Annotated in this window: 53 protein-coding genes and 1 pseudogene (2 of these 54 cut by a window edge); 24 read left to right on the top strand and 30 right to left on the bottom strand. The window is 67.3% G+C overall.

Annotated features, from left to right (window positions below; all coding sequences use genetic code 11):
* Together CG716_RS14255 and CG716_RS14250 are read left to right on the top strand one after the other, a co-directional pair.
* On the top strand, positions 1–1,151 hold the 3' portion of the coding sequence (locus tag CG716_RS14255) for an acyl-CoA dehydrogenase family protein (RefSeq protein WP_094480581.1). It extends 145 nt beyond the left edge of the window; only the last 1,151 of its 1,296 coding nucleotides appear in the window; the start codon falls outside the window, past its left edge; it ends in the stop codon at positions 1,149–1,151.
* The gene (locus tag CG716_RS14250; RefSeq protein ID WP_094480579.1) at positions 1,151–1,810 is read left to right on the top strand and encodes a helix-turn-helix domain-containing protein; all 660 of its coding nucleotides are present in this window, start codon (positions 1,151–1,153) and stop codon (positions 1,808–1,810) included. The genes CG716_RS14255 and CG716_RS14250 overlap by 1 nt, the downstream gene beginning before the upstream one ends.
* Here the strand turns inward: CG716_RS14250 and CG716_RS14245 are convergent.
* From CG716_RS14245 to CG716_RS14235, 3 genes are read right to left on the bottom strand one after another with little or no spacing between them, the layout of a single operon-like run.
* Positions 1,780–2,580, bottom strand: a complete 801-nt coding sequence (locus CG716_RS14245) for an acyl-CoA thioesterase (protein ID WP_094480577.1) — start codon at positions 2,578–2,580, stop codon at positions 1,780–1,782. The two genes, CG716_RS14250 and CG716_RS14245, sit on opposite strands and share 31 nt — an antisense overlap.
* The gene (locus CG716_RS14240; RefSeq protein WP_094480575.1) at positions 2,577–3,785 is read right to left on the bottom strand and encodes a CoA transferase; all 1,209 of its coding nucleotides are present in this window, start codon (positions 3,783–3,785) and stop codon (positions 2,577–2,579) included. Before CG716_RS14240 ends, CG716_RS14245 begins: the two co-directional genes overlap by 4 nt.
* Positions 3,786–3,810: 25 nt before the next feature.
* Complete coding sequence (locus tag CG716_RS14235) at positions 3,811–4,110, bottom strand: hypothetical protein (RefSeq protein ID WP_094480668.1); 300 nt, start codon at positions 4,108–4,110, stop codon at positions 3,811–3,813.
* A gap of 44 nt (positions 4,111–4,154) precedes the next feature.
* Here CG716_RS14235 and CG716_RS14230 point away from each other — a divergent pair, with 44 nt between their 5' ends.
* Genes CG716_RS14230 through CG716_RS14215 form a run of 4 tightly spaced genes read left to right on the top strand, consistent with a single transcriptional unit; the run spans position 4,155 to position 6,754 of the window.
* The gene (locus tag CG716_RS14230; RefSeq protein WP_094480573.1) at positions 4,155–4,655 is read left to right on the top strand and encodes a metallophosphoesterase family protein; all 501 of its coding nucleotides are present in this window, start codon (positions 4,155–4,157) and stop codon (positions 4,653–4,655) included.
* Positions 4,656–4,681: 26 nt separating this feature from the next.
* Positions 4,682–5,134 (top strand): MarR family winged helix-turn-helix transcriptional regulator, encoded by a 453-nt coding sequence (locus tag CG716_RS14225; RefSeq protein WP_094480571.1) that lies wholly within the window; start codon positions 4,682–4,684, stop codon positions 5,132–5,134.
* Positions 5,131–5,940, top strand: a complete 810-nt coding sequence (locus CG716_RS14220; RefSeq protein ID WP_094480570.1) for an ATP-binding cassette domain-containing protein — start codon at positions 5,131–5,133, stop codon at positions 5,938–5,940. Before CG716_RS14225 ends, CG716_RS14220 begins: the two co-directional genes overlap by 4 nt.
* A complete protein-coding gene (locus CG716_RS14215) occupies positions 5,930–6,754 on the top strand; it encodes an ABC transporter permease (RefSeq protein ID WP_165774149.1) in 825 nt (274 codons plus the stop codon). The genes CG716_RS14220 and CG716_RS14215 overlap by 11 nt, the downstream gene beginning before the upstream one ends.
* Here the strand turns inward: CG716_RS14215 and CG716_RS14210 are convergent.
* Positions 6,743–7,189, bottom strand: a complete 447-nt coding sequence (locus CG716_RS14210; RefSeq protein WP_094480568.1) for a nitroreductase family deazaflavin-dependent oxidoreductase — start codon at positions 7,187–7,189, stop codon at positions 6,743–6,745. The genes CG716_RS14215 and CG716_RS14210 overlap by 12 nt on opposite strands.
* 74 nt (positions 7,190–7,263) lie before the next feature.
* On the opposite strand from CG716_RS14210, the gene sigI reads away from it, so the two are divergent.
* Complete coding sequence (gene sigI / locus CG716_RS14205) at positions 7,264–8,118, top strand: RNA polymerase sigma factor SigI (protein WP_094480566.1); 855 nt, start codon at positions 7,264–7,266, stop codon at positions 8,116–8,118.
* Positions 8,119–8,131: 13 nt separating this feature from the next.
* Here the strand turns inward: sigI and recD are convergent, their stop codons facing one another.
* The 7 genes from recD to CG716_RS14170 form a co-directional block, all read right to left on the bottom strand.
* Positions 8,132–9,865: an exodeoxyribonuclease V subunit alpha gene (gene recD / locus CG716_RS14200; RefSeq protein WP_094480564.1), complete on the bottom strand. Its 1,734-nt coding sequence runs from the start codon at positions 9,863–9,865 to the stop codon at positions 8,132–8,134.
* Positions 9,862–13,161, bottom strand: a complete 3,300-nt coding sequence (gene recB / locus CG716_RS14195) for an exodeoxyribonuclease V subunit beta (protein WP_094480664.1) — start codon at positions 13,159–13,161, stop codon at positions 9,862–9,864. The genes recD and recB overlap by 4 nt, the downstream gene beginning before the upstream one ends.
* Positions 13,161–16,424 carry an exodeoxyribonuclease V subunit gamma gene (recC, locus tag CG716_RS14190; RefSeq protein ID WP_094480562.1) on the bottom strand — a complete coding sequence of 1,088 codons (3,264 nt, stop codon included), beginning with the start codon at positions 16,422–16,424 and terminating at the stop codon, positions 13,161–13,163. The genes recB and recC overlap by 1 nt, the downstream gene beginning before the upstream one ends.
* Positions 16,425–16,478: 54 nt before the next feature.
* Positions 16,479–17,789, bottom strand: coding sequence for a maltokinase N-terminal cap-like domain-containing protein (locus tag CG716_RS14185; RefSeq protein ID WP_207760685.1), 1,311 nt, complete (start codon positions 17,787–17,789; stop codon positions 16,479–16,481).
* A gap of 8 nt (positions 17,790–17,797) precedes the next feature.
* Positions 17,798–19,552, bottom strand: coding sequence for a maltose alpha-D-glucosyltransferase (gene treS / locus CG716_RS14180; protein ID WP_094480558.1), 1,755 nt, complete (start codon positions 19,550–19,552; stop codon positions 17,798–17,800).
* A gap of 128 nt (positions 19,553–19,680) precedes the next feature.
* Positions 19,681–20,658 (bottom strand): NADPH:quinone oxidoreductase family protein, encoded by a 978-nt coding sequence (locus CG716_RS14175; RefSeq protein WP_094480556.1) that lies wholly within the window; start codon positions 20,656–20,658, stop codon positions 19,681–19,683.
* Positions 20,659–20,676: 18 nt separating this feature from the next.
* Positions 20,677–21,153, bottom strand: a complete 477-nt coding sequence (locus CG716_RS14170; protein ID WP_094480554.1) for a GreA/GreB family elongation factor — start codon at positions 21,151–21,153, stop codon at positions 20,677–20,679.
* A 66-nt stretch (positions 21,154–21,219) separates the two neighbouring features.
* Here CG716_RS14170 and CG716_RS14165 point away from each other — a divergent pair.
* Positions 21,220–21,477, top strand: a pseudogene (locus CG716_RS14165) (Crp/Fnr family transcriptional regulator); the annotation flags it as partial.
* A 53-nt stretch (positions 21,478–21,530) separates the two neighbouring features.
* The gene (locus tag CG716_RS14160; RefSeq protein ID WP_094480550.1) at positions 21,531–22,331 is read left to right on the top strand and encodes a HugZ family pyridoxamine 5'-phosphate oxidase; all 801 of its coding nucleotides are present in this window, start codon (positions 21,531–21,533) and stop codon (positions 22,329–22,331) included.
* On the opposite strand, the gene CG716_RS14155 is transcribed toward CG716_RS14160, so the two are convergent.
* Both CG716_RS14155 and CG716_RS14150 read right to left on the bottom strand, forming a co-directional pair.
* The gene (locus tag CG716_RS14155; RefSeq protein WP_094480548.1) at positions 22,332–22,577 is read right to left on the bottom strand and encodes a hypothetical protein; all 246 of its coding nucleotides are present in this window, start codon (positions 22,575–22,577) and stop codon (positions 22,332–22,334) included.
* A 175-nt stretch (positions 22,578–22,752) separates the two neighbouring features.
* Positions 22,753–23,763: a VWA domain-containing protein gene (locus tag CG716_RS14150; RefSeq protein WP_094480546.1), complete on the bottom strand. Its 1,011-nt coding sequence runs from the start codon at positions 23,761–23,763 to the stop codon at positions 22,753–22,755.
* Between the two features lie 196 nt (positions 23,764–23,959).
* Between CG716_RS14150 and CG716_RS14145 the strand changes: the two genes are divergently transcribed.
* Positions 23,960–24,955, top strand: coding sequence for a VWA domain-containing protein (locus CG716_RS14145; RefSeq protein WP_234817847.1), 996 nt, complete (start codon positions 23,960–23,962; stop codon positions 24,953–24,955).
* A 415-nt stretch (positions 24,956–25,370) separates the two neighbouring features.
* Here the strand turns inward: CG716_RS14145 and CG716_RS14140 are convergent, their stop codons facing one another.
* Entirely contained in the window at positions 25,371–26,738 is a 1,368-nt protein-coding gene (locus CG716_RS14140) for a cytochrome P450 (RefSeq protein WP_094480542.1), read from the bottom strand.
* Positions 26,739–26,883: 145 nt separating this feature from the next.
* On the opposite strand from CG716_RS14140, the gene CG716_RS14135 reads away from it, so the two are divergent.
* Complete coding sequence (locus CG716_RS14135; RefSeq protein ID WP_094480540.1) at positions 26,884–27,108, top strand: hypothetical protein; 225 nt, start codon at positions 26,884–26,886, stop codon at positions 27,106–27,108.
* Positions 27,109–27,115: 7 nt separating this feature from the next.
* On the opposite strand, the gene CG716_RS14130 is transcribed toward CG716_RS14135, so the two are convergent.
* Positions 27,116–27,733, bottom strand: coding sequence for a TetR/AcrR family transcriptional regulator (locus tag CG716_RS14130; RefSeq protein ID WP_094480662.1), 618 nt, complete (start codon positions 27,731–27,733; stop codon positions 27,116–27,118).
* 79 nt (positions 27,734–27,812) lie between these two features.
* Between CG716_RS14130 and CG716_RS14125 the strand changes: the two genes are divergently transcribed.
* Both CG716_RS14125 and CG716_RS14120 read left to right on the top strand, forming a co-directional pair.
* Positions 27,813–28,616 (top strand): SGNH/GDSL hydrolase family protein, encoded by an 804-nt coding sequence (locus tag CG716_RS14125; RefSeq protein ID WP_234817846.1) that lies wholly within the window; start codon positions 27,813–27,815, stop codon positions 28,614–28,616.
* Between the two features lie 172 nt (positions 28,617–28,788).
* Entirely contained in the window at positions 28,789–30,030 is a 1,242-nt protein-coding gene (locus CG716_RS14120) for an MCE family protein (protein WP_094480658.1), read from the top strand.
* Here the strand turns inward: CG716_RS14120 and CG716_RS14115 are convergent.
* A complete protein-coding gene (locus tag CG716_RS14115; RefSeq protein WP_234817845.1) occupies positions 30,020–30,928 on the bottom strand; it encodes an LLM class F420-dependent oxidoreductase in 909 nt (302 codons plus the stop codon). The two genes, CG716_RS14120 and CG716_RS14115, sit on opposite strands and share 11 nt — an antisense overlap.
* Positions 30,921–31,634 carry a TetR/AcrR family transcriptional regulator gene (locus tag CG716_RS14110; protein WP_234817844.1) on the bottom strand — a complete coding sequence of 238 codons (714 nt, stop codon included), beginning with the start codon at positions 31,632–31,634 and terminating at the stop codon, positions 30,921–30,923. The genes CG716_RS14115 and CG716_RS14110 overlap by 8 nt, the downstream gene beginning before the upstream one ends.
* A 102-nt stretch (positions 31,635–31,736) precedes the next feature.
* On the opposite strand from CG716_RS14110, the gene CG716_RS14105 reads away from it, so the two are divergent.
* From CG716_RS14105 to CG716_RS14095, 3 genes are all read left to right on the top strand, one after another.
* Positions 31,737–33,314: an MFS transporter gene (locus CG716_RS14105; protein WP_094480536.1), complete on the top strand. Its 1,578-nt coding sequence runs from the start codon at positions 31,737–31,739 to the stop codon at positions 33,312–33,314.
* Positions 33,315–33,326: 12 nt separating this feature from the next.
* Positions 33,327–34,466: a GDSL-type esterase/lipase family protein gene (locus CG716_RS14100; protein ID WP_420093195.1), complete on the top strand. Its 1,140-nt coding sequence runs from the start codon at positions 33,327–33,329 to the stop codon at positions 34,464–34,466.
* Positions 34,467–34,563: 97 nt separating this feature from the next.
* Entirely contained in the window at positions 34,564–36,231 is a 1,668-nt protein-coding gene (locus CG716_RS14095; protein ID WP_094480532.1) for an acyl-CoA synthetase, read from the top strand.
* Positions 36,232–36,294: 63 nt separating this feature from the next.
* On the opposite strand, the gene CG716_RS14090 is transcribed toward CG716_RS14095, so the two are convergent.
* From CG716_RS14090 to CG716_RS14075, 4 genes are all read right to left on the bottom strand, one after another.
* Entirely contained in the window at positions 36,295–37,125 is an 831-nt protein-coding gene (locus CG716_RS14090) for a mycofactocin-coupled SDR family oxidoreductase (RefSeq protein WP_094480530.1), read from the bottom strand.
* A complete protein-coding gene (locus CG716_RS14085; protein WP_420093194.1) occupies positions 37,122–38,690 on the bottom strand; it encodes a flavin-containing monooxygenase in 1,569 nt (522 codons plus the stop codon). The genes CG716_RS14090 and CG716_RS14085 overlap by 4 nt, the downstream gene beginning before the upstream one ends.
* Positions 38,691–38,783: 93 nt before the next feature.
* On the bottom strand, positions 38,784–39,584 hold the full coding sequence (locus tag CG716_RS14080; RefSeq protein ID WP_094480528.1) for an SDR family NAD(P)-dependent oxidoreductase: 801 nt from the start codon (positions 39,582–39,584) through the stop codon (positions 38,784–38,786).
* 4 nt (positions 39,585–39,588) lie between these two features.
* Complete coding sequence (locus tag CG716_RS14075; protein ID WP_094480526.1) at positions 39,589–40,434, bottom strand: TIGR03619 family F420-dependent LLM class oxidoreductase; 846 nt, start codon at positions 40,432–40,434, stop codon at positions 39,589–39,591.
* A gap of 96 nt (positions 40,435–40,530) precedes the next feature.
* On the opposite strand from CG716_RS14075, the gene CG716_RS14070 reads away from it, so the two are divergent.
* Together CG716_RS14070 and CG716_RS14065 are read left to right on the top strand one after the other, a co-directional pair.
* The gene (locus CG716_RS14070) at positions 40,531–42,003 is read left to right on the top strand and encodes an adenylate/guanylate cyclase domain-containing protein (protein WP_094480524.1); all 1,473 of its coding nucleotides are present in this window, start codon (positions 40,531–40,533) and stop codon (positions 42,001–42,003) included.
* A gap of 65 nt (positions 42,004–42,068) precedes the next feature.
* Positions 42,069–42,452, top strand: coding sequence for a PaaI family thioesterase (locus tag CG716_RS14065; RefSeq protein ID WP_094480522.1), 384 nt, complete (start codon positions 42,069–42,071; stop codon positions 42,450–42,452).
* 5 nt (positions 42,453–42,457) lie between these two features.
* On the opposite strand, the gene CG716_RS14060 is transcribed toward CG716_RS14065, so the two are convergent.
* On the bottom strand, positions 42,458–43,111 hold the full coding sequence (locus CG716_RS14060; RefSeq protein ID WP_234817843.1) for a nitroreductase: 654 nt from the start codon (positions 43,109–43,111) through the stop codon (positions 42,458–42,460).
* 68 nt (positions 43,112–43,179) lie between these two features.
* Between CG716_RS14060 and CG716_RS14055 the strand changes: the two genes are divergently transcribed.
* The 3 genes from CG716_RS14055 (at position 43,180) to CG716_RS14045 (ending at position 47,094) form a co-directional block, all read left to right on the top strand.
* Complete coding sequence (locus tag CG716_RS14055; protein ID WP_094480518.1) at positions 43,180–43,746, top strand: TetR/AcrR family transcriptional regulator; 567 nt, start codon at positions 43,180–43,182, stop codon at positions 43,744–43,746.
* 14 nt (positions 43,747–43,760) lie between these two features.
* The gene (locus tag CG716_RS14050; protein WP_094480516.1) at positions 43,761–46,010 is read left to right on the top strand and encodes a molybdopterin-dependent oxidoreductase; all 2,250 of its coding nucleotides are present in this window, start codon (positions 43,761–43,763) and stop codon (positions 46,008–46,010) included.
* 115 nt (positions 46,011–46,125) lie between these two features.
* Positions 46,126–47,094, top strand: coding sequence for an enoyl-CoA hydratase/isomerase family protein (locus CG716_RS14045; protein ID WP_094480514.1), 969 nt, complete (start codon positions 46,126–46,128; stop codon positions 47,092–47,094).
* Here CG716_RS14045 and CG716_RS14040 read toward each other — a convergent pair.
* From CG716_RS14040 to CG716_RS14020, 5 genes are all read right to left on the bottom strand, one after another.
* Entirely contained in the window at positions 47,042–47,749 is a 708-nt protein-coding gene (locus CG716_RS14040; protein ID WP_165774148.1) for a TetR/AcrR family transcriptional regulator, read from the bottom strand. The genes CG716_RS14045 and CG716_RS14040 overlap by 53 nt on opposite strands.
* A 76-nt stretch (positions 47,750–47,825) precedes the next feature.
* Positions 47,826–49,049, bottom strand: a complete 1,224-nt coding sequence (locus tag CG716_RS14035) for a cytochrome P450 (RefSeq protein WP_094480512.1) — start codon at positions 49,047–49,049, stop codon at positions 47,826–47,828.
* Positions 49,049–49,753, bottom strand: coding sequence for an NIPSNAP family protein (locus CG716_RS14030; protein ID WP_094480510.1), 705 nt, complete (start codon positions 49,751–49,753; stop codon positions 49,049–49,051). The genes CG716_RS14035 and CG716_RS14030 overlap by 1 nt, the downstream gene beginning before the upstream one ends.
* 3 nt (positions 49,754–49,756) lie before the next feature.
* Positions 49,757–49,951, bottom strand: coding sequence for a ferredoxin (locus tag CG716_RS14025; protein WP_094480650.1), 195 nt, complete (start codon positions 49,949–49,951; stop codon positions 49,757–49,759).
* A 14-nt stretch (positions 49,952–49,965) separates the two neighbouring features.
* Positions 49,966–51,207: a cytochrome P450 gene (locus CG716_RS14020; RefSeq protein WP_094480508.1), complete on the bottom strand. Its 1,242-nt coding sequence runs from the start codon at positions 51,205–51,207 to the stop codon at positions 49,966–49,968.
* A 104-nt stretch (positions 51,208–51,311) separates the two neighbouring features.
* Between CG716_RS14020 and CG716_RS14015 the strand changes: the two genes are divergently transcribed.
* Together CG716_RS14015 and CG716_RS14010 are read left to right on the top strand one after the other, a co-directional pair.
* Positions 51,312–51,857, top strand: a complete 546-nt coding sequence (locus CG716_RS14015) for a TetR/AcrR family transcriptional regulator (RefSeq protein ID WP_207760677.1) — start codon at positions 51,312–51,314, stop codon at positions 51,855–51,857.
* Positions 51,858–51,892: 35 nt separating this feature from the next.
* Positions 51,893–52,789 (top strand): LLM class flavin-dependent oxidoreductase, encoded by an 897-nt coding sequence (locus tag CG716_RS14010; protein WP_234817853.1) that lies wholly within the window; start codon positions 51,893–51,895, stop codon positions 52,787–52,789.
* A gap of 3 nt (positions 52,790–52,792) precedes the next feature.
* Here the strand turns inward: CG716_RS14010 and CG716_RS14005 are convergent, their stop codons facing one another.
* Entirely contained in the window at positions 52,793–53,803 is a 1,011-nt protein-coding gene (locus CG716_RS14005) for a zinc-dependent alcohol dehydrogenase (protein WP_094480504.1), read from the bottom strand.
* A gap of 142 nt (positions 53,804–53,945) precedes the next feature.
* Between CG716_RS14005 and CG716_RS14000 the strand changes: the two genes are divergently transcribed.
* Positions 53,946–54,698 carry an SDR family NAD(P)-dependent oxidoreductase gene (locus tag CG716_RS14000; protein WP_094480502.1) on the top strand — a complete coding sequence of 251 codons (753 nt, stop codon included), beginning with the start codon at positions 53,946–53,948 and terminating at the stop codon, positions 54,696–54,698.
* A gap of 60 nt (positions 54,699–54,758) precedes the next feature.
* Here CG716_RS14000 and CG716_RS13995 read toward each other — a convergent pair whose 3' ends face one another.
* Both CG716_RS13995 and CG716_RS13990 read right to left on the bottom strand, forming a co-directional pair.
* Positions 54,759–55,967, bottom strand: coding sequence for an FAD-dependent oxidoreductase (locus CG716_RS13995; protein ID WP_094480500.1), 1,209 nt, complete (start codon positions 55,965–55,967; stop codon positions 54,759–54,761).
* Between the two features lie 21 nt (positions 55,968–55,988).
* A protein-coding gene (locus CG716_RS13990) for a potassium transporter Kup (protein ID WP_094480647.1) crosses the window boundary here: on the bottom strand, positions 55,989–57,148 show its 3' portion. It continues 712 nt past the right edge of the window; the window shows 1,160 of its 1,872 coding nt (coding positions 713–1,872); its start codon lies off the right edge, out of view; it ends in the stop codon at positions 55,989–55,991.

Raw genomic sequence — 57,148 nt, 5'->3', positions numbered from 1 at the left:
CGCTGCAGCAGCAGGTCAGAGACCAGGGTCTGTGGGCCGCGCACCTCAGCCCCGAATTGGGCGGTCAGGGCTACGGGCAGGTCAAGCTGGCGCTGCTGAACGAGATCGTCGGCCGTTCCCGTTGGGCGCCTTCAGTTTTCGGATCCCAGGCCCCCGACTCCGGGAACGCCGAGATCCTGGCGATGTTCGGCACCGAAGAGCAGAAGAGGCGCTACCTGCAACCGCTGCTCGACGGGGAGATCTCGTCGTGCTACTCGATGACCGAGCCGCACGGTGGTTCGGATCCCGGCCTGTTCACCACCCACGCCGAGCTCGACGGTGACGAGTGGGTGATCAACGGCGAGAAGTGGTTTTCCTCCAACGCACGCAACGCCTCGTTCTTCATCGTGATGGTGGTGACGAACCCGGAAGCCCGTACCCACCAGAAGATGTCGCTGTTCATCGTGCCGGCCGAAACCCCCGGCATCGAGATCATCCGCAACGTCGGCGTCGGTGGCGAGTCCGACGACCGCGCCGGGCACGGCTATATCCGCTACAACGACGTGCGGGTGCCGGCCGACCATGTGCTCGGCGGTGAGGGGCAGGCCTTCGCGATTGCGCAGACCCGTCTGGGCGGCGGCCGCGTGCACCACGCGATGCGCACGATTGCCTTGGCCCGCAAGGCTTTCGACATGATGTGTGAGCGGGCGGTGTCGCGCCAGACCCGCCGTGGTCCGCTGGGCGACTACCAGATGACCCAGGAGAAGATCGCCGACAGCTGGATCCAGATCGAGCAGTTCCGGCTGCTGGTGTTGCGCACCGCTTGGAAGATCGACAAGTATCACGACTACCAGAAGGTGCGCCGCGATATCGCCGCGGTCAAGGTCGCGATGCCGCAGGTTCTGCATGACGTCGTGCAACGGGCCATGCATTTGCATGGCGCACTGGGGGTTTCCGACGAGATGCCGTTCGTCAAGATGCTGGTGGGCGCCGAGTCGCTGGCCATCGCCGACGGTCCGACCGAGGTGCACAAACTCACCGTGGCGCGCCGCACCCTCAAAGAGTACGAGCCCGTCGACACCCTGTTCCCGTCCCAACACATCCCGACCCGGCGCGCGGCCGCTCAGGCCCGGCTGGCCGAGCTGCTCGAACACGAGGTCGCCGAACTCTGATGGCGGCCGGCACCTCGGCCAACCTGGTCGCGACGGCGGAGCGGTTGTTCGCCGAGCGCGGGGTCGACGGGGTCAGCCTGCGCGAGATCGCTCGCGAGGCCGGGGCCCGCAACGTGATGGCGGTGCAGTATCACTTCAGCGATCGTGCCGGGGTGCTGGCCGCGATCGCCGACAAGCACCTGCCGCTGGTCGATGCACAACGCGATGCCCTGCTGGACGAAATCGGCGGGGACTCTTCGGTACCGGCGATGGCCTCGGCACTGGTCCGGCCGCTGGCTGCCAAGCTCGCCGACACCGATGGCGGTCCGGCGTTCCTGCGCATTCACGCCGACCTGCTGAACCGACCAGTGCCGGCGTTCGATTTCACCGGGCACTCCGCCAGCCTGCAACGCTGGCGCCGGCTGCTGGAGCCGATGCTCGACCCGGTGGCCGTCACGCTGCATCCACGGCTGGGGGCGTTGGTGTACGCCGCGGTCGAGCTGGGCCGCCGCGCGGAGACCGCCCCACACGCCGACGACAGGTTGTTCACCAGCCACCTGGTCGACACCGTCGCCGCGATGCTGGCCGCGCCGCTGTCGGAGGAGACGCGGTCGCTGGCCAAGGAGCGGCAGGCTCGCCGGTCCCGGCCTCAGTCGCGGACGATCGCCAGCCCTTCCTGAACAAGCGTCGCGGTGAGCACCATGTCGGCGTCGTACAGGTTCAGCGTGACCAGCCCGCGGCCACGCGCGGCGGCCGGGGAGCGGGATTCCAGCAGATTCCACTCCTGCGCCCGGATCGGGCGGTGAAACCAGATCGACGAATCGGTTGTGGCGGTGCGATGGCTGCGATCGATCATCGAATGGCCATGCACAGCCAGCACCGGGTCGATGCCGTAGATATCGGTCACATAGACCGCCGCGCACGCCGACAGCCACGGGGCTTCGCCCAGCGGCGCGGTGATCCGCCACCACAGTCGGCGGACGAATTCGCCTGTGCTCCAGTCATCCTCGATGCGCATGTCGATCTCGTCCAGCGGCAACGACGGCGCAGGGCCGATCGGGCCGGTGGGGGCCAGCTGGTCGGGGGCCGGAGCTGTCGTTGCCTGTGTGGCGTGCTCCGGGCCGTCGGCTGCGGCCGAGAACGAGACCGTCGTGGTGGTGAGCAGCCGGCCCTCCTGGCGGGCGAGCACCCGCCGCGATGCGGTCGTGCGCCCGTCGTAGACCCGTTCGACGTCGTAGTACACCGGTGCACCCGCGTCGCCACCGCGTAGGAACTGCACGTGCAGGCTCGTCGGTGTCTTGTCGGCATCGACGGTGTGGCAGGCCGCCGCCATCGCCTGCGCCGCGAGATGCCCTCCGTAGGCGCGCTTTTCGGCAGGGCCGCTTTCGGTACCGGCGAATGTGTCGTCACCTGACTCGGTGACGTCGAGCAGCCGGGCCAGCACGCTCACGCTGTTCCTGTTGTGACAGTGCCGGATTCGACCAGACCGGCGATCTCGTCGGCGGTCAGTCCCAGCTCGGTCAGCACGGCGGCGGTGTCGTCGCCCAGCGCCGGCGCGGGCAGAGCGGCGACGTGGGCACCGTCGACCGACATCGGCAGCCCAGGCGCCAGGTAACTGCCGATCCTGGGCTGGGTGAGCGTCGTGAACAGCGGGTTGGCCGTCACCCTGGGGTCCTGGGCGACTTCGGCGAAGTCCAGGTAGCGCTCCCACAACACCGAACTCGCCGACAGCGCGGCGGTCACCTCCTGTGCCGTGTGGGTTTTGAACCACGGCGCGAAAAGGCCACCCAACACGGCGCGGTGCTCGTAGCGCTGGCCCTCGTCGGTGAAATCGGCACCCAACGCTTCACCAACGGCGGCAACGGCTTTCGTCGTGCCGGTCAATGCGGCGAGGTCCTTGAAGTGCCGGTTGGTCAACGCCACCAACATGAATGTGGCTCCGTCGCTGCTGGTGAACTCCTGCCCGTACTGGCCGTAGATGGCGTTACCGAGGCGCGGGCGCTGCGTACCGTTGACCATCGGCTCGGTGAGGAACCCGAGGTTGGCCGCGGTGGCCAGCGCGACGTCGTCCAGCGGCAGCCGGATGCGGCTGCCCGCTCCGGTCGCGTCGCGACGGCGCAGCGCCACCAGGATCGCCAGCGCGGCGTACAGCCCGCAGCTGACGTCCCAGGCCGGCAGCACGTGGTTGACGGGACCGCCCTGGGCCGGCGATCCGGTGACCAACGGGAATCCGGTGGCCGCGTTGACGGTGTAGTCCACCCCGGTGGAGCCGTCATGGCGGCCCACCACCTCCAGATGGATGAGGTCGGGGCGCTGAGCGCTGAGCTCCTCGTAGGAATGCCATTGCCGCCCGGCAACATTGGTGATCAGGACGCCGGCCTCGGCGATCAGCCGGGCAACCAGCTGCTGGCCTTCCTCGGAACGCATGTCTGCGGCCACCGAGCGTTTGCTCTTGTTGAGCCCGGCCCAGTAGATGCTGTCGCCCGCGTCGGTCAGCGGCCAGCGTTTGTAGTCGGCCGCGCCGCCGACGGGGTCGACCCTGATGACCTCGGCACCCAGTTGCGCCAGCGTCATCCCGGCCAGCGGCACGGCCACGAAGCTCGAGATCTCGATGATGCGGACACCCGCCAACGGCAGGTCATCGGAAGCGGTCACCCGACGAGTATGGCGGGTGGGCGTTTCACCAGACGGAGACGGGCACGCCCAGGCAGAGCAGGAAGACCGCCAGCAGGAACCAGCCCGCGCCCTGCCAGATCGGCCAGGTTCCCTCGACCCGCCAAACCCGGTAGGTCTGGACGAACGCGCCGACCCCGCCGACGAACAGAATCAGCGGCACCAGGATGCCGGCGATCCGGGAATGCCAGATCATGGCGGTCGCGAAGGCCAGCCCGGCCACCACCACGACGGAGACGACGTAGGTCACCGCCGCGCGGAACGCCGCCGGGTCGTGCCAGTTCTTTTCGACATCGTTGCGGTCCATCGTCACCTCGTGCTCAGACTAGGCCGCGATGAGAGGATCGAGCCATGCGTCTGCTGATTCTGGCCGACACTCACATCCCCAAACGCGCCCGCGACCTGCCCACACCGGTATGGCAGGAGGTCGAACGCTGCGATGTCGTCATCCACGCCGGGGACTGGGTCGACGAGGGCCTGCTCGACGCGCTGACGGCGCGCGCCAAGCGCCTGATCGGCTGCTGGGGCAACAACGACGGCCCAGAGCTTCGGGCCCGGTTGCCCGAGTGCGCTGATGTGACGCTGGACGGCCTCCGGTTCACCGTCGTCCACGAGACCGGCGCCGCCTCCGGCCGGGAAGCCCGGATGGCGCAGCGCTATCCGCACACTGACGTGCTGGTGTTCGGCCACAGCCACATCCCATGGGACACCACCGCGCGGACCGGCCTGCGGCTGCTGAACCCGGGCTCGCCGACCGACCGGCGCCGTCAGCCGTACTGCACGTACATGACCGCGCTGACCCGGCCCGGGGTGCTCGCAGATGTGCAGCAGCATCGAATCGAGAAGACTTAGCTCTGAAACAGAGCTAATCTGGCTGAGTGGACACCCGCACCGATCTGGTCACCGAGCTGCTCAGCACGGTCGGCCGATTCCGCCGCACGGTCCGCAGGACCGCCCCAGGCTCGTTCGCCACCTCCGGACTGCCCGAATCGCAGGCTGAGCTGCTACGACTGGTTGGCCGGCAGCCCGGCATCTCCATCAGCGCGGCCGCCGCCGAACTCGGGCTGGCCGCCAACACCGCATCCACCTTGGTGTCCAAGCTGGCCGCCGAAGGCCTGCTGGTGCGTACCGCCGACCCCGATGACCGCAGGGTCGGCCGGCTCGAGCTGACTCCGCCGGCCCAGCAACTGGCCGACGAATCCCGGGCTGTGCGCCGGGCCGCACTGGCCGAAGCGCTCGAGGAGCTCGACACCGACGACACCGAGGCGCTGATCGCCGGGATTCGAGTACTGGCCGAGGTCACCGCCACACTGAGGGAGCAGCGCCCATGACCGTGCCGGCGATCGACTGCCAGAACCTCATCCACCGCTACGGCGACTTCACCGCGGTCGACGACTTGACGCTGCAGGTGCAGACCGGCGAAACCCTCGGCCTGCTGGGTCCCAACGGCGCGGGCAAGACCACCGTCGTGCGCGTGCTGACGACGCTGACCCCCGTTCAACACGGCGAGGTGCGCATCTTCGGGCTCGACGCGCGGCGCGACACCATGGACGTCCGATACAACCTCGGGTATGTGCCCCAACAGCTTTCGATCGAGCAGGCGCTGACCGGCCGGCAGAATGTGGAGTGGTTCGCCCGGCTCTACGACGTGCCCCGATCGATCCGCAAACAACGCGTCGACGAAGCGCTCGAGTCCATGCAGCTGCTCGACGTGGCCGATCGGCTGGCCGGCACCTATTCCGGCGGCATGGTGCGCCGGCTGGAACTGGCCCAGGCGCTGGTCAACAAACCTTCCCTGCTGATTCTCGACGAACCCACCGTGGGCCTGGATCCCATTGCGCGCGACAGTGTTTGGTCGCAGGTGGCCAGCATGCAGAAGGAATTCGGCATGACGGTCCTGTTGACCACCCACTACATGGAGGAAGCCGATGTGCTGTGCGACCGGGTGGCACTGATGCACCACGGCCGGTTGCAGGCGGTCGGCACCCCGGCCGAGCTCAAGGCGAAGGTGGGCCAGGAGGCCAGCCTGGAGGACGTCTTCCGGCACTACGCCGGATCCGGACTCGACGATACCGGCGACCATTCGGGCCTGCGCGGAGTGCGGGCCGGACGAAAGGCGGCACGCAATGCCGGTTGATTCCGCCATCACACCCCGATTGCTGCGGGCGCCCCGCGGCTGGCGAAAAATGTCCAGTCTGCTCGCCCGCACGCAAACCTTCGGCTGGGTCGAGCTGCAGAAGCTGCGCCACGACCGCACGGAGCTGTTCACCCGCATGGTGCAGCCCGCCCTGTGGCTGCTGATCTTCGGCACGACCTTCAACCGGCTGCACGTCATCCAGACCGGTTCGGTGCCCTACCTGGAATTTCTGGCGCCGGGGATCATCGCGCAGTCCGCGCTGTTCATCTCGATCTTTTACGGCATCCAGATCGTCTGGGATCGCGATGCCGGCATCTTGGCCAAACTGATGGTGACTCCGTCCCCGGCGTCGGCGGTCGTGACGGGCAAGGCATTTGCCGCGGGCGTGCGCTCGGTGGCGCAGGTGATCAGCGTGCTGGTGCTGGCCTACATCATGGGGATCCAGATGACCTACAACCCGTTGCGGATCCTTGCCGCGATGGGTGTGGTGATGCTCGGGTCGGCGTTCTTCGCCTGCCTGTCGATGTCGTTGGCCGGGCTGGTGCGCAACCGGGACCGGCTGATGGGCATCGGGCAGGCCATCACGATGCCGCTGTTCTTCGCCTCCAATGCGCTCTACCCGGTGTCGGTGATGCCGGAGTGGCTGCGCTGGCTGTCCCGGATCAATCCCCTGAGCTACGAAGTGGATTCGCTGCGGCTGCTGCTGATCGGCGTGCCCTCGGCGCATCCGTGGCTGGACTTGGGCGTGCTGGTACTGGCCGCGGTGGTCGGCATCGCGTTGGCGTCGTCCCTGCTGCGCAGGTTAGTGCGGTAGTTCGTCGAACCTGAACACCGCGAGTGTGCCTGCCAGCGCCTCGAATTCGTCGGGTGTGCCGTGCTGCACCAGACCTGAACGTTTGGCGAAGGCGACGCCCACGGGCACCGAGCCCGGGAAGGCCCGCAGCACCGGTTTGGCTTCCTCGGCACCGAGCTCGACGATCGCCACCTCGCGAGAACGACTGCCGCGGCTCAACGTTCCGGCCCCGGCGGCGCGGGCGTTGCGCGCCCAGTCTGCCCCGGGATATCCCGCGACGGTATACAGACCGCCGTGGTACTCGAACGGCGTCATCGGGGTTCGCCGCGGCTTACCGGATTTGCGGCCGGGCACAGTGAGCACGTAAGCCGGTCCGGTCGGTATGCCCAGCTTCTGTACGGCCATCATCAGTCGGTTCATCGGCTTGAGCCACCGCGGCGGGCGTGGGTTGGTCATACCAATAAGGACGCGATAGCGCCCTGGAACGTGACAGCGGTAACTTTTTGCCATGCCGATTCGTCGTCTATGACATGAGCGATCCGATCGCCGGCCTGCTGGCTGCCCACCGCCCGTATCTGATCAACCTGGCCTACCAGATGGTCGGTGATATCGGGGACGCGGAAGACATTGTGCAGGAGGCTTTTCTACGACTGTCACAGGCCGAGATCGACCAGATCGACGATCCGCGCGGCTGGCTCACCGTGGTCAGCAGCAGACTGTGTTTGGATCAGGTGCGCTCGGTCCGGCATCGACGGGTCAGCACGGCCGAGCCCGAGGTCATGGAACGCCGGGCGCCACTGCATCACAGTCCCTCGCTCGATCCGGGCGAGCGGGTCACCCTCGACGACGAGGTGCACGACGCGTTGTTCGAGGTGCTGGGCCGGCTCACCGCGCCCGAGCGGGTGGCGTTTGTGCTGCACGATGTCTTCCGGGTGCCGTTCGACGAGATCGCCGCGACCGTCGGGCGCCCACCCGCGACATGCCGCCAACTGGCTCGCCGCGCGCGCATGAAGGTCCACGCCGCCGCGCCCGTCACCGCCGAGGTCGACCATGACGAACACCAGCTCGTCACCGAACGATTCATCGCTGCCTGCGCAGGAGGCGACCTGGCCGCGCTCACCGAGGTGCTGGCCCCCGACGTGTGGGGCGTCGGCACGATCCTCGCCGAACCCGCGCCGCCGCCGCAGGTCAACCACGGTCGCGAGGCCGTCGGCACCAACCTGCTGCGCTACCTCACTGGAGCCACCCTCGTCAGCGGTCCGGTCGGGCGGCCGGTCGCGCTGGCGTTCAGCCAGCGGCGGCTTTTCGCCGTTGTCGTGCTGACCATCCGCGACCGCCTGGTCACCAAAATCGAAGCCACCGCCGACCCCTCGGCGCGGCCCTAGTAATCGCCGGGTGTCAGTCCTGCAGGCGGCGGCTGAGCCCCGAGGCCCGCGCAGCCCGGCGCGCGATCGCGGCGCGCAGCTGCTCGGCCGAGCCGACCACCCGCACCTTGTTCTCGGCCCGGGTGACCGCGGTGTACAGCAGCTCACGGCTCAGTAGCCGCGAATCTGTCGGCGGCAGAAGCACGGTCACTTCACTGGCCTGACTGCCCTGGCTCTTGTGAATGGTCATCGCGTGCATGGTGTCGACATCGGCCAGCCGGTTGGTCGCGAGTTCCACCGAGCCCTCCGCACCGGCCATCACCGCCCGCAGGACCCCGTCACGCAGCACGGTGACCCCGACGTCCCCGTTGTACAGCCGCAGCCCGTAGTCGTTGGCGGTGACCAGCACCGGCCGCCCCGCGTACCACGATGCCCACTGTGGGGAATCGGTTTCCTCAGCCAGCCATCGTTCGACCTGGTGGTTCCAGAAGGCCACCCCGTGTGGGCCGCGCCGGTGCGCGCACAGCAGCCGGTGCTCCTCCAGAGTGGCCAGCGCGGCCGGCCCGTTGCCGAGCACCGCAGCCTCCCGCAGGCGAAGCGCATGCGGCACCAGGATAGTGCGCAGAGCGTCGGCCGGTTCTTCGGTGTCTACCCACTCGATGTGCTCGCCACCGGCGTTGAGCACGTCGATCGCGCGGTTGGCGTCCCCGGCCCGGATCGCCCCCGCCAGCGCGCCGATCGAGGGACCGAACCGGTGCGCCCGAAGGAGTGTGGCCACCGGGGTGTCACCGCGCGCGCTGAGCCCCTCGACCACATCAGCCAGTACCGCACCGGCATCCACCGACGCCAGCTGGTCGGGGTCACCTACCAGCAGCAGCCGCGAATCCGGACGGACCGCCTCGACCAGCCGGGCCATCATCGTCAGCGACACCATCGACGTCTCGTCGACGACGATCACGTCGTGCGGCAGCCGGTTCCCGCGGTGATGCCGGAACCGCGCCGACGTCCGGGGCAGCGGCCCCAGCAGCCGGTGCAGCGTGGTGGCACGCAATCCCTGAAGTCGGTCACGGTCAACCGGATCCAGTCCGTTGACCACGAGTTGAACGGCCTCCTGCAGCCGGGCGGCGGCCTTTCCGGTCGGTGCCGCCAGCGCGATACGCAGCGGGGGTTTACCGTCGAAGTGGGCCTGCTCGGCCAACAACGCCAGCAGTCGCGCGACGGTGGTGGTCTTGCCGGTGCCGGGCCCGCCGGTCAGCACCGTCAGGCCCCGCGACAGCGCGATCTCGGCGGCCGCACGCTGCTCCTCGAAACCTTTCGGGAAAAGCCTTGCGATATCGGGCAGTTCGCCGTGCGCGCGGACGGCGGCCAACGCCAGCACATCGGTGGCGACCTGACGTTCCTCGAGCCAGTACCGGTCGAAGTACAGCAGATCCTCATCGAGGTGCAAGACTGCCGGCGAGCTCAGCAGCGGGCTGGACGCGACGGCGGCCAGCCACTCCCCCGGTTCCGGCCACGGCAAGTCGTGGATCTCGACTTGGGCGGGCACCGACGCTAGTTCCACACACACCGACCCGCCCCGCACCGCGCGCACCACGAATGCGATCGCCAAGGCGACTCGTTCGTCGGCCTCGTTACCCAATACCGTCAATCGTTGGGCGACAAGAACATCGGCGGCCTCGATGGCGCCTGCGTCGTTGAAGATCCGCAGCAGGCCGGTGGCTTCCGCGCTGCACCGCCAGTCCGCGGGATCGGTCAATTCGACGGTCACGCCGCCACCTGCCGGCCGTCGAGCAGGTCCGACACCGCCACCACCAGGACCGCGGGCGGGCGCCAGCTGAAGACTCCTGCGGGATGCCCTCCGACCGTCGGGGTGTCCGGACCGCACATACCGCGAACGAACAGATACAGCACCCCGCCCAGGTGCCGCTCCGGGTCGTAGCCGGACTGACGCCAGCGCAGGAACCGGTGCAGCACAACGCTGTACAGCAACGCCTGCAAAGGATAGTCCGAATGCAGCATCGCCTCGGCCATTCTGGCCCGGTCGTAGTCGGCGGCCGACAGCGGGCGGTCGCCGTCACCGAGCCAATTGGTCTTGTAGTCGACCACCAGGTAGCGATGCCCCGTGCCGTCGGGTATCCGCAGCACCACGTCCAGCGATCCGGACAGATAGCCGCGCAGGGTCTGGCTACCCAGCGCGCCGCCGGTCAGCCGGTCGACGTACGGCGCGAGTGGGTCGTCGGCCGGGAGATGCTCACGTAACAGCCGGCCGACGTCCGCGAGGCGAACCTCCGGCCCAGCCGAAGGCAGCTCACCACCGGCCAGCGGGAACTCGAAGTCCATCTCGCACAACCTGTCTGGTAGCCCGATCTGGCGCAGGGTGAGCCCGTCGGCCAGCGGGCCCAGCGGTGTGTCGTGCATCGGCACCAGCGCCGCGGCCAGCTCGGCGGCGGGAACATCCACCGGCCACCACACCGCGTGCCTTTCAACCTGGGTCTGTAGTTCCCCGGCGAGGTCACCCGCCAGCGGGTCGGCGGTCTCCAGCACCGCGTGCACCAGCGTGCCGAACTTGGCTCCGGTCGGCAGGTTCGCCATCGGCGATGGCGAATCCGGCCCCACCGATGGTGCGCTCACCGCGATGTCAGCGACCTCGTCGTCGAGCTGCACCACCTCGGGTTCACTGCCCACACCCGGTGACTCAGCGGCACGGATCAACCCCGAATACGAGGTCCGGCGCCAGGTGGTGTCGATACCACGGTGAAAGTGCCTGACCCCGAGGTGATCCCGCGTCTGCGGGCCGGCCAGCTCGGCCGGCGGCGCGATGATCGATTCTTCCAGCACAGGCCCGCCCGCCGCTTCCCATTCCCGCAACAGCGCCACCGCGTCGGCGTCGTCGACCCGTTCGGGATCACAGCGATCCGGAACGACGGCCTGGCCGGGACGGCGGCCCCGCAGCAGCCGCGATAACCCCCCATTGGGTTCGTCCCACGACGGCGCCCACCAGGCCACCACCTGGGATTGGGCCCGCGTCATCGCGACATAGGTCAGGCGAGTCTCCTCCCCCGCGGCTTCGCGGCGGCCCAGGCTCTGTGCGGTCACCAGCTCGGTGCTTTGCTCGCCGCCGACGTGCAGGCACCGGCTGTCCCCGACGTGGAAGCGGACCAGATCTTCGCTGCGCACATAGCGATTGAAGGTGAAGGGCAGGTAGACGACCGGGAACTGCAGGCCCTTGCTGACCCACACCGTCATAATCTGCACCGCCGCCGCGTCGCTGTCCAGCCGGCGGTTGCGTTCGGGGGCGCCGCTGCGTTCGTCGCGCTGGGTGCGCAGCCAGTCGCGTAATGCGGTGAGGCTGAAGCGTTCCCGGTGGGCGACATCGTGCAGAAGCTGGGTGACGTGCGCCAGGTCGGTCATATTTCGTTCGCCACCGGCCCACGACAGCACGCGCTTGCCCATGCCGGCCAGCTGCGCGGCCTCGAAGACCGCCGCCACACCGGCTTCGCGCGCGTGGTCGGCCCACTGCCGCAACGTGTCCGCGATCCGGTCGGTCAGCTCGTCGCCGCCGTCGGCGAGGTCTTCGGCGGTCATCCCGAAGAACATCGTGGTGGCCGCTGCCCGCACCAGCCCGGGACGGTGCAGCTGATCGAACGCTTCCAGCAGGCTCAGCCAGTCATCGGCGGCCTGCGACTTGAGCACATCGGTATCGCCGGTGTAGACGGCGGGCACCCCGGCCGTCACCAGCGCGTCGAAGCAGGCGCGGGCGTCGGCATGGCTTTCGGTGATGACGGCGATCTGGTGGGCCTGCAACGGTGCCCCGTCGAAGGTTGCCTGACTGGCCAGTAGCGCGGCGACGTCGGCGGCCAGGTCGGCCGCGATATGCCGGCGCAGCGTGTCCATCCGGATCGTCCGGGTTCCGCGCTGCCCGAACGCCTCTCGGCTGACCACCCGTAACCGGAACGGCTCGTTGTACGGCGCTGCGGACAGCCGGTGCCCGCGGTGATGAGCCTCGACGTCGAGGACCTTGATATCCGGGTCGCCGAGTTCGGCGCCGCCGAGCACAACTTGCAGGCGGTCCACCAACGCCGAGTCGCTGCGCCAATTGACGCCAAGGGTGCGCCGCTGGCCCGCGGTCTTGGCGGCATGCAGGTAGGTGAAGATGTCCCCGCCGCGAAACGCGTAGATCGCCTGCTTGGGGTCACCGATGAGGATCAGTGTCGAGAAGCCGCCGAACGCCCGCTCGATGACTTGCCACTGCACCGGGTCGGTGTCCTGGAACTCGTCGACCATCACCACCGACCATCGCTGCCGCATCCGTTCGGCGGCGGGTGACTCTGCTGTGTCCAAGGCGTCGGCCAGCCGGCTGAGTAGATCGTCGTAGCTCAGGATGCCACGGCGGCGCTTGCGCCGATCCAGTTCGGCCAGAACGTCGTTGGCGAATCCGACCCGCACCGCGGGCAGCGAACCCGGGGGCGGACCGGCCGGCCGGAGCTCGGTTCCAGGGTTGGCGACGACCTCACGAGCCAGCTTGAGCGCTTCGCCGCGCGTGATCGGCGGTCGCTCTCGCTCTTGCCCGAAATGCCGCAGGTACAGGTCGTCGACGACCTCGGCGACCAAGTCGTCCAGGCTATCGGCCAGCGTCACGTGAGAATCGGTATCACCGGCAACACCAAGGGATTTCAGAACCAGATGGCAGAACTGGTGAGTGGTGGCGATCGTGGCGGCGTCGAACCCGGCCAAGGCGTCGCGCAGCCGTCGCCTGCGTTCAGTCACTTCGTCCAGCTCGCCGACGATCAGCGCGGCGGAGACGGCGTTGCCCTGAGCCAGGTTTGGGTCGTCGAACGCCCGCAACGCGTCCTGCAGTGCGTGGCGCACCCGCTCGCGCAGCTCCTGGGTGGCCGCTCGACTGAAGGTGATCAGCAGCATCTGGTCCAGGCTCGCCCGGCCTTCGGCGACATAGCGGGTCACCAGCCCAGCCAGCGTGAATGTCTTACCGGTGCCGGCACTGGCCTCCAGCACCGTCGTGGAGCCGTCGGCTGGAAGAGGTCCCAACAGGTCGAACTCGTGCATCAGGCGCCATCCTCGGCGCGCAGCAGCGGCGCCCACAGCCGCGAGGCGTAGGCACCCAGTCGCGTGGTCTCGCCGTCGGCCTCTTCGCCGGGCCGCACCGGTGTCAGGAGCAAATCCAAAGCCGGTTCACGGCCCCAGACGCGCTCGATGGCGGGGTCGTCACGCTCGTAGCGCCAGGTGGAGGAGGCTTCACTTCTCGCGTCCTGGCCGCTGATCCGCGCCACCGCCCAGGCATGTGACGTCTTGATGGGCAACGGAATCGGCTCCCGCCGTCCGGCGTCGTAGATCGCCACCAGGTCACGCAGGATTCCCACCGGATCCTCCTGTGGTGACCCCAGCGCGCGTTCAGCCACGCCCGTCCGGCGTCGCTGCCTGCCGATGCACACCGCCGACCACTGGCCGGGAAGGGCAGCCGACAGTGCCAGCATAGGGATCCAGGCGCGCAGCAGATGCGGGGCGTCGAGCTTGGAGAACGTCACCTCCAGCAGCCGCTTGCCGAACACCTCGGGGACGGTGCCGGTCAGCCGGCGACCTCCGCCGAGGTCGACGTCAACGTCGTAGGACTGCGGCGTGCCGGTCCGACGAACCAGCGCCGCCCTGGCCAGTTCGGTTGCCTGGTCGCGTAGTTCGACCGAGGTTCGCCAACCCAGCCGGCCAGGCGGCAACGCTCCCCGGCGCCATTCCGCCTGTCCGGCCCGCTCAGGGTCCATGCCCGCCAGCATGTCGGTGAGCAGCCGCTGGCCGACCGTCCACTGCTGTAGGTTGTCGATCTCGACCGGCATGGCGTCCTCGATGCCTTCGACCTCCCAGGGCAACGTCACGTCGAGGGCGGTGAAGAATCCCTTCACCGGGTTGGCGAAGAACTTCTGCAGATCGGCGAGCGTCACGTCGTCAGGGGCAGGCGCGGGCAACGGCCGGGCCAGCAGGTCGGGCTGCTCGGGTCGTTGGCCCCCGGTGATCGACGCCGCCGCCAGCACGCTGGAGTCGAATGTGAACGGCTCGCCCGGTACCCCGAGCGCGCCTGGGGTGACGTTGCGAACGTCGAAGGGCTGCAACGGGTGCTTGACTCGAATGTGTTCGCGGACCGGCACTTCGGTGGTCCGGTCCAGGGCGTCGAGCAGCTCGGCCAACGGCACCGCGGGTGGGCGGGGGTGCCCGGAATACTCGTTAGCGCCGGTGTAGGTGATGACAAGCTTGTCGGTGGCTGCGCAGATCGCGTCGAGCAGCAGCTGACGATCTTCGGAGCGGACGTCACGCTCGCCGGTCATCGGGTCGCGGGCCAGTGCATCGTCACCGTCGACCACTCCGATGCGCGGGAACACCGTGTCGTCGAGGCCGACAAGGCAGACCACCCGGTGGGGCACCGACCGCATCGGGACCATGGTGCACACCGTCAGGGTGCCGGTGCGGAAGTTGGCCCTTGTCGGCCGCCCCGCGAGATGGCGGCCCAACAGCGCGGTGATATCGGGTAGCCGCATACCGATAGCCGCGCGCGCTCCTACCGTCGTCAGCACGTCACCGAACTCGCGCTGCAACTGGCTGGTCTGCCACGCGTCGTCCCCGGTGGTCAGCGTCAGCTGCCCGACACCGTCCTGCAGTGCGCCCAGCCAGTCCGCCAACGGCCGGACCCCGCTGAGGGATTCGACGGTGCGCTGCAGTCGCGCGACGTACTCGGCAAGCCGGCCGGCCAGTTCGACGCTGTTGCTGCCAACGTCGTCCAGCGGCAGCGTGACGCCGAGCCAATCCTTCGAGTCGTCCGACATGGCGACCCCGGCCAGCACCCGGTCGAGCCCGAAGCGCCAAGTGTTCTGGATGAACGGGATGCCGAACGGCGCGCGGTGCTCCTGGTCGAAACCCCACCGGATGTTGGCCTGCTGCACCCAGCGGGTGATTGTCTCGAGGTCGTCGTCGCTGAACGCGAAACGCGCGCGCACCGGTTCGAGGTGCGCGAAGTCCAGGACCTCGGTGGCGGTCACCCGGCTGCCGGCCAGAGTCAGAAGTTTGGCGGCCACCCCGAGCAGCGGGTTGGTCTGGATCAGCGCGCGGTCGGCCAGCCGCACCCGCAGCTGATGGGCCGGGTGGGCACCGGGGACGACGTCGCCCAGCCCGAAATCCGCGACGATCAGCGGCGCGTAGGTGTCGATATCAGGGCACATCACCAGGATGTCGCGGGGTTCCAGGGTGCGGTCCTCGGCGAGCAGGCCCAGCAGGACCTCACGCAGGACATCGACCTGGCGGGCAGGTCCGTGGCAGCTGTGCACCTGCACGGAACGGTCGCCGGGTGTGTGTGAACGGCCTTGTGGCCGAACGGCATTGGCGGCAATATCGGACTGCAGCCAGCCCAGCAGGGTGTCCGGTGGCGGGCCACCGCGCAGGAATTCGTCAGTGGCGACGTCAGCAGGCAGGCTTCGTTGCAGCTCGCGCAGGTCGCGTCCGAGGGTGGCCAGCAGCGGGTGGGCGGCGAGCCGATGACTGGTGTCATCGCGACGGTCGATCGTGCCGTGCAGCTCACCCAGCGCGGTCCACAGCGCGGCGCTGGGGTGCGGCAGCCACAGGTGCACGTCATGGTGTTCGGCCAGCGCGCTGATCAGCTCGATATCGGTGCCCGGCAGCCGGGTGTGCCCGAACAGTGACAACCGGGCCGGCAGGCCTGTGCCCGACTCACGCAGTTGCGCAAGGGTTTTCGCATGACGGATGTGCGGCGGATCGAGGGCCATCGTGTCGACCAGAGCACGCCACAGGTGCGGCTGCCACTGCAGGTCGGCGTCCAGGCCGGCGCTGTCGCCGGCCAGCCAGTCGGCCAGCAGCTGCGGACGCTGGCGGGCGTAGGAGGCGAACAGCCCGGCCAGCCGGCGGGCGACCGCATAACGCCTGCCCTGGCGCAGCTCCTTTTCCTCGCCGGCCACGAAGTGCCCGAGGTGAGTGGCCAGGGTGCGGCACCAAGGTTCGTCAACGCTGGCGTCGATGACGTCGAGCAGCGGCCAGGCCATCGCGTCGGCCGCCCACGGGTCGTCCTCGCCGGTGCCGGCGATCTCGGCGATGAGCGACGCCGGGGACCGGAACGAGACGCCCGCGCAGACCCCGCCGCCTCCTGTGCTGCCGAGAACGTGGGAGAGCCGCTGGCTCAGCCAGCGTTCGACCCCGCGAGCCGGCACGACGACGAGTTCGGCGGCGAACGGGTCGGATTGCGGGTTGACCAACAGCGCGCCGAGACCGTCAGCGAGCAGGTCGGTGCGCTCGGCGCGATGCAAGTGCAGGGCCATCGGGGATAACCGTAGACCGCCGCGGCGACAGCCTGTGGAGAAGCCGTGCGGACCTCAGCCCACCAGCCGGGCGATCGAGCGCAGCGGAATGTGCAGCCAGCTCGGCCGGTGCCGTGCCTCGTAGGCCGCCTCGTACACCGCTTTGTCCAGCTCGTAGGCGGCCAGCACCGTGGCGTGGTCCCGAGGATCGGTTTCGGATTCGGCGGCGTACCCGTCGCAGAACGACGCACAGTTGCGGTCGACCCATTCCTTTGCTCGCGCCGCGAGCTGCCGATCGTCGCTCTGGCCCACGAGCTGTTGGTACGCCGCGTATTCGAACGAGCGCAGCATGCCGGCGATGTCGCGCAACGCTGAGTCCGGTTTGCGTCGCTCCTCCAGCGGCTGGCCCGGCTCGCCTTCGAAGTCGATCAGGAGCCAGCCCTCCGGGGTGCGCAGCGCCTGACCAAGATGCAGATCCCCGTGCACGCGCTGCACGGTCACCGGCTCGTCTTCGAGCTTGGCGTAGCGCTCCTTGATGGCGGGCAGATATTCGGCGAGCTCGGGGACCGCGGCCGCGGCGGTGCCCAGCCGTTCACGCATGACGTCGACGGGCAGCACCGCCGTCGAGGTGCCCAGCTCCCGGGCCAGGGTGGCGTGCACCGACGCCACCGCCTCGCCCAATCGGTATGCCTCCGCGGCGAAATCACCGCCGACCTCATAGGCGTAGAGGTCGCCCTCGGCATACAGGTCGCGGGTGCTGGCGGTGGCCATGTCCCAGCCCTCAGCGGAATTCGGAGCAAAAGCCGTCACCATGCCCAGCGGGCATGGCTGGCCCTGCGAGGTCGTCTCGAACGAGCCCAGCAGCCTGGCCACGTGCGGGTTGCCCGCCCGCCCCAGCACCCGGTTGAGCTCGATGTCGGGATTGATCCCGGTGGCCACCCTGCGGAACAGTTTGAAGATCGCCTGGTCGTCGAACACCACACTGGTGTTGCTCTGCTCGGCGTCCGAGACCCGGGGCGCGGCCTCCAACGGCAGCGTCACGCCCGGCTCTTTGGTGAAGGTGATCTCACCGATCGTGGCCGCCGAGTCGATGAGCGCCAGCAGGAACTGCACCGACGACGGGTCGTAGAGTCCGTCGTACGCGGTGTGATCGTCGTATGCGGCGATAGTGGCGATAGTGTCGTACTCCTTCACCGGCGCCGAATCCCATTGGACGACAACCTGATACCGCTCGGCAGAGCCATCCGTGTAGGTGACGTCGACCAGCATCAGATCCAGGTCGGGCCGCAGCGGCACCGTCTCGGCAGTCTGGGCGGACGACAACACTCGGCTGCGACCTGCGTACCACCGTCGGGTCGGTAACCAGTCGGCCCAGGGCAGCGTCATCGGTGAGCTCATTGCTTCTCCTCCGACGGACTCAACCTGAACCAGTAGAACCCGTGCCCCGGCAGTGTCAGCAGATAGGGCAGTTGACCGATCCTCGGGAACGGCACATGCCCCGTCAGCTCCACCGGCGTGAAGGTGTTCCAATGCTGCAGATTCAACTCGATCGGCTGCGGGAAGCGGGACAGATTGTTCACACACAGCACCGTGTCGCCGTCGTCTATCTCGCGTACGTAGGTCAGTACTGACGGGTTGGTGCCGCTCAATTCCCGGAACGTTCCGGTGACGAAGGCGTCGTAACGGCGCCGCACCGCCAGCATGGTCCGCGTCCAGTTCAGCAGAGACGTCGAACTGTCCCGCTGCGCTTCGACGTTCACCGACTGGTAGCCGTAGATCGGATCCTGGTTCGGCGGCAGGTACAGCCGGCCCGGGTTCGCGGTGGAGAAGCCTGCGTTTCGATCCGGTGTCCACTGCATCGGGGTGCGCACGCCGTCGCGGTCACCGAGCCAGATGATGTCGCCCATCCCGATCTCGTCGCCGTAGTACAGCACCGGCGAGCCGGGCAACGACAGCAGCAGGGCGGTGAACAACTGCATCTGGTTGCGGTCGTTCTCCAGCAGGGGCGCCAGCCGCCGGCGGATTCCCACGTTGGCCTTCATCCGCGGGTCTTTGGCGTACTCGGCGTACATGTAGTCACGCTCTTCGTCGCTGACCATCTCCAGCGTCAACTCGTCGTGGTTGCGCAGGAAGATGCCCCACTGCGCCATCTCCGGAATCGCCGGGGTTTGCGCCAGGATCTCCGAGATCGGGAAGCGGGACTCCCGGCGTACCGCCATGAAGATCCGCGGCATCAGCGGGAAGTGGAACGCCATGTGGCACTCGTCGCCGCCGGTCGCCGGGTCGCCGAAGTACTCGACGACGTCGGCCGGCCACTGGTTGGCCTCAGCCAGCAGCACCCGCCCGGGGAATTCGTCGTCGATGACCTTGCGGCAGTGCTTGAGGAAGGCGTGCGTCTCGGGCAGGTTCTCGCAGTTGGTGCCCTCCCGCTCGAACAGGTACGGCACCGCGTCCAATCGGAAGCCGTCGATCCCGAGATCCAGCCAGAATCGCAGCACGTCGATCATCGCCTCTTGCACGGCGGGGTTGTCGTAGTTCAGGTCAGGCTGATGAGAGAAGAACCGGTGCCAGTAGAACTGCTTGCGCACCGGATCGAACGTCCAGTTCGACTCCTCGGTGTCGACGAAGATGATCCGGGCCTCGCTGTAGAGCTGGCTGCTGTCGCTCCAGACGTAGAAGTCCCCGTAGGGGCCGTCCGGGTCGCGACGGGACTCCTGGAACCAGGGGTGCGAATCCGACGTGTGGTTCATCACCAGGTCGGTGATGATCCGGATGCCGCGGCGGTGTGCGGCGTCGAGCAGCGCGACGAAATCCTCGACGGTGCCGAACTCGGGCAGCACCTTGTAGAAATCGCGGATGTCATAGCCGCCGTCGCGCAGCGGTGAGTCGTAGAACGGCGGCAGCCACAAGCAGTCGACGCCGAGCCATTGCAGGTAGTCGAGTCGCTCGATCAGGCCACGCAGGTCCCCCACGCCGTCGGAGTTCGAGTCGTAGAACGCCCGCACCAGCACTTCGTAGAACACCGCGCTCTTGAACCACGTGCGGTCGGCGGGCAGTGCGTGTGCCTGCCCGAAGTCGTCTGCATTGGGGTGCTCGACGACACCGCCCTCTATGTGGCTGCCCTCTGCCGGGTCGCTGGTCAACTCCATCTACGTTCCACTACCCCACACTGGCCGAACCGAACCGTCTGCGACGTCATTGTCCGTCCACCGTTGTAGTGGTCGAGTCGTCCACCGGCAACCCGGCAGGTCAAAACACTTGGAGCAGAACAGATTTACTACGCGTCGCGAATGCGCACGACGACCTTGCCTTTCGCGGTACGGTTCTCCAGCGAAGCGACCGCGGCGGCGGCCTGCTCCAGCGGATAGATCTCCGGCTGCGGCGCGGCCAGCGCACCCGAGGTGAGCAGCGCGGCGAGCCCGTCCCACTGCTCGGTCAGCGCGCCGGGATGCGACATCGTCCAGGCGCCCCAGCCGACCCCGACGACGTCGATGTTGTTCAGCAGCAGCCGGTTGACCTTGACGGTAGGGATCTCACCGCCGGTGAAGCCGACCACCAGCAGCCGTCCGCCCGGCGCCAGCGAGCGCAGCGAATCAGTGAACCGGTCGCCGCCGACGGGGTCCATCACGATGTCGACGCCCTTGCCGCCGGTCAGCTCGGTGACCGCGTCCTTGAATCCGTCGGCCAACACGACGTCGGTGGCGCCGGCTGCCCTGGCAATGTCGATCTTGTCCTCGGTGCTCACCACCGCGATCACCCGGCTGGCGCCCAGCGCCGGGGCGAGCCGCAACGTCGAGGTGCCGATGCCGCCGGCCGCGCCGTGCACCAGCACCGTCTCGCCTTCGGCCAGCCTGGCCCGCACGGTCAGCGCGAAGTACACCGTCAGGTCGTTGAACAGCAGCCCGGCACCGGCGGCGAAACTGACGTTGTCGGGCAACGGGAACACCCGATCGGGGGTGAGTTCCACCGTCTCGGCCATTGCGCCGGTGATCATCGTCAGGCCGGCCACTCGGTCGCCGGCCTTCACCGGGGCGTCAGCGGGAGCCGACCGCACCACACCGGCGATCTCGGCGCCGAGGGTGAACGGCAGTTCCGGCTTGTACTGGTAGAGCCCGCGGGTCAGCAGTGCGTCGGGAAACGCCACACCGGCGGCGTGGACGTCGACCAGGATCGCGCCCTCACCGGTCGGCTCGTCGATTTCGACCAGCTGCACCGACTCCGGACCGGCCAGCTCGGTCACCCTTATCGCCCGCATCGCACCTCTATCGCTCGTTTATCGCTCGTTCGGAAAATCGATGGCGAGCAGGTCGACCTGTAGCTCGCCCCGCGGCGTTGAGTAGGTGACGGTCTCACCGGGCCGCCGCCCGAACAACGCTAGGCCCAGCGGACTGTCCGAGGTCACGGTGGTGTCCTCTTCGCCGGCCGGCGTCTCCTCCAGGAAATGGACGATCCGCATCCGCAGTGGCTCGTCGCCGGGGAAGCGCACCGTGACCTCGGTGCCGTTGGGCAGTTGGCCCGGGCTATCCGCATTGCCACCGGCCAGCAGCCAGGTCAGCTGGTTGATCCGCTCGTCGATGCCGGCCAGATCCTCCGAGCGCTGCAGCGCGTCGGCGGCGTCGCCGCGATCTCCGACGGTGTCGGCGTCACCCTGCAGCTCAGCGCGCAGCTCGTCGCGGCGACGGCGCAGATCGGCCAGTTCGCCTTCGATACGGTCGCGTTCCTCGCCGGTGAAATCCGTGTCCTGACCCATGCTCGCCAACGTACCTGCGGGGGTGCGTCGGAGATGCTGTCTTGCCGTTTCGTGATGACCAGCCGCAATGATCTGGTGTCCACAGATGCCTCCGGCCGGGTGGCCAAGCAGCTGTTGCGGTTGGCCCAGCGATTCAGTGTGCAGCGCGACGGCTCGGTGCAGGTCGACCACGACCTGACCCAGGACGAGATCGCCCAGTTGGTCGGCTCGTCGCGGGAAACCGTCAACAAAGTGCTCTCCGATTTCGCCAACCAAGGTTGGATCAAGTTGTCCGGGAAGGGATTACTGATCGCTGACACCGAACGAGTGCTGCGTCGCGCGCAGGTCCAGGCCGACGGCCGCCGCAGCGAGCGGAGTGGGCGCGGTATGTTCCACCGGTGGTTACCCGCGATCATGGCGACCCCGGCGATGCGCCCTCGGTTCCGCCGCCGCTGACCGATATCGCCGACGCGACGCGGCCCTCGGCTGCCGAGGAGGCCCGCAGCATCGCCGCATCGACGAACACCGCGACGCTGGCGTCGCTGACCGCCACCGGGGATCCGTGGGCCTCGTTCGTCACCTACGGGCTGCTCGACGGCGCGCCGGTGCTCTGCGTCTCCAACATGGCCGAGCACGGCCGAAACCTCGCCGGCGATCCCCGCGCCAGCCTGGCCATCGTCGCGCCCACCACCGAGTCCGACCCGCTGGCCAGTGGCCGGATCACCCTGGCCGGCGTCGCCGAACGCCCGACTGGCGACGAATTGCGTGCGTCACGCGATGCCCATCTGGCCGCCGTCGCGGCCGCGAAGTACTACGTCGACTACTCCGACTTCACCCTGTGGGTCCTGCGGGTGCATCGGGTTCGCTGGGTCGGCGGCTACGGCCGGATGGATTCGGCGACGGCGGCCGACTACGCCGCAGCCGCAGCCGACCCGGTTCGCCCGAATGCCGGCGGGGCGATCGCCCACCTCAACGCCGACCACGCCGACAACCTGGTGGAGATGGCGCGGGCGCTGGGCGGCTATCCCGACACGACGGTCGCGGTGTGCACGGGCATCGACCGTTATGGGCTCGATCTGCGCGTCGACACGCCTCGCGGCGCCGGCTATACCCGGGTCGGATTCGGCGCGCCGTTGTCCTCGGCTGACGAATTACGTTCGGCTGCAGTCGATCTGGTCGCGCGCGCCCGACTCGCCTGACTAACCGCCGAGTTCTGAGACGGCCATGTCGAGGGCGGCCGCCTGCTCGGCCAATTCACGATCCGACAGCTGCTCGCCGCCGGCCTGCTCCAGCAGCTCGTCCCGGGTGATGACCTGCAGCGCGCCGCGATAGGCGTCGCTGTCCAGCGCGGCCCGGCCGACGACCTCGACGCGCCCTTCGACGAGGACCAACACCGTGTCGGTGTCACTGGCGAGCAGTCGGCGAACGTTGTCGGCGGTGATCATTCGGTGCCTCCTCAGCTGCAATCGACCAGTCCGACAATGAGATTTCGCGAAACAGAGGCGGCCGATGGCATCCGAACGCCACCATACCTCGCTGCAGACGGCGACGGCGCTTCTCGGCGGCATCGCTCGAAAGCGTTGGGATATCAGGTAAATCGCGGCGGCCTGGGAGACCGGCTCAGACTGGCAATCGCCTGTTGATCGCCAGGGCCGCGAACGTCGCGATCGTCGCCACCAACACGGCCACGCGCAGCCAGCCGCCGCCGGCCGGCATGCTCACCGTCTGGTAGCCCACTTGCTGGAGGACCGACGCATAGCTGCGGTCGAGCTCTTCGATATTGGTCGCGGTGTAGCTCTGTCCGCCGGACAATTCGGCGATCCGCTTCATCTGCGTGTCGTCCGACGGTACGGGAATCGATTCCTTGTCGAGGATGACGGCGCCGGCTTTCGTACCGAACGTGATGGTGGATATGGGCACACCCTGGTCCTTGGCAGCCCTGGCCGCGGTGAAGTCGCCGCGCGGATTGTCGGGGTTGGCCGGCTTGTTCTCCCCGCCGTCGGAGAGCAGCACGATGCGGGCCGGCGGAGGTGTCGCATCGCCGCTCGTCAGGACGGTCATGACGGTCCGAATGGACTCCAACGCGGTGAAGAGGGCTTCACCGGTGGCCGTGGAATTGTCGGTTTGCAGCTTGTCGAGTGCGGTGATGGTGGCGCTGTGGTCGGGAGTCGGCGATACCAGCAGGTTCACGTTGCCGGAAAAGGAAATCAGCCCGAGGTTCACTCCCGGTGTCAATTGTTGGGCGAACCGCTTGCCCGCGTCCTGCGCTGCCCGCAGCCGGGTCGGAGGCACGTCCTTGGCCTGCATCGACTGCGACACGTCGATGACGAGCATGACGACGGCCCGGTTACGCGGAATGCGTGCCTGATGGGTCGGTCCGGCCAGGGCGACGGTGAGGAGCACCAGAGCAACCAGTGCCAGGGCGACAGGCACATGCCGCCACGCGTGCGGCCGCTGCGGCGAGAGGCGATCCAGAGCGGCGGGCGTACTGAAGCGTCGCAGCCGCCGTGCTCGGTGCAGCTGCGCGCCGACATAGAGGGCGAGCAGTAGGACAGGGACGAGCGCCAGCAGAAGCATGGCTGGGTGCGCGAGCGCCGAAACACTCAGCGCGCCGATGCCGGGAATGGTCATTCACGATGTCCAGTGGATGGTCCGGCATATGTCGGCACAGTCACGTCGGAACCGCTCCCGTCGTTCGTCGCGGATACTTGTCCGCAGCGGTGATTAACGTGTCCTTTGTACCGGTGTTGATTAAGAGAGGCGATCAGATGCGCAGTTGTGTGGCCCTGATCGGCGACGAATCCTTGGGAATGGAATGGGATCAGCTGTGAGTTCGCTGTCATTGGCTGGATTCACCGCCCCCTGGTTCTTCCTGTACCTCCTGATCGTCGCCGCCGCCGTCGTCGTCTACATCTTCATTCAGCGCAGCCGCACCAGGCGGGTGCTGCGATTCGCCAACATGCCACTGCTCGAGCAGGTGGCCGAGGGGCGCAAGCCGCGCAGGTGGCGGCATCTTCCGGCTGCGTTACTGGTCGCAGCACTGGCGTTGCTGACCACCGCGATGGCCGGACCTACCCATGACATTCGGATCCCACGGAATCGCGCGGTGGTCATGCTGGTCATCGATGTCTCGGAGTCGATGACCGCGACCGACGTCGCACCGAGCAGGATCATCGCCGCCCGGGAGGCGGGGAAGCATTTCACCGACTTGCTCACCCCGGGCATCAATCTCGGGTTGGTGAAATTCTCTTCCGGGGCAACGCTGCTGGTTGCGCCCACGACCGACCACGACCAGGTCAAGCAGGCGATCGACCGGCTCGTTCCGGAACCGCGGACCGCGACCGGGGAGGGCATCTTCACCGCCCTGCAGGCGATCGCCACGACCGGGGCGGTCATGGGTGGCGGCGACGGCCCGCCGCCCGCCCGCATCGTGCTCGAGTCCGACGGCAAGGAGACGGTGCCACCCGACCTCGATGCACCGCGAGGCGCTTTCACCGCGGCGCGGGCCGCCAAAGAGCAGGGCGTGCCGATTTCCACGATCTCCTTCGGTACCAAGGACGGGGTCGTCGAGATCGACGGTCAATCGATACCGGTCCCGACCGATGACGAGTCGCTGGCCGAGATCGCCGAACTGAGCGGCGGTCAGGCCTTCCAGGCCGGCAGCCTCGATGAACTCAAGCGGGCTTACGCAACACTCGACCAGCAGATCGGATACCAGGTGGTGCGTGGCGATGCCAGCGCAGGCTGGATCGCCCTCGGTGCGTTGGCTCTCGCATTGTCCGTGGGTGCCGGAATCTTGCTCAACCGCCGACTGCCGTCGTGATGCCCGCCCACTGATTTCCCCACAGATTCCCAGGATTCGTCCAGGCTGTCTCACCGGCCGGCCGGATTCCGTGCCAGCCAGCGCCGGCGCGGCAGGGACTTGTGCCGTCGGGACTGAGAATGATGTCTCTTTGCGAGTGCATTACGAACGGCCCCAACGGATCTCCCACGTATCAAGCCGAAAAGACATCAGTGTCGGGCCGCCGCGAACTCATCAACTCGCCGGCGAACCACCGGCACCGTGAGCGGCGCTGATCATCCCCGACGGATGGTCGTAGGTGAGTATCCCGGCGCAGCGTCCCCAGCTGATCAAAGTACGTGCGGTGCTTTCAGCCTCGCGCCGATCGCCCCACCATCCGATCAGCCCGGGCGCCTGCGCTGACAGGGCCTTTGTTCTCTCCAGTCGAAAACGATGGTCACGAGGTGGACGAACCGAGCGCCCCCGCTGTTGTCCCGACGGTCGGCAACCAGGCGTCGGACCGCCGGTGGACGACGGCGAGTCCGCCGTCGCCGGGAGCGTTGGCGATCCCCCGTGAGTGGTAAGCCTCGCCCGGGGCATTGGTGGGCTCAAAGCGGAACTCGCGCAGTAGAGTTCGCAGAGTAACCCGCATCTCCATGTTGGCGAACGCGGCACCGATGCAGCGCCGGAACCCTCCGCCGAACGGAATCCAGGCGTAATTGTCCGGCGGGTTGCCGACGAACCGATCCGGGTCGAACGCAGACGGGTCGTCGAACCGGTCACGCCTGGCGTGCGCCCCGGCGATGCTGACGATCACGACGTGCTTCTCGGGAATCACCCACTCGCCGAGTCGTATTCGTTGCAGGGTGAGCCGCGAGGTCCCGTCGATGACGGGCCGCGTCCGCTGCACCTCCCAGATCGTGGCCTGCTGCAATTCGGAGCCGTCGGCGTCGACCTCCGCGGTCAGCCGCTCCAACAGCTGCGGGTGCCGGCGCACACGCTCTATCAGCCACGCCAACGTGGTCGCGGTGGTCTCGTGCCCGGCCGTCAACAGGGTCAGCAGTTCGTCGGCGATGTGGCGGTCAGAGATCGCGGACCCGTCTTCGTAGCGGGCGCGCAGCATCAGCGACAACACATCTGGGCGTTCCTCGAACGCCGGGTCGTTGCGGGCATCGGTGATCAGCGAGTCGACGATCTCGTCGTAGCGATGCCGATACCGCCGCATGGCACCGCCCGGGCTGCGCGGGCCGAAGTCGCGGCGGAAGAACTTGGGCATCACGGCCAGCCGGGACCCGACCACAACGGCCTTGGGCAGCTGTTCGCGCAGCTCGTCGAACGCCGCCCCCTCGGCCCCGAAAACGGTGCGCAAGATCGCGTTGAGGGTGATGTGCATCATCGACGGCAGAGTCTCGAACTCAACGCCCTCGGGCCAGCCGGCGATCTCGCGCATCACCTCTTCTTCGACGATGGCCTCATAGCCCTGCATTCGCTTGCCGTGAAAGGGCGGCACCAGCAGTTTGCGCCGCTCGCGGTGTTCGTCGCCGTCCAGGCTGAACGTGGAACCCGGGCCGAGCACCGCACCCAGGTTCGTCGCCCGGCCCACCAGGTCGCTGCCGGTGGTGAACAGATCTTTGACCAGGGCGGGCTCGCTGATCACCACCGCTTTGCCGAAGACCGGCAGGTTCAGGGTGACGGCCGACCCGTATCGCCTGGTCAGGTCACCCACCGCGGCGCGCCGGGAGCTGAAGAACTGCAGGCCCTGGACCAGTTTGGGGGTGCGCGGACCGGGTGGCAGTCGCACCGGATCGCTCGTCGCCTGCGCCATCGTGCTTCATCCCTTCGCTTCGGTACGTCGCTGTACCGCCACGGTACGCCGATGTACCGATCGGCACAACGGTCAGCTCGCATAGGCGCCGCAGTACTGTTGGCCGTCGGGGCACCACACTGACACCCAAGAGGAGCAAGCACTGATGTCTGGCACCGACGAGCGGCAGACCCTTGCGGAGGCCAGCGAGGAGAAGGGCTGGCATCGCCGGGAACTCGGCCGCACCGACGTGTACCTGCGCGACAGGTACCGGGTCCGCGTGATCTGGCAGGGCTCCGACACGATTAGCGGTGCATCGCTCTTCGACAACGAGATGTACGAGGGCTACACCCGCGATCTGGCCAGGGTTCGCACCTGGCTGAAGAAGTAAACCGCCCTCAACCGCTGCGGGGCGGCCCGAGCAGCGCGATCGCGGCGTCGACCGCTTCGTCGGTGACATCGCTCATCCGCCCGCCGCTTTCGACCGTCACCGCGGTCAGTTCCCTTAAGCCCCCGATCAGCATGAGCGCCCGCTGACGGGAGACCATCGGGATGCCCGCGGCCCGCAATTCCTCAGTGTCGGAGAGGGTCCGGACCATCGCGATGAACGATTCGGTGACTTCGCGCTGCAGTTCGCGGGCCGCCATTCCCAGCGCTGGCACGTCGCGGATCCAGCTCAGCATCACCGCCGGCCGCGACTCGGCGTTGGCCACCCACGCCTGGACCGCCTGCCGGATCTGCGTCTCCCACGGCGCCGTCGGGTCGACCGCCCCCGAGATGGTCTCCACGGCGCGGCGGTTGGTGTCGGTGAGCAGCGCGACCAGACAGGCTTCCCGGTCGGTGAAGTATTCGTAGAAGGTGCGCCGCGAGGTCCGCGCCAGGCGCACGATGTCGGCGACCGTGGTGGCCGAATATCCGACGTCGGTGATCGAGGCGGCAAGCGCATCGATAAGCCGCTGGCGCGGGTTCGGGTGCAGGCGATCCGAAAGCGGCACCGTGGATTCGGCCGACTCCACCGACTTCACCGTTTGTACACCCCGCCTTCCCCTTTGCCTGCCGATCGTACTGGCGTGCGTGGCACTAGAGTGGAAGATCGTGTCGGACATCGGTTTCTCCCGGTACGTCGCGATCGGCGACAGCCAGACCGAGGGCCTGTGGGACGGCGATGACACCATCGGTGTGATCGGATTCGCCGACCGGCTCGCGGCCCTATTGGACGCCCGGTACCCCGGGCTGATGTACGCCAACCTCGCGATCCGGGGTAAGCGCGTGATCGACGTTCTCAATGAGCAACTGCCCCAAGCACTAGCGATGGAGCCCGATCTGGTCACCGTGTGCGTCGGGATGAACGACGTGACCAGACCCGGCCGGATGTTCACCGCCGCGATGGCCGATCTCGAGAACGTCTACCAACAGCTCGCGGACTCCGGGGCGACCGTCGTCACGACGCTGTTCCCCGACGTCGCCAAAATGCTGCCGGTCGGCCGGCTGATCGGTTCGCGCATCCGGGAGGTCAACGATGTCATCAAGGGCGCAGCCGATCTGCACGGGTTCGGATTGGTCGACCTCTACAACGCGGAATCGATGAACGAGCCGTCGATCTGGAGCCATGACCGCATGCATGCGTCGACAAGGGGTCACATCCTGTTTGCCGATGCGGCGGCCGAGGCGTTGAAACTTCCTGGCAGTAACCATGATTGGGCACTGCCCAGCGGCGAAGAGATTCGCGACAACACGTGGCACCGCACCTACGCCCAAGTCCAGTGGACCCGGGGGCTGCTCATCCCATGGTTGTGGCGCCACGCACGCGGGCGATCATCCGGCGATGGCAGAAAGCCCAAATATGGTGAGCTGCAGCCAGTTTCGGAGCGAGTACGAGTGGACCACCAGACCGCCTAGGCGTCAGCATGTGATCCAGGTCACGTCATCGCCGCCCACTCTCATTCATCACAGATACCGATTGGTCTGAAAGCCCCGGCGCCCCCGGCCTGCGTGGGATAGTGGCAACACGAACGAACGGCGATCTGCAGTTGAACGGTGGGGGAAACCGTGATTGGTGGGCGCGGACCTGATGAGCGACCGTAACGGCGGACGGCCGGGGTGGTTCCAGTCCCGCGCCCGGCACTGGCAGTACTCCCCGCCTCTCAAGACTGCGTTCGTGGTGACGGCCGTCCTGGTCACCGTCATCGTGGTGGCCGTCTATATGCAGTTCCGCGGCGATTTCACACCCATGACCAAACTGACGTTGATATCGCAGCGGGCCGGCCTGGTGATGGACCCGGGCTCGAAGGTCACCTACAACGGGGTCGAGATCGGCCGGGTCACCGGCGTCGACCCCATCGACCGGGACGGCACCACCAAGGCCAAGCTGTCGCTGGACGTCAACCCCAAATACATCGCGTTGATCCCCGCCAATGCCATCGCGGAGGTCAAGGCCAGCACCGTCTTCGGCAATAAGTACGTGTCCTTCCGCAGCCCGGCGGATCCGGTCAAGCAGCGCATCTCCAGCAAGGACGTGATCGACGTCTCGCACGTGACCACGGAGTTCAACACGTTGTTCGAGACGTTGACGTCGATCTCGGAGAAGGTCGATCCGGTCAAGCTGAATCTGACGTTGTCGGCTGCTGCTGAGGCGCTGGGTGGTCTGGGTACCAAGTTCGGGCAGTCGATCGTCAACGGCAATGCGGTCCTCGATGACGTCAATCCGCAGATGCCGCAGATCCGCACCAATATCCAGCAGCTGTCCAAGCTGGCCGATGTCTACATCAAGGCCAGCCCGGACCTGTGGGACTTCCTGGATCACGCGGTCACCACCGCGCGCACCCTCAACCAGCAGCAGAAGGATCTCGATGCCGCGCTGCTGGCCTCCACCGGGTTCGGCAACACCGGCGCCGACATCTTCGAACGCGGCGGCCCCTACTTCGTACGCGGCCAAGCCGACCTCGTCCCCACCGCCCAACTGTTCGATACCTACAGCCCCGAATTCCTGTGCACCATCCGCAACTACGCCACGTCCACCGCCAAGGACGCCGCCGGCGGGAACGGTTACTCGATCGACTTCCACATCGGGCTGACGGGGGCGCCGAACCCCTACGTGTATCCCGACAACCTGCCGCGGGTGAACGCCAAGGGCGGCCCCGGCGGGGCGCCGGGCTGTTGGCAACCGGTCACGCATGACTTTTGGCCGGCACCGTTCCTGGTCGCCGACTACGGCGCTTCCCTCGCGCCGTACAACCACTTCGAACTCGGCCAGCCCATCCTCACCGAATACGTCTGGGGACGCCAGGTCGGCGAGAACACCATCAACCCTTGAGGTTGAGCACCTCGGCCAATTCACGCAGCGCCGGGCGCGGATTCCAGGCCGGGTTTCCGTCGCCGAGAACCTGCACCACCACGTGGTCGGCGCCGGCGTCGAGGTGTGCAGTCACCGAAGCGGCGGCCTGCTCCACGGAGCCCTGCCCGACGATGCGGCCGGCCAGTCGGTCGGAGCCGCCGCGCACCAGGTCCGACTCGTCGAAGCCCTGCCGCAGCCACGAGTTCCGATAATTCGGCAGGCCCGAGTAAACCTCGAGGTGCAGGTGCGCTCTGCGCATTTGCTCCTCGGCGCTCTCGCCGACGACGACGGCCTGCTCCGACACCACCCACTTGTCCGGTCCCAGGATTTCCCGGGTGGTGCAGGTCTGTTCAGGCAGCACCAGGTATGGATGCGCGCCGTCGGCGTGGGTGCCCGACAGCTCGATCATCTTCGGTCCCAGCGCGGCGAGCAGGCGGGTCGGCCGCCCCGAGCCGGGTTCGACGAACTCCGGCAACCCCGCCATCCGATCGAGGTACCCGCGCATGGTGGCCAGCGGCTTCTCGTAGGTCCCGCCCATCATGTTCTCCACCAGCGGCCCGTGGCTTACGCCGAGACCGAGCACGAACCGGCCCGGGTAGCTGGCGGTGATGCTGCGCCCGCCGCCTTCGGCGATCATCGGCAGCCGGGCGTGGATGTTCGCGATGCCCGTGCCCAGCACCAGCCGCTGCGTGCCCGCTAAGAAGATCGCCGACTGCACCATGGCGTCTTTCAATCCGACCTCGGGGATGAACAGCGAGCCGTAGCCCAGCGCTTCGATCTCCTGGGCCACCTCGACGGCCGCCGGCATCGGCCAGTTTTCGCTGGCCCACCACACGCCGATGCGGGACGGGAAGTCGACGGTCGGGCGATCAGTCACGGGCAACCTCGGATTCGGTGGTCGGCAGGGATTCGATGCGAAGTGTGTCACCCGTCAGCATGGCGATCGAGCTTCGGAGTTCTTCGGCCGGGGTCGGTGGTGGCAGCGGCTCGTGCGGCCCGACCCGAAACGAGTCGACCATGAGTGCAGCGAACCGGCGCCACGCGCCGGGCGCGTGCTCACGGGTGGCTTCGAGGACACCGGTGTCGGCCAGCAGCATCACGACGATGTCGCCCACACCGATGTCCGGGCGCAGTTTCCCGTCGTGCTGAGCGCGGGTGATGACTTCGCCGAGTTTGGCAATGGCTTCGGTAGCACGCTGCTCGATCACCGAGCTGGCCGGAAACGCGGTCGTCAGCAGTGCCCGCAGACCGGGGTCGGAGGCCTGCAACGCACACAGGTCGTACACGAGGTCGCGGAACCCATCCCAGGGCTGCGGATTGCTCAGCGCCTTGTCGACAGCGTCGATATAGGACGTCATGTTGCGTTCGAACGCCGCGATCGCCAGGTCGGTGCGAGTCGGGAAGCGCCGGTACAGCGTCGCGACACCGACGCCCGCACTGCGAGCGACATCTTCCAAGGGGACGGACAGGCCTTGCTCAGCAAACAGTCGGGCGGCCGCGGAAACGATTCGCTCCCGGTTGCGTTCGGCGTCGGCTCGCAGTGGCCTGGATCGCTCCACACCCCATTGTGCGCCAGGAATCACGGGTCAAGCGTACCCCCAGAAGTGGAGGCGCACCACCAGTTGAGGCTAGGGTCGAGAAGAAGAAGTGGGGGAATCCCTCCACTTATCGAAAGGAGTCGAGCCGTGGCCATCACCACAGTTCAGCGGCCCGCACATGCGCGTCACGCACAACCCACGCAGGGCCTGCGTGGGAATCCCTGGTGGATCCTCGCTGCGGTGTCCGTCGGCGTCATCATGGTCGGCCTGGACGCCTCCGTCGTAGCGATCGCCAACCCGCGAATCGCCATTGATCTCAACGCGTCGCTGTCGGACTTGCAGTGGATAACCGACGCGTACCTACTGAGCCTCGCCTCGCTGCTGATTTTCGGCGGCAAACTCGGCGACATGTTCGGCCGTCGCGCGGTCTTCCTGATCGGCGTGGTCGGATTCGCCATCACCTCGGTCGGCATCGGCCTCATCGGCACCGTCAGCGGCGTGATCGTCATGCGCGCATTGCAGGGCGTGTTCGGGGCGCTGCTGATGCCGAGCACGCTGGCGATCATCCGCAACGCCTTCCCGCCGCACAAACTCAATACCGCCATCGGCATTTGGGGTGCGGCGACTGGAGTTTCGGTGGCCGCCGGACCCGTGCTGGGCGGCTTGCTCGTCGAACACCTCAGCTGGGAATCGGTGTTCTACATCAACGTGCCGATCGCCGTGATCGCCGTGCTCATCGGAGCCGCCGCGATCGTCGAAAGCCGCAGCGACGAGAAGGCCCGGCTGGACGTGGCGGGCATCCTGAGCCTGTCCGGCAGTCTGTTCCTGCTGGTGTACGGCCTGATCAAGGCGCCGGAATGGGGTTGGCTCGACCCGCGGACGGTCGCCTTCCTGATCGGCGGTGCCGTTCTGATGGGCGCTTTCGTGATCGTCGAGCGGCACATCGGCGACCCGATGCTGCCCCTGCGACTGTTCGCCAACCCGTCGCTGTCCATCGGCGCCGCAGTCGTCACCATCAACTTCTTCGCGCTCTTCGGTGCGCTGTTCTTCATGACGTTGTACCTGCAGAACCTCCAGGGCTGGAGCCCGGTGGAGACCGGTGTCCGCACCCTGCCGCTCAGCGCAGCGATGATGGTCATGGCCCCGCTGTCCGGCGTCCTCACCGAGCGGTTCGGCCCGCGCCCGGCGATGGTGGCCGGCCTACTCGGCGCAGCAGGCGGCCTGGCCCTGCTGAGCCAACTGCAGGCCGGTTCGGGTTACGGCGCGATGTGGCCGGCGTTCGCCCTGCTGGGTGCCGGCGTCGGCTTGGTGTTGACCGCGAGCTCCGACGCCATCGTGGGCAATGCACCCGTCGACGACGCCGGGGTCGCCGGCGGCATCCAGAGCACGTCGGTCCAGCTGGGTGCCGTGCTGGGCACCACGATCCTGGGCTCGGTGTTGTCCAGCACGGTCGGCTCGAGTCTGGTCGACAAGCTCACCGCTGCGGGAACCCCCGCGCCGGTCGCCGAAAAGTTGACTCCGGCAAAGGAATTGGTATCCAAGGGCTTGGCGCCGTCAATTCCCGGTGCACCGCAGCAGCTGACCGCTGCCATCACCAGCGGCAGCCACGAAGCGTTCATGGCCGGTTTGCAGCTGTCGATGTGGGCGGGAGCTGCGGCCGCAGCCGTCGGCGCGGTCCTGGCCGTGTTCGTCCGGCGCGGCGAGCCCGAGGTTGAGGCTCGCTAGATTCGGGGAGTGATCACCCACCCCGTCGAGGGCGGCCTCTTCCGCGGACTGGCCGAGCTCGAGCAGACGGAAAGCGGCTGGCTGCCGCACCGGTTGCCGCGCGCTGCCCGTGCGCAGTGCCCTGATCCGCAACTGGCAGCCGTCGAGGCTCAACCGTCCGGCGTTCGTCTGGCATTCCGCACTCGCTCGACGGTGGTCGAGGTGGACCTGCTGCGAACTCGCACGGTGTTAGAGGGTGTGCCTGAACGCCCAGACGGCACGGTGGACCTGCTCATCGACGGCGGTCTCGCTCGCCAGGCTGCGACGAGTGGCGGACACACCCTGCTGGTCGATCCCGCCACCGGGCTCACCACCGTCGAGCACGGCTCGGCCGCGACCGTGCGGTTCGCCGGGTTGGCCGCGCAGGAGAAGGACGTGGAGATCTGGTTGCCGCACTACGAGCGAACCGAGGTCGTCGCGCTGCGCACGGACGCTCCGATTGCGCCGTCGCCGACGGGACGCCGTCGGGTTTGGCTGCACCACGGAAGTTCGATCAGCCAGGGTTCCAACGCCGCCAGCCCGAGCACCACCTGGCCGGCGGTGGCGGCCAAGCTCGGCGGGGTCGAGGTGATCAACCTCGGACTGGCAGGCAGCGCCATGCTCGACCCGTTCACCGCACGCGCCATGCGGGACACCCCCGCCGACGTCGTGAGCGTCAAGATCGGCATCAACCTGGTCAACGCCGACCTCATGCGGCTGCGGGCCTTCGAACCCGCGGTCCACGGGTTCTTGGACACTATCCGTGACGGCCACGCGGGAGTTCCGCTGCTCGTCGTGGGGCCGCTGTACTGCCCCATCCACGAGCACACGCCGGGTCCGGGGGCCTTCGATCAGTCCGCGCTCGCTGCCGGACAGGTTCGATTCCGGGCCACCGGCGACCCGGCCGAGACCAGCCGGGGCAAGCTCACCCTGTCCGTCATCCGCGAGCGTCTCGCCCACATCGTGCGATCCCGCGCAGAGGACGACGCGCACCTGGATTACCTGGACGGCCACGACCTCTACGGTCCGCAAGACTTCGCCGAGCATCCACTACCCGACAACCTGCACCCCGACGCAACCACCCACCAGATGATCGGCCAGCGCTTCGCCCGCCACGTATTCTCTGCGCCCTGACCTCGGTCCCGCTGGGTGAAGTTCCACAACAAGTCGACGCCTGCGCCCATGGCAGACTCGGTCGCGTTCTGGAATCTGGGCATGCAGAGGAGCGCCAATGAGCAGCGACGTCAGCTTCGACCTTTCGTCGGTGTTCCATACCGTCGCGCAGACCCTGCCGGATCGTGAGGCACTGATCTGGCGGGATCGCCGCTGGACGTATGCGCAGCTGGACGCCCGCATCGACGGGGTCGCGCACTACCTGGCCGAGCAGGGGCTGGGCTGCCACACCGAGCGCGATCAGCTGGCCCCGCACGAGTCCGGCCAGGACCACCTCGGGCTGTATCTGCGTAACGGCAACGAATACCTCGAGGCGATGGTCGCCGGCTACCGGGCCCGCGTCGCACCGTTCAACGTGAACTACCGCTACGTCGAGGAGGAACTCCTCTACCTGCTCACCGACTCCAAGGCCAAGGCCCTGGTCTATGGCGCGGAGTTCGCCCCGTGCGTCGCGTCCATTCGCGACCGGCTGCCCGAGCTTCGGGTGCTGATCCAGGTCGCGGACTCCTCGGGCAACGAATTGCTGCCCGGCGCAGTCGACTACGAGTCGATCGTCACCACCCCCGCGCCGTCCGCCGGCATGCCGAGCCCCAGCGGCGACGACCTCTATGTTCTCTACACCGGCGGCACCACCGGCATGCCGAAGGGCGTGCTGTGGCGTCAGCACGACATCTTCATGTCCGCCATGGGCGGGCGGCCCTTCGGATCCGACACGTCGCTGACGTCCTACGAGGAACTCGCCGAGCAGGCCCGTGCAGGTGCCGGCTTCCGGTCGATCCTGATGATCCCGCCGCTCATGCACGGTGCCGCGCAGTGGGCGGCCTTCAACATGTTCAGCACCGGCGGCTGGATGGTGCTGCCCGATGACGTCGACCGCATGAACGCCCCGGCCGTGATGAAACTCGCCGAACGTGAACGGGTACTGAGCATTCCGGTCGTCGGCGACGCGATTGCCCGTCCGCTGCTCGACGAGATCGAGACCGGGAAGTACGACCTGTCCGGCCTGGTGACGATCACCAACGGCGGCGCGCCGCTGTCGCCGACGGTGCGAGAGCGGCTGCTGGCCGCGTTGCCCAACCTGATGGTGCTCGACGCCGTCGGCGCATCGGAGACCGGCATGCAGATGACCACGATGGCGGCCAAGGGCGTCGAGCAGAAGGCGGCCACCTTCACCCCGCAGCACGACACCGCCATCATCTCGGCGGACTTCAGCACCGTATTGCAACCGGGCGATGGCGAGGGCTGGCTGGCCCGGCGGGCCTATGTGCCACTGGGGTATCTCGGCGACGCCGAGAAGTCGGCGCGCACCTTCCCCACCATCAACGGCGTCCGCTGGTCGGTGCCAGGGGATCGCGCCCGGTTCCTGGCCGACGGCCAAATCGAACTGCTGGGCCGCGATTCGGTGACCATCAACTCCGGCGGGGAGAAGATCTTCGCCGAAGAGGTCGAGCGCGCGGTCGCCAGCCATCCGGCGGTGTACGACGTGGTCGTGGCCGGACGCCCCTCCGACCGGTGGGGCAGCGAAGTGGTGGCAATCGTGCAGTTCGCCGAGGGTCGCAGCGCCACCGACGACGAGCTCGCCGACGCCTGCCGTGCCCACATCGCGCAGTACAAGCTGCCGAAGGCCTTCATCCGGACCGACAAGGTGCTGCGCTCACCCGCGGGCAAAGCGGACTACCGCTGGGCCAAAGAGCTGGCCGCCGAAAGCCTTGGCGCACAAGGCTAGATCCCCGAGTCGCTTCGCTCTCCCCCTGGCCTGCGGCGGGGGGTGCCCCCAGCCCGCCGGGCGCTAGACCTTCATATAGCCTTTGTCGGCCGGGATCTGGGCCGCCGTCAACAACGCCGAGGCGTCGCTGGCCAGGAACAGCACCACCTCGCTGACCTGACTGGGCGCGATGAGCGATTCGGTGGGTAGCGCACCCGGCGAGAAGCTGTACACGTAATGCGGGTGCTTCTCGAACATCGAGTACATCGACAGGTCATTGCCCAAAGCGGTATCCACACCGTAGGTATGCACCGAGTTGACCCTGATCCCGAATTCGCCCAGCTCCAGCGCCAACGAATTCGCCAGTCCCACAACGCCGAACTTGCTGGCGCAGTAGTGACCGGCGCCGGGTACCGCCTTGATTCCGGCCGAGGAGCTGACCGCGATGATCGACCCGCCGTTGCCGGCTTCGATCATCGCCGGCACCGTCGCCTGCACGGTGTTGAAGAACCCGGTCAGGTTGATGTCGATGATCTCCTGCCACTTCTCGGCGGGGATCTCCCAGGCGCGGCCCCAGCTCATCACGCCGGCATTGGCGACGACGACGTCGAGCCGGCCGAATTGTTCGATGGCGCGGGCGATTACCCGCTTCTGCCCGTCGTGGTCGCGCACGTCCACCCGGTCGGCGCTGATCTTGACGCCCTCGTCCTCGACCAGCCGTACGGTCTCGGCCAGGTCTTCGGGCGTTGCCGGTTCATATCCGATGTGGTTGCCCACCGGCCCGCAGGCGTCGATGGTGACGATGTCGGCGCCGGCCTGCGCCAGTCGGACGCAGTGCGCCCGGCCCTGCCCCCTGGCCCCTCCCGTGACATAAGCGACCTTGCCCTCCAGCGGGCGCGCGTCCCCGGCGTTCATGCGATGCTCGCGCTGGTCTCACTGGCCGGCTGGGCCAGAGGTGTTGAATACACGTAGTCGTCGAGCGGCGACGTTCGGCTGAATCGCCATGCGGCGAAGATGGTTTCCGGCCGGTGATACACGGTGTCTCCCTGTGAGTTGACGAAATAGGTGTTGAGCCCGGGGTTGCAGTCTTTGAGATAGAGGCGAATCGCCTTGCCCTGCCGCCGGAGCTTGTCGTTGCGGCGGGCGAACGCCGCCTGGCTTATCTCGGCGACCTGCGCTCCGCGCCTTCGGGTTTCGCTGATCGCCCGCACCACATGAGTGGTCACCGTCTCCAGGTAGTCGAACCAGGCGAACCCGACGAAGCCGAGCGGGCCGACCAGTTCCCACCTGTTCGGCAGCCCGGGATACGCCGAGCCTGCGTAACTTTGCAGGCCGTTGGCGCGGTACTGCAGCGCCAGATCGATGCCGTCGCGTCCCAGGATCGTTCCGGGACGGTAGGTTTCGGGATCGGTCCACAATTCGTAGCCGGTCGCGGTGACGATGAGATCCACCGGTCGCTCGACTCCGTCACTGGTCTGCACGCCAGTCCTGGTGATGCGTTCGATCGGCGTGGTGATCAACTGCGTGTCCGGCCTGTTGAAGATCTGCAGAAACGAGCTGGAGATCACCGGGCGCTTGGCCACGATGCCGTAGCGGGGCACAAGCTTGTCACGAGTGTGCTTGTCTTTCACCACCGCTCGCAGATAGCCGCGGTACAGCGCACGGCAGTACGAGTCGTACAGTGGCATGGCTTTCACCAGAACGCTGGCGGGCAGCCGCGAGAACACATGGCACAGCGGGCCAACCATCGCCAGGTCCATCAGCCATCGGCCGGCCCAGTCGATGCCGGCGAGCACGCCGGGTACCCGCAGGGCACGGCTGATCCGCGGGGTGATGTCGAAGTCCACCTTGGGCAACACCCAGGCCGGGGTCCGCTGATAGACGTCGAGACTGGCGGCTATCGGCGCCAGCGCCCCGGCGATCTGCACTCCGCTGGACCCGGTACCGATGACAGCCACCCGCTTGCCGCGCACGTCGAATTCGTCGTCCCAGTCATTAGGCCGCAGGACGCGTCCGCCGAAGTTCTCGATGCCGTCGATGGGCACATCGGGTTTGGCGTTGACGTACCCGCCGACCGCGCTGATCAAGAACCGCGCGGTGATGACGCGACCGTCGGCGATCTCCAGCCGCCAGCAGCCACCCTCGTCCTCCCACACCTGGCGCACCACCTCCGAGTGGGTCTGCAGGTGTGGGTAGACCCCGACCCGGCGGGCGACGTCACGGATATAGCGATGGATCTCGGGTCCGGGTGCGAACAGCCTCGACCAGCCGGCCTCGCGAGCAAACGGGAATTGGTACCACAGCGACGGGATGTCCACCGCAAGGCCGGGATAGTGGTTGTCGCGCCAGGTACCCCCCACGTCGTCGGCGCGTTCCAGGATGACGAAGTCGTCGATACCGCTCTGCTGAAGCAGATGTGCGGCGGTGACGCCACCCGGCCCCGCGCCGATGATCGCCACGTCATGCATCACGGTCCTCACCATACGTTCGTCTGCTTCGTGGATGGTCAGGAATGCGTCAACCTTTTCGTCGCCGCGGTCCTGCTCCGCGTGGACCGTCCGCGCCCGGATTGATCAGGCCGGGCCGAACCGGGCGCCGCCGTCGGCGTGATACCAGCCCGACGCGGCCTGGGTGCCACCGTCGACGTGCAGCGTCTGGCCGGTCATGTAGCGGGACATATCGGAGGCGAGAAAGACTGCTGCCGAAGCGATCTCGTCGACATCTCCGAGCCGTCCCAGCGGGACGGCCTGGCTGAGCTCCGGCCGGATCCCATCGGGGGACAGTGCCAGCAGACCTTCGGTGACGGTGATGTCGGGGGCGATGGCGTTGACTCGGATGCCGTGCGGGGCCAGTTCGAAGGCCGCCGTCCTGGTGTAGTTGATCACCCCGGCCTTCGCCGCGGAGTAGGCCGCATAGCCTGGCGCGGCGCGTACCCCCTCGATCGACGTCAGCGAGATGACGCTGCCGCCGCGGCCGTCGGCGACCAGCTGCCGCGCCGCCCGCTGGGTACACAGCAGGACGTGGCGAAGGTTGGCCTTATACAAGGCATCCCAGCCGTTCTCGGTGGTGTCCAGCAGCGGCGAGGCGAACACCCCGCCGGCGTTGTTGACCAGGATGTCCACCGGCCCGAGCTCCTCCCGAGTGCGCTCCAGGGCGCCGTCGACCTGCTCGGCGTCGCGAACGTCGGTGACGATACCCAACACCCCGAGCTCGTCCGCGGTGCGTGCGCACAGCTGCGGATCGCGTTCCCAGATCGCGACTTTCGCGCCGAAGCGCGCCAGCCCGTCGGCGATGCCCCGGCCGATGCCCGTGCCGGCTCCGGTCACGACGGCCACCCGGCCGGTCAGCAGGATGTCCGACGGCGCGATCGTCACCGGGTTATCCGGTCCGCGTCAGGATGTCGTCGGCGAAGCGCGCGATCCCGTCGAGAGCCTCTCTGGTGCGCCGCCACGGCATCACGATCATCCGGTCGATCCCGGCCTCGGCCGCGCGCTTGATGTCGTCGGGCGAATCGGACGGCGCCGATGTGGTGACCTCGGGCTTGCCCGCACGGCCGTGCTCGGACCACAGCGCCGACAGCTTCTGCACCGAGCCGGGGATCTGGTCCAGGGTGTGGTTCATCGGAATCCAGCCGGACCCGAAGCGCGCCACCCGGCGCAACGCGGGCAGCCCGTCACCGCCGACGTGGATCGGCGGCCCACCCGGCTGGACGGGCTTGGGCTCGAACGCGACGGCGTCGAAGTCGAAGAAGCGGCCGTGGTGCTCGATGGTCGGCTCGGTCCATAGCGCCCGGCACACCTCAAGTGCCTCGTCGACGCGGGCGCCGCGGGTGCTGAAGTCCAGCCCGGAGGCGTCCCACTCCTCCCGGAGCCAGCTCGCGCCGATCCCGAAGTCGAACCGGCCGTTCGAGACGATGTCCAACGTGGTCGCCGCGCGCGCACTGACAAACGGATGGCGCAACCCGATGTTGTAGACGTAGGTGCCCATCCGGATCGTGTTGGTCTGCCCGGCCAGGTACGACAGGTAGGCGATCGCGTCGTACATCGGGGTCTGCGACGGGATCGGCGGATGGCTGTCGCCGTGATGGGGGCTGCCCGACATCTCGGCAGGCAGCACCAGATGCTCCGGCAACCAGACCGACTCGTAGCCCAGCTCTTCGGCTCGCACGGTCAGGTCACGCCACAAGCCGGGGTGAACGCCACCCAGCGGGATCCCGAACTTCACAGCGCGGATGTTACGCAGCGGGGTGCGCGTTCGGAAGTACTACTCTCAGTTTCGGAGAGCGTGATTCTGCACCGTCGTCCCAGTAGCGTCTGAGCCATGACGGCGAGGTGGTGGAAGGTCCGCTACGCCGCCGCACTCGTCTTGGCCCAGATTCTGGCGGGGGTCGAACTCACCGCGCTGGTGATGCCGTTGCGCCACGACCTGGTCGCCGCGGTTGACACCGTGTTCCAGACCGACACCCTGATCGCCGCGATCGTGCTGTGCGTCTTCGGCATCGCCGGCGTCATCGTCTACGCCGTGCTGGTCGTCGACTACAAACTGCGCTGGTTCACCGCCGGCGAGCCGCCCGATGACAAGGACCGGGTGTTCGTCGAACGATTTCTGCGCAACCAGTCCGCGGTGCTGGCCGCGATCTGGGGCCTCAGCGCCATCGTGCTGCTGCTCGTCAACCTCGACGGCGGCGCACCGGCCGCCTGGCTCATCGGGATGACTCTGCTGTTGGGTGTCACCACGTCGACCGGTGCGGCGCTGCTGTTCATTCAGCGCCCGATGCGCCCGATCGTCGCCGCGGCGACCCGGCTCACCGGCCGCGACACCGCACCGGGGGTGCTCTCGCGGCTGCTGCTGATGTGGCTGATGAGCAGCGCGCTCCCGATCATCGGCCTCGCCGTGGTGGTCATCATGCGATCCAACGGCTGGATCATCCAGAAGACCGCCTCGCTCGAAATCCCGGTGATCGTGCTGGCGGTGATCTCGGTGTTCGTGGGGCTGCGCGGGATGGCGATCGTCGCGGTGTCCATCTCCGATCCGATCCACGACGTCGTCGCCGCCATGGCCGAGGTCGAGCGCGGCCAGATGACCACCCGGGTCGGCGTCTACGAGCGCTCCGAGATCGGCCGGCTGCAAAGCGGTTTCAACCGGATGGTCACCGGGCTGGCCGAACGCGACCGGCTGCACGATCTGTTCGGCCGCCACGTCGGCACGGACGTGGCGCTGCGCGCGGTCCGCGATGCGGACACGCTCACCGGCGAGGTGCGTGATGCCGCCGTGCTGTTCGTCGATCTTGTCGGCTCGACCCAGCTGGCCCAGAACCGTTCACCTGCCGAGGTGGCCGAGGTGCTCAACCACTTCTTCCAGATCGTGGTGGCCGCAGTCGACGAACGCCATGGGCTGATCAACAAGTTCCAGGGTGACGCGGTGCTGGCCGTGTTCGGTGCGCCGCTGTCCAGCGCACAGCCCGCCGCCGACGCGTTGGCCACGGCTCGCGCATTGACGGCCGCGCTACGCCGGCTGCCCGTGGTGGACTTCGGCATCGGCGTCTCCGCCGGGCCGGTGTTCGCCGGGAACATCGGCGCCGAGCACCGCTACGAGTACACGGTGATCGGCGATGCGGTCAATGAGGCTGCGCGACTGGCTGATCGGGCCAAAGACTTCGATGCACGCGCGCTGTGCTCGGACGCGGCCCTGATGAAAGCCAATGCGGCTGAGCGGGCGCACTGGACCGAGTGCGCTTCGGAGGTCTTGCGCGGCCGGAACGAGCCCACCCGGATGTCAGCGCCCACCGCCTGAAGGCTGACAAGACGAACTCCTCAGCGACCCCCGATCTTCGGCACTCGCGCGGTAACGTCATTCTCATGACGGCACCCCGCTCGCTTCGTGAGTTATTCGACCAGGTCGGCCTGCACACCGTGCCCTCCGAGGAGGGCACCGTCGTCATGGAGATGCCCGTCGACGAACGGACCACCAACACCGCCGGCGGGCTGCAGGGCGGACTGATCGCCACGATGGCCGACGTCGCGGCGGGGCAGCTGGCCTCGATCGCGACGCCGTTCGGGTTCGGCATCGCCACCACTGACCTGTTCGTACGCTACCTCCGGCCGATCAAGGTCGGCCCGGCCCGCGCGGTCGCCAAGATCCTGCGCACCGGCAAGCGTTCGGTGGTGATCCAGGTGGACATTCACCGCGGCGACGACAATGAGCTTGCCGCCACCGCCACCATCAACTTCGCCGCAGTCTGAGGCCCCTAGTCGTCGTGGAACACGACGCACTCGTCGACCGGTTTACGCGGGATCGCGAGGTTGTTGGACGGGAAGTCCTCGACGGGATGGCCGATCGCCAGCCCGCAGAGGATCTCGTAGTGCTCGGGGATGTCCAGCGCCTCGCGGATAACATCGGGAAACCCGGCGATGAGCATCTGCACGCAGGTGCCCAGGCCGCGGGCGGTCAGCCCGAGCAGCAGTGTCTGCAGGAACATCCCGACACCAAGGCTGTCGACGTGGTGCAGTTCGCGATGCATGCAGACGATGCCCGCCAGCGGCGCGTTGTAGAACCGCCAGTTGAGTCGCTGCGCCTTTCGCCTGCTGTCGGCGTCGTCGCGCTCGATGCCCATGCTGCCGTAAAGCTGTTCCCCCAGAGCATATTTCATACGCTCGAACTCGGCCGGTAACGGCGGAATCGCCGGTTCACGATGGCGCGAGGCCTCCACCAGCGCGGCCACGAGCCGCTCCCGCGCCGAACCGGAGGCCAGCACGAGATGCCACGGCTGGGTGTTGGAGTTCGACGGCGCCCGGCTCGCCAGGTCGAGCGCGGCAAGAACGTCGGCGCGAGGTACCGGTCGGTCAGCGTGAAACAACCGGATCGACCGGCGAGCGCGCACCACCTGCTCAAGCTCAGACACCCGGCCATTCAACACTGACGACCGTGCACCCTGGCGCATCGTCGTTATGTATGGTTACATACATAAGCATGACGAGCCCGCGCGACCGGATGGTCGCCTCCGCCGCGCTGCTGATCCGCGAACGTGGGGCGCAGTCGACCGCGATCGCCGACGTGCTCGCGCACAGCGGAGCGCCGCGCGGCTCGGCCTACCACTACTTCCCCGGTGGTCGCGCGCAATTACTCTGTGAGGCAATCGATTACGTGGCCAACTTCGTCGCCGCCCGAATGGCCCAGGCCGGCAGCGGCATCGAGGCACTCGACGGCCTGGCCCGCTTCTATCGCAAGAACCTGCTCGAAACCGACTACCGCGCCGGCTGCCCGGTGCTGGCCGTGGCCATCGAGTCCGGCGAGCCGGGCGCGGCCAACCCGGTGCTCGAGCGGGCCGCCGCGACGTTCACCCGCTGGAACGACCTGATCGCGCAGCGGCTGACCGCCGACGGCATCGCCACGGAACGTGCCGAGGAGCTCGCGGTGACGCTGACCGCCGCCCTCGAGGGCGCCATCGTCCTGGCCCGCGCAACGCGCGACATCAAGCCGCTCGACATCGTCCATCGGCAACTGCGCGATCTGCTCGAGGCCGAACAGGACATCTAGGAGAGGAAGTCCCCATGTCCGCTGACTGGCAACCCACCGCCTGCATCCTGTGCGAATGCAACTGCGGCATCGTGGTGCAGACCGAGGGCCGGACGCTGGCCCGCATCCGCGGCGATAAGGACAACCCCGCCTCGCAGGGTTACACCTGCAACAAGGCGCTGCGCCTGGACCATTACCAGAACAACCGGGCCAGGCTGACCTCGCCGATGCGTCGCCGCGCCGACGGCAGCTACGAGGAGATCGACTGGGACACCGCCATCACCGAGATCGCGGCGGGGTTCCGGCGGATCGCCGACACCCACGGTGGGGACAAGATCTTCTACTACGGCGGCGGCGGTCAGGGTAATCATCTCGGCGGCGCCTACAGCAGTTCATTTCTCAAGCTGCTCGGGTCGCGGTATCGCTCGAATGCGCTGGCGCAGGAGAAGACCGGCGAGAACTGGGTGGACGTCCAGCTGTACGGCGGGCACACCCGCGGCGAGTTCGAGCACGCTGAGGTGTCGGTGTTCGTGGGCAAGAACCCGTGGATGTCGCAGAGCTTCCCGCGGGCCCGCACGGTGCTCAACGAGATCGCCAAGGACCCTGCCCGCTCGATGATCGTCATCGACCCGGTGGTGACCGACACGGCCAGGCTGGCGAACTTCCACTTGCGGGTGAAGCCCGGCACCGACGCCTGGTGCCTGGCGGCGCTGGCCGCGGTCCTGGTGCAGGAAAACCTCTGCAACGAAGCGTTTCTCGCCGAGCATGTCCATGGCGCCGACGAGGTCCGCAAGGTATTGCAGACGATTCCGGTCGGCGAGTACGCCGCGCGCAGCGGTGTCGACGAGGAGTTGTTGCGGGCCGCAGCACGCCGGATTGCCGCCGCCGATTCCGTCGCGGTCTTCGAGGATCTCGGCGTGCAGCAGGCCCCGAACAGCACCCTGTGCTCCTACCTCAACAAGCTGTTGTGGATCCTGACCGGCAGCTTCGCCAAACGCGGTGGGCAGCATCTGCATTCGTCCTTCGCGCCGCTGTTCAGCCTCAGCGGCGTCGGCCGCTCCCCGGTGACCGGCGCGCCCATCATCGCCGGACTGATGCCGTCCAACGTTGTGCCCCAAGAGATCTTGACCGACCATCCCGACCGGTTCCGGGCCATGCTCGTCGAGAGCGCCAACCCGGCCCACTCGATCGCCGACTCCGAGAACTGCCGCGCCGCGTTCGAGTCCCTGGAGCTGCTGGTGGTGGTCGACGTGGCGATGACGGAGACCGCGCGGCTGGCCCACTACGTGTTGCCAGCGGCCAGCCAGTTCGAGAAGCCCGAGGCCACGTTCTTCAATTTCGAGTTCCCGCGCAACGAATTCCACCTGCGCCACCCGCTGTTCGAGCCGGTGCCCGGCACCCTGCCCGAGCCCGAGATCTGGGCACGGCTGGTACGCGCCCTTGGGATGGTCAGCGATGACGACCTGCGGCCGTTACGCGAGGCCGCCCAGCACGGGCGAGACGCGTACACCCAGGCGTTCTTCACCGAGCTCGCCGCCAATCCGGCCCTGGGCAAGGTGCTGCCGTATGTGCTCTACGAAACGCTGGGTCCAACCCTGCCGGACGGGCTGGCCGGCGCGGCCGCGCTGTGGGGACTGGCCCAGAAGGCGGCCGTCGCGTACCCCGACGCGGTGCGGCGGGCGGGGCATGCCGACGGCAATGCGCTCTTCGACGCGATCCTGACCGGCAAGTCCGGAGTGACATTCAGCGTGCACGAGTATGCCGACGACTGGGCCCTGATGGGCCACGCCGATCACAAGATCCGACTGGTGATTCCAGAGATGCTCGACGACATACGCGCGCTGGCCAACGCCGGCACGGAGCTGACCAGCGCGGAGTTCCCGATCGTGTTGTCCGCCGGCGAGCGCCGCGCGTTCACCGCCAACGACATCCTGCGGGATCCGTCATGGCGCAAGCGCGATGCCGACGGCGCGCTGCGGGTCAGCGTCGAGGATGCCGACGCGCTCGGCCTGGTCGACGGCGGTCGCGCGCGCATCACCACTGCCGCGGGCAGCGCCGAAGCCGTCGTCGAGGTCAGCGAGACCATGCTGCCGGGGCATGCCGCCCTGCCCAACGGTTTCGGGCTGGACTTCGTCGACGCCGACGGGCAACGCCGCGTCCCCGGCGTCGCACCGAACTCGCTGACCTCGTCCGATTGGCGCGATCCCTACGCCGGGACACCGTGGCATAAGCACGTCCCTGCGCGCATCGAAGCGGTCACGGCCGGGCTTGTCGCCGCCGGCTAAGCGGCGAACGGCGCGCCACTCAATCAAATAAATTGGTTGATTTACTCTTGTAGGTGGCTGAATCTCGTTATGTTGCAGGCAGCATCACTACCTCGACGACGGGAGCATGGCCACAATGAACCACGACTACGAGGAGATGAAGAAGGACGCCGAACCATTCATCAAATTTGAGAAGGACGTCGCGAATCGGATCGCTTACATAACATTCGACCGACCCGATGAGCTGAACTCGACCACCATGGGGATGCGGCAGAACTTCGCCGACATGATCCACAAGTGCAATGTCGATGATGACGTCAAGGTTGTGGTGATCCGAGGTGAAGGCAACGACTTCGGCAGCGGCGGCGACCTGCCCGAACAGCGGGAGATGCTCGAGAACCCCGGAGTTTCTCTGCTGCACGAGCTTTCGATCAACGACGAGAGCGTTAAGTACCCACCCGGCGATTCCTACCGTTACCTGTACACCCTCACCGATCACTACGCCAAGGCCCGCGCCGGCAACCGCCCACTCCAAGAGTGCAAGAAGGTCACGATCGTGGAGGCGAAGGGATACTGCTACGGCTGGCACTTCTACCAAGCCGGCGACGCGGACCTCGTGGTGTCCTCCGACGACGCGCTGTTCGGCCACCCGGCCTTCCGCTACGTCGGCTGGGGCCCACGACTGTGGTGGTGGGCGGAGACCATGGGCTTGCGCAAATTCTCCGAAATGCTTTTCACTGGAAGGCCATTCACCGCCAAGGAGATGTACGAGTGCGGGTTCATCAATAGCGTGGTCCCCCGCGAACAGCTCGAAGCCGAGACCCTGAAGTACGCGATGGCCTGCTCCAAGTCACGCCCAACCGACACCGTGGTGGTACAGAAGACATTCCTCGAGCTGTACAAACAGCACAAGGGTGAATACTTCGGCAGTCTGCTGACTGGCGTGGTCGAGGGCATGCTGCCGATGATGACCAACGACCGCGACAACTACCCGGACCTGACCGAGGGCACGTTCGAGAAGGGCCTCAACAACGTCGTCAAGGACAACGACCTCAACTTCCCGCCGGAATGGCGACTGAGCCACTCTGGACGGAAGAAGCCGTAACCGCCGACATCTTCGCGGCGGGCGCCTCCCAGAGTCCAGCTAGTGCGGTGATCAACTCCTCGGCGACCACCGACCAGCTCGAACTCACCGAGGGGCGACCATCGGCAAGTTCACCCTCGACCTCGGCGCAGGTGTGCATCAACAGATTCCTCGCCATCATCCAGCGGGCCACCCGAACGCGTCTCGGGCGTTCGGGGAGGCTTCGGTTGATCCCGCGGACGGTTTTCAGCATGAGTTCGGACGTCATTGCGTCGGAGCCCACCAGATCCCGAGAGGTGGGGTCGGCCATCACCTGGGCCGCGAAACGTGCGTAAGACGTGGCTGTTCCGAGTGCCTCCAGATGCTCGGTCAGCGGATAAACCAGTACGCCGATCCAGTCCCGTAACTGCGGCGTCGACGGAATATCGCCTAGCTTGCGCCGGCGGATCTCGTCAATCGCGGCACGATGCCGCGCCTCGATCGCGCGCAACAGATCGGCTCGCGAACCGAAATGGTAACAAGCCGCGGCGTTGTTGCCCTGCCCTGCAGCCTCACTGATCTGCCGATTAGAGACCCCATGCATGCCATGTTCGGCAAAGAGTTGCTCGGCGGCCACCAGAAGCGCGTCGCGCGTGACAGACGACCGGTCAGTTCGCTGGTCTTTGGCTGCGCTCACCGTTCATAGTGCACACCACGGGCCGAAGTAAATCAAGGAGTTTATCCGACCCATTGCTGCAGGATCAGCCGACCGTTCACACCTGAACCGGGATGCTGTTCCAGCCCCACTGGAAGCTCGACGGCGGCCGATGTGCGGCGTCGTCGAGGATGCGATAGTCACCGACACGGCGCAGCCACTCCTGCAACATGATTGCGATCTCCAGCCGGGCCATGTGATAGCCCAAACAGAAGTGCTGACCGCGACCGAACGCCAGTTGTCGTTGGATCGGCCGGTTCCAGATGAACGTCTCCGGCTCGGGAAACTCCCGCTCATCGCGGTTGGCCGAAGCCAGAAGCGTGATGATCCGCTGCCCGGGCTGGATCGTCGTGTCGTGGATAGTGAAGGGCCGCCGCACCGTTCGGGCGAACCACTGGGCCGGCGCGCAGTAGCGGATGATCTCCTCGCGGGCGACCGGCACGTTGCCCTCCGGCTCGGCCCGCACCGCGGCCAGCTGATCAGGGTTGCGGCTCAGCTCCCATAATCCGTGCGCGACGATCTTCGGCACGGTCTCGGTTCCGCCAATGAACACGCCCAGCATCTGAACCGCCACTTCGCTGTCGGACAGCGCCGAGCCGTCGGGTAACCGGTAGGCCAGCAGGTTCTCGACGATGGGCAGCGGACCGCCGAAGGCGCCGGCCCGGACCTGCTGGACGATCGGGATCAGGTATTCGAGATATCCCGGTCTGGCGTTGGCTACCTCGACACCACTGCCGGGTTCGGCCAGGCTGCCCGCATTGACCGTGGCCAGCACATCCTCGGCCGAATCGATTGGCAGGCCGACGAGTTCGCACACCACCGACGCCGCGACGATACCACCGTACTCCTGGGTGAGGTCGAATGTACCGCGGGGCAGCAGTTCGTCGAGGCGTTGGTTGGCCAGCTCGCGAATGCGGTCACGCCAGCCCGCGACCGACTTCGGCCGAAACTGCGCGGCGGTGCAGCGCCGAACGTCGTCGTACAGCGGTGCGTCGAAGTTGGCATGAAATGGCAAGGGGTGCAACGCCGGATCGGCGACGGGTCCGTCGTTGCGTCTGCCCAATACCGCCGCGGCGGGCAGGGTCCCCTCGGAGGCGACGAACGTGCCGTCGTTGATCGCCAGGACGTCCCAGATGTCGGCGAACCGGGAGAGCGCGAACGTGTCGAGGTCCTCGATGTAGTACACCGGGTGTTCGTCGCGCAGCGTCTGGTAGAAAGGCCGCGGATCGGACATCACCGCCGGATCGAACGGACTATACGAGAAGTCCTGCATCACAGCCATTATCGGAGCGGGGACGGCGGCAGAGCCTGCAAGATGGAGTCCTCCCAGCCGTCGCGCAGCGCGGGTGCGACACTCATCCAGGTGACGATTTCAGCCGGCGGGCTGTCCTTCCAGGACGGGTAGTGGTTCTCGAAGCAGTCCCAGTCACCGTCGAGCGCCCAGTAGTGGATCACCTCGTTGAAGCGAAACGTGGTGATGAAGGAGCCGAGCCAGCGTTTGCCGGTGCTCTCCGACCAGGGGACGTACAGGCGCTCGAGCTCGCGGATGTAGTCGTCCTGCCGGCCGGGTTTGGTCTGCATGATCTCCTGGATCACCAGTCCTGCGCCGAATTTCGCCTCCGTCAGCTCGGCCAGCGTCCGGTTGCTGCGGCCGGCGTACATGATCCGGCCCTCCCCCGATGCTCCCACCCCGGCCAGGTAGTCCGACCATGCCGCGGCCGCCTCGCGGTGACTGCCCCCTGGGGCCTGTGCCTTGCCGATACGGGCGTAGTCGGCGAACGCGTCGATCTCCCAGACGATCGTCACCTGCGGCCAATGGCCGTTGTACGGGGTGGTCTCCCATATGGAGAACAGCCGCGCCCCAAGCGATTCCATCATCGGTTGGTAGACACTGACGAACTGCTCGACGAAGCGGTCGCTGCGCTCAGAACCCAGCGCGATCGTCTCGTGCAAGTACAGCAGGGTGTGGCCGAAGAACTTCTTCACCGATCAGTCCTCGACCAGAATCAGCGCCGCGGCGGGGCATTGCGTGACCGCCTGCTTCATCCTGTCCCGGTCCGATTCGGGACGGCGGTCACCGTGGATGCGGACGCTGCCGTCGTCGTCAACCTCGAACACGTCATCGGCGATGCTCTCGCAGATGCCGTGCCCGGTGCACTTGCCGAGATCTACTTCAATACGCATGAACTGCCCCATACTCAGCGGACGAATGCCGGGAGCCGTTTGATCCCGTGCACGAAACTACTCAGCAGATAGTCGGGCTCACCTAACTCGACGTCGACTCGGAACATCAGCTCCCGGAACAGGTTTCGCAGTTCGGTGCGAGCGAGCTGGTTGCCGAGGCAGAAGTGCGGACCGCCGCCGCCGAACCCGAGATGTGGGTTGGGCCAGCGCCGCAGGTTGAACGCCTCCGGCGCCTCAAAGGCCTCTTCGTCCCGGTTGGCCGAGCAATAGAACAGTCCCACCTTGTCGCCGGCCGCCAGCTGCTGGCCTGCCAATTCGGTGTCCTCGGTGACGACCCGGGCGAACTGCAGCACCGGCGTCGCCCATCGGATGAACTCTTCGACGGCCGGGCCGATCCTGGCGTCGAAGTCGGCCATCAGCCAAGCTCGCTGCTCGGGATTGGCCGCCAACGCCAGCATCGCGTGCGACGTCGTCTGCTTGGTGGTGTCGTTACCGGCTGACGCCAGCAGGACCAGGAAGGCCCCGATCTCCTCGTCGGTGAGCCGGTGACCATCGATCTCGGCGTTGACGATACTGGTCATCAGGTCGTCGCCGGGGTGACGGCGGCGGAACTTAGCCAGCTCAATGCCGGTGCCGGCCAGCAGGAACATCTCGTTGACCGTGGCCTCGGCCCGCTCCTCGATGGTGGAGTACTCGTCGTCGCTCATGCTGAAGAGCTTCTCCGCGGCCTTGGCCACGGCCTCCCGATCGGAGTTGGGCACCCCGAGCATCTCGGAGATCGTCATCATCGGCAGCCGCGCCGAACACGCGGCGACAAAGTCCACGGCACCGGCGCCGACGAGTTCGTCGACCACGGTGGCGGCATTCTTGCGAACCTGCTCGTCGATTTGAGCGACGTTTCGCGGCGTGAACGCCGAGCTGATCAGGCGTCGGTACGTGGTGTGCTGCGGCGGGTCCATCATCAGGAAGAAAGTCGCGATCCGCTGGATGTCGGCGGGCATCGGGTCCAGCGCGATGCCCTGTGCCGAGCTGAACAGCTCCGGGTGCAGGCTGGCGTGGGCGATGTCCGCCCGCCGGGTCAGCGCCCAGTAACCCGGCTCTTCCATGGGAAACAGCGAGGGAAAAGGCTCGTGCCACGTGAGGCCGTCGGTTGCGCGCAGAGCGGCGAAGGTCTGCTCGCGGACGTCGAAAGGCTGGCCCCAGAATCGGCGCGACGTGATGTCGTGAGGGCTGTACTCACGTTGGTCCCCGGACACGTGCCCAGCGTGACACTTTGCCCAGAATTTGTAAAGACAGTGTTTTCAGTCTCGGATGTGCCGACAGGCGTGACACTGGGGCCTCGACCTGTAATCCTGTACACGTGAGCCAGGCCGGAAGCACCGCCGCGATACCCGACGAGGACGAGTCCTCCTCGCGGCGCCGCATCCTCAACGCCACCGCCGAGGTGCTCGCCCGGAGCGGCCAGACGAAGCTCAGCCTGTCCGAGGTCGCGCTGCAAGCCGGCGTCTCCCGTCCGACCCTGTATCGCTGGTTCGCCTCCAAGTCCGAGCTGCTCGACGCGTTCGGCGCTTACGAGCGCGAGATGTTCGACACCGGTATCAGCCGGGCTACCGCCGGGCTTCGCGGCACCGACAAGCTCGATGCGGCGCTGCAGTTCATCGTCGCTTACCAGCAGACGTACTCCGGGGTGCGGCTCATCGACGTCGAGCCCGAGGTGGTGGTCGCCCAGCTATCGCGGATCCTGCCGCTCATGCGGTCCCGCCTGGAGCGGCTGCTGAGCGGCCCGAACGCAGCGCTCAAGGCCGCCACCGCAATTCGTATCGCGGTGTCGCACTATGTGGTCCGCAGTGACGATGCCGACCAGTTCCTGGCCCAGCTGCGCCACGCCGTCGGCATCAAGCAGTGAGCACTGCCCTGGACATCGGGATCTACGTCCCGCAGATGGGCTTCAGCTATGCCGACGTGCTGCACCGCGCGCAACGCTGCGAAGAGCTCGGAATCGGCTCGCTGTGGCTCTACGACCACATGTACGGCCCTGGCGTCCCCGGCATCGATTCGCTGGAGGCATGGACCCTGGCCACCGCGCTGCTGAGCCAGACGGAGCGTCTTCGCGTCGGACACATGGTGCTGTGCAACCAATTTCGGCACCCTGCCGTGCTGGCCAAGATGGCCACCACGCTGGACCAGATCTCGGCCGGCCGGCTGGAGCTCGGCATCGGCAGCGGTTCCATCGAAGACGAACATCAACGACTCGGGCTGGAGTGGGGATCGTTTGCGCAACGCTCCGAGCGTCTGGGCGAGACCCTCGAGATCTTGACCCAGGCATTCGCCGGGCAGCGGATCGACTTCAGCGGAGCGCATTACACGGTTCAGGACATGCCGATCAAACCCGGTCCCGTTCAGCAGCCGCGCCCGCCCATCGTGGTCGGTGGCGCCGGGGAGAAGTACACGCTTCCGCTGGTGGCCCGCTATGCCGACGTCTGGAACGTCCCCACCTACGCGCTGGGCGAGATGGAACACAAGCTGGCGGTGCTGCGCTCGCTGTGCGACGACATCGGCCGGGATCCGTCGACCATCGTGATGTCGGTGGAAGCCGTATTGGCCATCGCCCCTGACGACGCCGCCTTGGACGGCGTCCGGCAGCTCGCCGAAAAGCGGTTCGGTGGACCAGGATTCGGCCTGCACGACGGTGGCCTGATCGGCACGCCCGCGGCGATCGTCGACCGGCTCGGCCAGCTGCGCGAGCTGGGCTTCGGCCAGGTGGTGCTGTTCACCCATGACCGGGCCTCCGACGGCACGCTGGAGCTGCTGGCCGGCGAGGTGCTGCCCCGGCTGTGAGTCTCAGTCGAAGGTGACGACGACCTTGTCGGCGGCGCCCGGTGTCGACGCCGTCCGCAGTGCGCCCTGCACCTCGTCGAAGCCGAAGGTGTGGCTGACGATCACCGCGTACTTCTCCCAGTTGGCGGCGAGATCCTTTGTCACCTCGAAGATTTCGGTGGGGTATCCCATCGATCCGACGACCGTGATCTCGTTGGCCATGATGTTGATGAAGTCCACCGGTACCGGTTCCTTGTGCACGGCCACCACCCCGAGACGCGCCCCGCGCTGCGCGGCGCCCAATGCGGTGCTGATCACCGAGGGTGCGCCCGCGGCGTCGAGGTAGATCGTGGTGCCGGACTTGCCGGGCCAGAGTGCCTCGCCGGCGCCGTGCAACTCGATCAGCCGCCCGGAGACATCTTCGTCGCCGGCGTTGATCACCGCGTCGGCGCCGATCGCGAGCGCCTTGTCCAGCCGCGACCCGATCAGGTCCACCACCGTCACGTGCTCCACACCCAACGACTTGTAGGCCATGGTCGCGCCGAGTCCGATCGGCCCGGCGCCGAACACCGCGACCTTGTCCGCCGGCGTCGGCCTGGTCTGGTTCACGCCGTGCCTGGCGACAGCCATCGGTTCGTTCAGGGCGGCCACGTCGAAGGGGATCTCGGCGGGGATTACCTCGAAACTCTGCCCACGCACGGCGCTCTCGACGAGCAGGTACTCGGCCAGCGCGCCGGTGGCGCCGCCGTTTCCGATGATCCCGCTCGGTGCGCCGATCGGATTGATGACCACATGATCGCCGACCTTGACGCCGATGACGTCGCGGCCGACTTCGACGACTTCGCCAGCCGGCTCGTGCCCAAGCGGCATGCGGCCCTGGTGCGGCGGCAGGCCGCCCATCGAGATGTAGAGCGCATCGGATCCGCAAATGCCGCAGGCCTTGATCTTGACCACGACGTCGCAGGGCCCGGCCACCGGATCGGGGACCTCGACGACCTGGGTTGTGCCGGGTCCAGTGATGATGGCTGCTCTCATGGGGTCCTCACAGTGCCGATTCGTGCAACATGCAACTCGCACAACGCTTTTCGAATATTCGACGGTTGACACCCGCGGTGCCGCGTCCTACCGTGACCGCTATGGTAAGGCACGCGTCCGCCGGGTCGCCCCCGTTCTTCCGATGAGCCGTCCGCTGGAAGGCCGCCGTGCGGTGGTCACCGGTGCGGCCAGCGGCCTGGGTGCCGCGGCGGTCCGGGCGCTGTCCGCCGCCGGAGCGCAGATCGTCGCGACCTACCACCAGACCAAGCCGACCGACGAGTCGCAGGCGACCTGGCTGCAGTGCGACGCCAGGGATCCCGACGCCGTCGACGCGATGATCGATGCCGCGGTCGCGACGCTGGGCGGACTTGATGTGCTGATCAACGCGGCGGGGCTCTGGCAGCAGGGCATCCCGGGCAGTATCACCGCCGACGATATCGACTTCCTGCTGGCCACCAACGTGAAGACGACGGTGCTGACCAACCAGGCCGCGTACAAGGCGATGCGTGCGTCCGGTGGCCGCATCATCAACTTCGGCTCGGCCGAGGCGGTGATGGGCAGTCCGATCTCCGCGGTGTACGCCGCGACCAAAGGCGCGGTGCAGGCCTGGACCCGGTCGGCGGCCAAGGCCTGGGCGGCCGACAAGGTGACGGTCAACGCGCTGGCGCCTGCCATGCAGACCCGGGGCGCGGACCGTTTGCGCGAATTCCTCGGCCCCGATGCGGCGCCGTTCATCGACGAGCAGATCAAGGCCACCATCCCGTTGGGTGGCGCGCTCGGCGATCCCGACCGCGATCTCGGACCGATGCTGGTGTTCCTGGCCGGCGAAGGTTCGCACTTCATTACCGGCCAGCTGCTCGCCGTGGATGGCGGGCTCATCATGGTCGGCGGCTAACGCGGCCGCGGCAGCACCGGCCGTCCTCGGCGCGATGGAGTTGCTGGAGGAGAAGCCGGCCTAGCGCCTGGCGAAGTCCGGCGCGTGTTCGGGCCGGATACCGACTCCGACGAGGTAGGCGGGTATGGCCGAGAGGAACGGCAGCCGCTGAAACACCGTCCCGAGCAGTGCCGGCGGGTCGGGAGTGCCGCCGGCCAAGATCGGCGCCACCAACTGGCGGTGCATCACCCGCTGCATCGCCTGGGTGACCGCAGCCGGCGGCAGCCTGCGCTTGCGCACCGCCGCCAAGTCGCGCTCGGTGACCGCACGCCGTCGCAGCGGCTCGGCCAGTAGCGTCGCGGCGCCTACCGCGTCCTGCACGGCGACGTTGATGCCGACGCCGCCGATTGGTGACATCGCGTGCGCCGCGTCGCCGATGCACAGCACCCCGTCGGCGTGCCAGCGCTTGAGCCGGTTGAGACGCACATCGAGGAACTTCACATCATCGAACGACGTGACGGCATCGACGTCAGCCTCCGGAACCAATTCGGCGAGTTCGGCTTTGAAGGCGTCTAGACCACGCGCTCGTAGCTGCTGATCACTACCCTTCGCGATCAGGTAGGCGATCTGGAAATACCCTTCCCGCGGGATCATGATCAACACCCGTCCCGGCCCGAAGCGGGGTATCAGGGTGTACTGCCCACCGGCTTCGCGCGGAAGCCGGAACCACCACACGTCGAACGGCACCGGGAAATCCCGCGCGGTCAGGCCGGCGCTCTGCCGCACGGTCGACCACCGCCCGTCGCACGCCACCGTCAAGTCCGCCCGCAATTCGCCGTCCCCTTCCGGCGAGGTGTAGGTGACCCCGGTCGTCCGCGCACCGCTGCGCAACAGACCGGTCACCTCGTGGCACATCCGCAGGGTGTAGGTCGGCTCGACTGCGCCGGCATCGGCCAGCAGGTTCAGCAGATCCCACTGCGGCACCATCGCCACATAAGGATGCGTGAGGCGCAGCCGGCGAAAGTCCACCATGGTCACCGACCGGCCGCCGACAGTCAGCTCGGCGTGGTCGACCTTGCTTTGCGGCAGCGCGGCGAACCGCGCGCCCAGCCCCAACTCATCCAGCAGCCGCAGTGTCGTGGGATGCACTGTGTCCCCGCGGAAGTCACGCAGGAAGTCGGCGTGCTTCTCCAGCACCGTGACCTCGATGCCGGCCCTGGCCAGAATCAATCCGAGCACCATCCCGGCGGGGCCACCGCCGACGATCGCCACTGTGGTGGAGTCGGTCATGGGGCGACAGTACGCGTCAAACTAGACCTCGATTCGGGATCCGATCAACACGGTCTGATCACTCGGGAGGCCGAAGTACCCGACGGAGTCGGCGGCCATGAACGACGTCGCGATGAAGATCCGCTTGCGCCAGGGGGCCATCGTCGGCTGGTCCCCCGGAACCACCTCGATCTTCGACAAGAAGTACGACGCGTCTCCGCAGTCGACCGGACCGCCGATCAGCGCCGGGTCGATCATCCGCAGCGCCGCTGGGACGTTCGGGCGTTCCATGTAACCGAATCGGGCTGCGACGTACCAGATGCCATCGTCGGGGATGCCCAGGTCGTCGACGGTGATGCGTTCCTCGTCGGGCACCCGGGGCACCGGCGGAACGACGATCGAGAGGATGATCACCCGCTCATGGACGACGTGGTTGTGGTTGACGTTGGCCCGCATCGACAACGGGGCCGTCTCGCTCTCGCGGTTGAGGAACACCGCGGTTCCGGGGACCCGCGGCAGCGGCGGCCTGCGGTCGGCGATCTCCTCGATGAACGGCGGCAGCGGTCCCTCGGCCTTTTCCCGAGCCAGCGAGATGACCGCGCTCCCCCGCTGCCAGGTGATCAGCACGGTGAAGGTCACCAGCCCGATCAGCAGCGGCAACCACGCGCCGTGGACGAGCTTGGTCAGATTGGCGGCCAAAAACATCAGGTCCACGGTCAGCAGTGCGCCGCCGCCGATGATCACCGCCCACAGTGGCCACCGCCAGCGGGTGTGTGCGATGTAGAGGAACAGCAGGGTGGTGATGGTGATCGTTCCGGTGACCGCCATGCCGAATGCGTACGCCAGCGCTTCCGAGCTGCGGAACGCGAACACCAAGATGAGGACCGCCACCATCAGGAAGCCGTTGATCCACGGCACATAGATCTGGCCGATGGTCGATTCCGATGTATGGGCCACGCGCAGCCTTGGCAGGTAGCCGAGCTGCGCGGCCTGCGAGGCCACCGAGTACGCCCCGGTGATGACGGCCTGTGAGGCGATGACCGTTGCCGCTGTGGCCAATACGATCATCGGCACTTGGGCCCACCCAGGGGTGAGCAGGAAGAACGGCGCGCTGCGCGCCTGCTCATCGCCCAGCAGCAGCGCGCCCTGCCCGAAGTAGTTCAGCACGCAGGCTGGCAGTACCAGAGCCACCCACGCCACAG

The sequence above is a fragment of the Mycolicibacterium sphagni genome (genome assembly GCF_002250655.1).
Classification (GTDB): domain Bacteria; phylum Actinomycetota; class Actinomycetes; order Mycobacteriales; family Mycobacteriaceae; genus Mycobacterium; species Mycobacterium sphagni.
Note: the sequence above shows the minus strand (reverse complement) of the source record. Positions and strands in the feature narration are given on the sequence as shown.

What these genes read in the sequence shown, in the direction of transcription:
- CG716_RS14095 (WP_094480532.1), top strand. Translation starts at nt 34,564, where the DNA reads ATGAGCAGCGACGTCAGCTTCGACCTTTCGTCGGTGTTCCATACCGTC.
- CG716_RS14055 (WP_094480518.1), top strand. Translation starts at nt 43,180, where the DNA reads ATGACGAGCCCGCGCGACCGGATGGTCGCCTCCGCCGCGCTGCTGATC.
- CG716_RS14185 (WP_207760685.1), bottom strand. Translation starts at nt 17,789, where the DNA reads ATGACGCTGCCCTGGGCCGACTGGTTACCGACCCGACGGTGGTACGCA.
- CG716_RS14000 (WP_094480502.1), top strand. Translation starts at nt 53,946, where the DNA reads ATGAGCCGTCCGCTGGAAGGCCGCCGTGCGGTGGTCACCGGTGCGGCC.
- CG716_RS14035 (WP_094480512.1), bottom strand. Translation starts at nt 49,049, where the DNA reads ATGGCTGTGATGCAGGACTTCTCGTATAGTCCGTTCGATCCGGCGGTG.
- CG716_RS14070 (WP_094480524.1), top strand. Translation starts at nt 40,531, where the DNA reads ATGACGGCGAGGTGGTGGAAGGTCCGCTACGCCGCCGCACTCGTCTTG.
- CG716_RS14155 (WP_094480548.1), bottom strand. Translation starts at nt 22,577, where the DNA reads ATGATCACCGCCGACAACGTTCGCCGACTGCTCGCCAGTGACACCGAC.
- CG716_RS14065 (WP_094480522.1), top strand. Translation starts at nt 42,069, where the DNA reads ATGACGGCACCCCGCTCGCTTCGTGAGTTATTCGACCAGGTCGGCCTG.
- CG716_RS14235 (WP_094480668.1), bottom strand. Translation starts at nt 4,110, where the DNA reads ATGGACCGCAACGATGTCGAAAAGAACTGGCACGACCCGGCGGCGTTC.
- CG716_RS14135 (WP_094480540.1), top strand. Translation starts at nt 26,884, where the DNA reads ATGTCTGGCACCGACGAGCGGCAGACCCTTGCGGAGGCCAGCGAGGAG.
- CG716_RS14045 (WP_094480514.1), top strand. Translation starts at nt 46,126, where the DNA reads ATGAACCACGACTACGAGGAGATGAAGAAGGACGCCGAACCATTCATC.
- CG716_RS14230 (WP_094480573.1), top strand. Translation starts at nt 4,155, where the DNA reads ATGCGTCTGCTGATTCTGGCCGACACTCACATCCCCAAACGCGCCCGC.
- CG716_RS14090 (WP_094480530.1), bottom strand. Translation starts at nt 37,125, where the DNA reads ATGAACGCCGGGGACGCGCGCCCGCTGGAGGGCAAGGTCGCTTATGTC.
- CG716_RS14150 (WP_094480546.1), bottom strand. Translation starts at nt 23,763, where the DNA reads ATGACCATTCCCGGCATCGGCGCGCTGAGTGTTTCGGCGCTCGCGCAC.
- CG716_RS14215 (WP_165774149.1), top strand. Translation starts at nt 5,930, where the DNA reads ATGCCGGTTGATTCCGCCATCACACCCCGATTGCTGCGGGCGCCCCGC.
- CG716_RS14220 (WP_094480570.1), top strand. Translation starts at nt 5,131, where the DNA reads ATGACCGTGCCGGCGATCGACTGCCAGAACCTCATCCACCGCTACGGC.
- CG716_RS14140 (WP_094480542.1), bottom strand. Translation starts at nt 26,738, where the DNA reads ATGGCGCAGGCGACGAGCGATCCGGTGCGACTGCCACCCGGTCCGCGC.
- recB (WP_094480664.1), bottom strand. Translation starts at nt 13,161, where the DNA reads ATGCACGAGTTCGACCTGTTGGGACCTCTTCCAGCCGACGGCTCCACG.
- CG716_RS14010 (WP_234817853.1), top strand. Translation starts at nt 51,893, where the DNA reads ATGGGCTTCAGCTATGCCGACGTGCTGCACCGCGCGCAACGCTGCGAA.
- CG716_RS14005 (WP_094480504.1), bottom strand. Translation starts at nt 53,803, where the DNA reads ATGAGAGCAGCCATCATCACTGGACCCGGCACAACCCAGGTCGTCGAG.
- CG716_RS14175 (WP_094480556.1), bottom strand. Translation starts at nt 20,658, where the DNA reads ATGCGGGCGATAAGGGTGACCGAGCTGGCCGGTCCGGAGTCGGTGCAG.
- sigI (WP_094480566.1), top strand. Translation starts at nt 7,264, where the DNA reads ATGAGCGATCCGATCGCCGGCCTGCTGGCTGCCCACCGCCCGTATCTG.
- CG716_RS14250 (WP_094480579.1), top strand. Translation starts at nt 1,151, where the DNA reads ATGGCGGCCGGCACCTCGGCCAACCTGGTCGCGACGGCGGAGCGGTTG.
- recC (WP_094480562.1), bottom strand. Translation starts at nt 16,424, where the DNA reads ATGGCCCTGCACTTGCATCGCGCCGAGCGCACCGACCTGCTCGCTGAC.
- CG716_RS14025 (WP_094480650.1), bottom strand. Translation starts at nt 49,951, where the DNA reads ATGCGTATTGAAGTAGATCTCGGCAAGTGCACCGGGCACGGCATCTGC.
- CG716_RS14210 (WP_094480568.1), bottom strand. Translation starts at nt 7,189, where the DNA reads ATGACCAACCCACGCCCGCCGCGGTGGCTCAAGCCGATGAACCGACTG.
- treS (WP_094480558.1), bottom strand. Translation starts at nt 19,552, where the DNA reads ATGGAGTTGACCAGCGACCCGGCAGAGGGCAGCCACATAGAGGGCGGT.
- CG716_RS14170 (WP_094480554.1), bottom strand. Translation starts at nt 21,153, where the DNA reads ATGGGTCAGGACACGGATTTCACCGGCGAGGAACGCGACCGTATCGAA.
- CG716_RS14050 (WP_094480516.1), top strand. Translation starts at nt 43,761, where the DNA reads ATGTCCGCTGACTGGCAACCCACCGCCTGCATCCTGTGCGAATGCAAC.
- CG716_RS13995 (WP_094480500.1), bottom strand. Translation starts at nt 55,967, where the DNA reads ATGACCGACTCCACCACAGTGGCGATCGTCGGCGGTGGCCCCGCCGGG.
- CG716_RS14120 (WP_094480658.1), top strand. Translation starts at nt 28,789, where the DNA reads ATGAGCGACCGTAACGGCGGACGGCCGGGGTGGTTCCAGTCCCGCGCC.